Source organism: Rothia sp. ND6WE1A (assembly GCF_001683935.1).
Taxonomy (GTDB): Bacteria; Actinomycetota; Actinomycetes; order Actinomycetales; family Micrococcaceae; genus Rothia; species Rothia amarae.
In genome coordinates this window covers 1-57,671 of record NZ_LXTU01000050.1, presented here as the reverse complement: position 1 = coordinate 57,671, position 57,671 = coordinate 1, and the positions used below count along the sequence as shown (strand labels likewise).

Here is a 57,671-nt window from a genome sequence, read left to right as displayed (position 1 = left end):
GGCGTGCTATTGGTCGGTGCGGGCTACGGCTTTTTGCAGTCGGTGACGATGGTCCGCGCGCTCAACGACGCCGGCCCGGCGCATAACGCCCGCGCTTCTGTGGCATGGAACGCGAACTTCGATTTGGGCACTGGCTTGGGCGGGCTAGCGTTAGGCACGCTAGCACAAGCCGGTGGTTTCCCCGGCGCATGGTGGATCTGGGCAGGACTAATGGCGGTCTCTGTTGCCGTGATGGGCGCCCGCGATGCTCGCGAATTCCGACACCACTCACCCAAGTAGACCTTCCTCTTTCACGATAGAGTTTTAAAGAAATCTCAACTGACCCCGGGAAGAAGAACATGCAAGATTCTGTAGCAGTTATCGTTCGCACTAAAGACCGTCCGCGGTTTCTAGAACGCGCCCTGGCGAACATTGCCGAGCAGACTTTCGCGCGAGTACATACCGTGGTGGTCAATGACGGCGGGGACACTGCTACCGTCGACCGTCTGATTGAGGCCTCTGCGCTTTCAAACGTTCAGGTTATCCACCACGAGATTAGTCGAGGAATGGAAGCCGCTTCTAATGTTGGCATTCGCGCCTGCGCATCGGAATTCATTGCAATCCATGACGACGACGACCTCTGGGAACCCACCTTCCTCGAAAAAACTGTGGCGGCGCTGGAAGAGAACGACGACGTCATGGTAGTCGTGCGCACCGACGAATACTTCGAAAAAATCACCGAATCGGGCTTCGAATTCGTAGAATCACGCCCCTTCTGGGAAAACCTACAGGGCATGAACGTGGTTGATTTCTTCCGCATTAACCGCGCAGTACCGATTGGCATTCTTTACCGCCGCCGTCTGCTCGATGAAATCGGCTACTACAACGAAACCCTACCGGTGGTCGGTGACTGGGAGTTCAACGTGCGCGTTGCTTCCAAACATAAGGTTCTGTTTCTTCACGAGAACCTTGCCCACTGGTCCAAGCGTTTGAACGCTACTGGAACCGACTCCAATAGCGTGTACGCGGCGGCGCAAGAACACAAATTCTTTGACGCGCGAGTACGAAGCGACGCGGTTCGGGAGCACCTCGCCCAAGGCGGGCATCTGGCTCCTTATCTTTACAACGCGCACTTGGCGAATGAGGTCCAGGAAGCGGTTCACCACAGCCACGAGTTGCTCCTCGACGTCCTGAATCGGTTAGAACGAATCGAAGCTACCCAACGCGAACAAGCTGCGCGCTTAGAACGAGTTGAACGGGCGCTAAGCGTACGGGGGCGAGCTCGTACCATCAGCACTAAACTACAGCGGTTGGCACAGCGAAGAGAAAAATAAAATTACTTCTTCAGTAATTGTTTTTATCTCTGGTGCAGCATGGTTATGAACTGCGCTTCATCAGAAGGGGTGTAGGGACTTGGCGGAGGAGCTTGTATTTCAAGAAACCAGCCACCGCCCCTAGTGCGTACCCTCCTTCAGAAAAAGTCTTGAGGCGACTCTGCGCGTCCTTGTATTTGAAGAGCCGGTAAGGCGTTTTTGCTAACACAAACCCCTGTTTGAGCAGGGAAATGTCCCTCTGCACCTGTTCGGGGTAGCGCACTGTTACGAGTACATCGTTGAGAGCGTAGAAATAATTTCTGCGGAATTGCTTGCGGGGAGACTGCGAAATTCGATAAAGGACGGCGGCGCCGTAGGATTCAACCTGTTGCATACCCGCTTTGCGGGCTCGTGCCCAAAAGTCCCAGTCGTCGCTGCCACGTTTATAGGATGAATCGAATCCTCCCAGCGCAAGGAGATCATGTTTTCTGGCACCGAAAGATGCTCCACCCACAAAGAAATGAACCTCAATTTTTTCGTGGGGATTGGGTTCCTGGATAAAGAGATTTTGCCATTTGGGCTGGGTAAAGAGCTGGTAGATTTCAGGGTTTTCTAGGGATAAGTCCCCGGTATCTGCAACATTGAGGTATTGACCCAGCACGTAAGAATTCGGGTGATTCTTGAGTGTGGTGTAGAGCGAGCGAACCCAATCTTCACAGACGAAATCGTCGGCATCGCAAATAAGAATAAAGTCGGTTTGCGCCTCCTCGATACCTACGTTGCGGGCGTAGGAGACGTTCTGAATTTCTGAGGAATCGACTATACGCACATTGAGCCGATCCCTGAATCCATCAACTACTGCACCCAGCGCATCGGTACTTCCGTTATCGCTGATGATGACTTCAAAAGCGGGGGCGCTTACCTGACGGCTCAGGCATTCTAGCTGGTGCCCTATGACGTCGGCGGCGTTGAGGGTAGGTATGACGACGCTCGCCAAGGGAGCATCGGTGAGGTTCTGTTTGACCGCCCGGCGGATTTCATCGCTGATGGGCTCCATCCTGTCGCGGCGGTTCTGATAGTCCCTTTCCCATGACTGCTCGCGGTCTTGGTCGGCGTAGCCTTGTGCGATTTCTAAAGAACGGCGGTAGATGCGATTCCGCTGTTCCGCAGTAACGGGGGCCCAGCTCTGCGGCGTCAAAGAAACAGCTGGCGCGAGGGCTGGCAGTTTGTTTTGTAGGTCGGCAGAACCTGTCAGGGCTTGTTCTACGGCGTTCCACCATGCTTCAGAGAAAGAACGTAGCTGAGAGGTTCGCTGAAAAAGGGTCGACGAAATGTCGTCGTGCCAGCGAATTATTTCGTCCAGCGCAGAGGAATAGACGGTAGCATCGGCGGAATCGAGAGGGATCGTGTAGTTCTCCGCCCCGTAGTGGGACATCATTCCTCTCAGGCGCATATCGGTAAAGGCATCTGGAATCAGCCCTATAAATGGGACGCCTGATGAGAGAGAAAATACGCCGGGGTGGTATCTGTTAGCTATCGCAACATAAGCGTTGCGGTGAATCGAAACAGCCGCATCAGCATGGAGGATGGGGAGCACGATTGGTTTTGAATTCATCTGACGGGCGATAGCCGCATGGACGAGGTAGTCTTCATCTTTCCTGCCAGGGGTGCCCTTGTGGGGAACAAAAACCGTACGAAGATGATGGACCTTATAGGCTTCATCGAGTGCCTTCGCCACATGCTGAATCTGCTCGTTATCTAACCCCACGAAGGTAGCGCAAATATATTGATCGGGGAGGTGCGGGACTGTTTCTCCGGGTAGCTGCCTGTGTTCGGAGACGTAGAAAGTGGCGTCATCAATCATGTGATGAGCAGGAACATTATGGTCTTGAGTCCACTGGTAGGAGCTAATCTCCCTTACGCCTACCAGGCGGGATGCCGAAAGTAACTCCTGAAGAATCTCGGAGTCTTTATCTGTGAGCACAGGGCCAAGGGACTGACCAGAGATAACGAGGGGGATGTCGAAGGTTTGAGCAATGAGCCCATAGGCGGCTCGCTCGTAAAGTAACCACCCGTAGGTTGAATTCATGTTTCCGCCGCCAGCAATGAGAATGCCATCTATTTCAGCCATCGCCTGGGTGAATTCTTCTATTTCAGGGCGGGCTGGTTGCCCTAGAAGGTGTTGGCGGACTTCTTCTAGATATTGTTCTCGTTCGGCAGGGGAGCTGGGAAATTCTAGGGTGTGGATATAGCCGTGAGCCACCCCAATATTGTGTTCAGAGTGTTTTAGGTTCGTGGTTCCTATATGGACCTCAAAACCGCGGTCAACGAGCTGGGTGGCTGCGGTGATGCCCATAGCTTCGTCGCCTACATGGTAATTTTCTCTGCCTAGATCTGCGAGAACGAGGATGCGTGGCAAGTGAAAATTCCCCCCCAAAGTAGTGACATGATGAGCTCTTCGGGTGATTTTACCTGACCTATCCGAAGGAAGGGGTAAGGGGGGGCGGACCTAGCCCATAGTTTTGGCTAGACTGAAACTATGAATCCTCTACTACCTACGGGCTGGGAACTCTTCATCACTGTGGTCGGAATTATCCATGTGGTCCTTTTGCTTGCGGTAATTTTTCGGGTGGGGTTCGACAAATGGCTCGCTCCCGAACACAAAATCTTCCTGCTGATTATTTCGTTGCTGGTACCGATTATCGGTCCGGCGATGAGCCTGCTTGTTACCTTCCGCACCAACAAGTAGCTATTCGCCGGCGGCGCCGTCGTCTTTCTGTCCTTAAAAAGTTTTGTGCCTCAAAAGCAAAATTTATGAACCCTAGGGTGTATAAATTTTGCCTTTGAGGCACATTTTTGTCCGGGACGCCGGGACGCCGGGACGCCGCGTCTAGTCTTCGATCAGGTCGCGTACCACGATGGTCTGCTCACGACCGGGACCCACACCGATTGCTGAAATACGGCAACCGGACAGCTCCTCGAGCTTCTCCACGTAGAGACGCGCGTTCTGAGGCAAATCGTCCAGCGACTTTGCTTCGGTGATGTCCTCGGTCCACCCGTCAAAGTACTCAAAGATAGGCTTGGCGTGGTGGAACTCGGTCTGAGTCATGGGCATTTCGTCCTGACGCACCCCGTCCACATCGTAAGCAACGCACACGGGAATTTTCTCTAACCCGGTGAGGACGTCCAGCTTGGTAATGAACAAATCGGTAAAACCGTTGATGCGTACAGCCTGGCGCGCCAGCACGGCGTCGTACCAACCGCAACGGCGCGGACGCCCGGTATTCACACCGAACTCGCCACCTGTCTTCTGCAGAAAATCGCCCATCTCGTCAAAGAGCTCAGTAGGGAAGGGGCCAGCACCCACGCGGGTGGTGTACGCCTTCTGAATACCGATTACACGCGAAATACGGGTCGGACCAACGCCTGAGCCAACGGATGCTCCACCTGCCGTCGGGTTCGACGACGTCACGAAGGGGTAAGTGCCGTGGTCGACGTCGAGGAAGGTCGCCTGACCACCCTCCATCAACAAGGTTTTACCCTCGTCCAGCGCGTTGTTGAGAAGCTGGGTTGATTCAACAATCATGGGCTTGAGACGCTCGGCGAAGCCCATGAAGTATTCAACGATTTCTTCTACTTCAACGTGGCGGCGGTTGTAGACCTTCACCAAAAGTTCGTTCTTTTGGCGCAGTGAACCTTCGACTTTTTGGCGCAGGATGGATTCATCCAGAATGTCCTGAACACGAATACCCAGACGCGCTACCTTGTCCTGGTAAGTGGGGCCGATACCCCGCCCGGTGGTGCCGATGGCGCGCTTGCCGAGAAAGCGTTCGGTGACCTTATCCATGGTCTGGTGGTAAGGGGCCACCAGGTGAGCATTTGCTGAAATTTTAAGTTTTGAGGTATCCGCCCCGCGCGCTTCCAAGCCGTCAATTTCTTCAAAGAGGGCCTCGGGGTTTACTACTACGCCGTTGCCAATAACGGGAACGGCGTTAGGGGAGAGGATGCCAGCGGGAAGCAGCTTGAGCTCGAACTTCTGACCGTTCACGACGACGGTGTGACCGGCGTTGTTGCCACCGTTAGGTTTGACGACGTAGTCAACTCGACCGCCGAGGAGGTCAGTTGCTTTTCCTTTTCCTTCGTCGCCCCACTGGGCTCCGACAATCACAATCGCTGGCATGAAAATTTACTCCTTATGAGCGCGTACACCCGCCGGATTTCACGGAGGTGCGGTGGGTTTTGGCTAATTTAGGCAAAAAACACCAAGTTCAAGGATACTCTGTCTGGTTAGGTGTGGCACAGTGCTATTCAAAATATTGGACGGCGCCAAAACTTATTGGTTCTCGAATGGCTCGTTTGACTGATTGCTTCTGTGTACTCCTGCGCCGGGCTGGCCGGGCAACCCTGGCAGTCGATTTACGCAGTAACACCGGTAATAAGCGGAAATATTAGAAATTAGTTGTGTCTCAAGACACATTTTTGGGGATTGTGGGGTGTAATAGTTTCACGCATTGCCCCAGTAAAACGTAGTATGTGGCATGAAAGTCGGTATTTACACTAGTCAGATACATTTTTGATGGGGTGTGAATGCCGGACTTAGGGCTTATCTCAAGGCTGGGGTATAGCGTGTGCCGTCGAACACGACTTGCGAGTTTTGTGAAGCGAAGCGAGCAATGTTTGAGCTGGAGCGTTCTGGCGACACAAAGCTAATTCCTCCCTTTGGAAGCAAATCCTTATTCTGATTTCTCCCCCAGAAATCGTTAGAGCACTCGCATTTCTAGAGGGTTCTGTGGTTACACACTCCACGGTTTTCACACTGTACAAGGAACCCTATATGACAAAATTTCATTATTTTTCGCACCGGGCGGGCAAGGCTGTTTTGGCTAGCTCGCTCGGTATTGCGCTAGCTTTTTCGCTGGGCGCACCTGTGTATGCTGCGACTGACCCTGATATGTATCAGGGCTCGTCGGCGCATCGCGATAAAACGCTGACAGCGTCAATGCGCAATGCAGAAGGCACTGTTTCTTCGTTCGTCCAGTTCAAGGGCCCCGGTGCCTTTGAGGCGACTCAGCCATCGGGCGTGCGCACTGGGCAGCAGGATCCGGTTAAGGCTGTGGCTGCGGTTAAAGCTGTTCAGGCAGATGTTGAGGGTAAGGCTGCTTCAGTTGCTTCGGAGACCAACGGGCAGGTTCTTTACACTGCCCATAATGCATTGCGCGGTGTGGCACTGACTGCCGACGCCGAGGCATTGCGTAATCTGGCGAAGCGCTCGGACGTCGTCAAAATTTCGCGGATCGTACCTAAAGAACGCTTTAACGCTGCTACCGATGTTGATACCGCTGCTCTTGCCAGCTGGACCAATGCGGGTAAAACCGGCAAGGGTGTTCGCATCGCTGTGGTGGATTCTGGCTTGGATTACACGCACGCTGATTTTGGTGGCCCCGGCACTCAAGAAGGTTACGAAAAAGCCAAGTCTTCTACTGATATTCCTTCCAAGGAATCAGGCCTTTATGACCCCGCTAAATTTGTAGGTGGCTACGATTTCGCTGGCGATAATTATGACGCAGGCGGCGAGTTCGGTAGCGAGATTCCTCAGCCTGACTCTAACCCCCTTGATTGTCGCGAAGGTGGTCACGGTACGCACGTGGCTGGTTCTGCTGCAGGTTTTGGTGTGGACGAAAACGGAAAAACATTCCGTGGCGATTACACCAAGCTCTCTGCTGAAGACGTCAAGAAAATGAAGATCGGCCCCGGTTCGGCACCGCAAGCAGAGCTCATCAGCATGCGCGTCTTCGGCTGCGAAGGCACCACCAATGTGACCGGCGAAGCACTAGACCGCACGCTGGATCCTAATGGCGACGGCGATTTTTCAGACCGCGCGAACATCGTGAACCTTTCGCTGGGTTCTGATTTCGGACCGATTGATGACCCTGAAAATGACATTGTCAACGCGCTGAACCGTCAGGGCATTCTCTCGGTTATCGCTGCAGGTAACGCCAACGGCTACGGCGGTGTGGGAGATACTTACTCCAACCTGGGTAACCCGGCGAATACTGTCTCGGCTCTAACCGTGGCTAACTCGATTGGCTCAAACTACTTTGTTGACCAGGCAGAGATTACCGCTCCTGAATCCATCAAGGGTAGGGTCACCGGTGATTATTCCCGCGACTTCAACTACGCGGCAGCATCAGACAAACAGCTTTCGGGTACTGTGGTGGCGGCTCCTGAAGAAAACAAGTACGCCTGTGAAGTATTCCCCGCTGGCACTGATTTCGGCGGCAAATGGGTTCTGATTGACTGGTATGACGGCCCCGGATCCTTCCCCTGCGGTTCCAAAAAGCGTTTCGACAACATTGAAGCAGCGGGCGGCAAGGGCGTCGTCCTTACCTCTAACGTGATGATGGAAGACGGCGGCATTGCCGGTAATGAGACCATCCCCGGTACTCGCCTCAACGCCGAAGACTCCGCCAAGGTTCGCAAAGCGACCGAAAACGGTGGAACTTTCGACATTACCTTGAGGAACGAATGGATTGAATCAGTCTCCAAGCCCACTAACGCTTTGGATACCCTCAATTCGTCATCCGCTCGCGGTCAGCACGGCTCCAACGGCTTTGTTAAGCCCGACGTCGCTGCCCCCGGCACGAACATCATGTCCGCTGGTGTAGGCAAGGGCAACGGAGGAACCGTAATGACCGGTACCTCCATGTCTACCCCTCACGTAGCTGGCGTTGCCGCTCTGGTTTTGCAGGCGCATCAGAACTACTCACCTGCCAATATCAAGGCAGCGATTATGAATACCGCAACCCGCGACGTTAAAACTGCAGATGGTGCAACCTATGCTGTGGACCGTGTGGGTACCGGTCGTATTGATGCGCAGGCTGCTGTTAATACCAATGTTTTGGTGTACAACACCGATAACCCCAATGAGGTTTCTGACTCCTTCGGCGTTGTAGAAGCAAAGCCTGGCGATCCTCAGCTCGTGCTCAAGCGCAAGTTCACCGTGGATAACTTCGATTCAGCGGCGCACACCTATAATCTTTCCTACGATTCGTCGGTCATGATGCCCGGTGTGAGCATTACCGTTGACCCCATGGTTTCTGTGGGAGTCGGTAAGAAGGCTGAATTTACCGTTACCGCCACCGTTGACCCTTCGGCCCTTCAAAAGACTGCAGACCCCGCCCTGGAGCTTATACAGCTGAATCAGGCCCGCCAGTTTATCGCTCAGGAATCTGGACGCATCAAGCTGACTGAGGCTAAAACCGAACTGCGAGTTCCTGTGCAGATTGCGCCTAAGCCTGTTTCCGATATGAGCGCCAAGGTTGATGCCGCTGAACTGGCAAAGAACGGTACTACCGCGCCGGTAACTCTCAGCGGAACCGAACTCAACCAGGGCGGTTATACCGGTATGCTCGGTGCTTTTGAACTGGGTGCTAAGAGTGATCGCATGAAGAGCACCTCGCTACCCATCCCTTCACTGCAGCAAATTGACTTGCAGTATGTTGGTGCAAGCTCTGACGCACCGATACTTGCTGCCGCAGGGAAAGATACTTCTGATGCCATGCTCGGCTTCGGCATCTCCACCTGGGCTAACTGGGATGTGTTGAGCTGGGCTTATGCCACCGAGGTTTCTATTGACGTCGACGCCAACCAGCGCCCCGACTTTTTCCTCACCGTAGACCGTGTGGAGGGCTTCGATATGCCTTTGGCGGTTCTGCGTGGATTCGTCAACGGTGAACCTACCGTGCTATCTATGCAACCCATCAATGGTGCGCTGGGAGATATCGATACCAACCTCATGGACTCCAACACCATGGTGCTGCCGGTGTTGCTTGCTGACTTGGGTATCACCGCTGATAACGCGGATAAGGTCAGCTACAAGGTAGACACTTACTCTTGGTATGTGGAAGGCGCAACCGACTCTACTGACTGGATCAAGTACAACCCCCTCAAACCCGCTGTCTGGTTTGACGGCGCTGAGCCTGCCACCGACGTCCTGTATAAGGATTCAGCGGCTACCAAGCTCAAGATTCACCGTGACTCCTCCAAGGACGCTGCTGCGCTGTTCCTGCATATGCACAACGGTACCGGCGATCTTGCTGGAATCAAGAAGGGTGAAGACGGCGGCAGGGCTCAGGTTGTTGAACTAGCGGCAGCTACTCCTTCTCAGCCCACCAAGCCGGTCACCAACCCGCGCTTCACCGATGTACCTGCGGACTACCCGTTCTACAACGAAATCGCCTGGTTGGCTACCAAGGGAATTACTACCGGATACCCCGATGGTACGTTCCGCCCCCAGGAGAATGTTCAACGTGGAGCCATGGCGGCGTTCTTCTACCGCCTAGCTGGTTCACCTGCTTACACCGCGCCGGCTGTTTCTCCTTTCAAGGATGTTCCTACCACCCACCCGTTCTACAAAGAAATCGCGTGGATGAAGGAACAGGGAATCACCACCGGCTTTGCCGACGGTACGTTCCGTCCGCAAGATGACGTGAACCGTGATGCCATGGCGGCGTTCTTCTACCGCATGGCTGGCTCACCGGAGTACACCGCACCGAGCAAGGCACGATTCTCCGACGTCCCCGTCAACAGCCAGTTCTATAAAGAAGTTTCTTGGCTGGCGTCGGTCGGTGTGACCAACGGTTGGGACGACGGCACGTTCCGCCCGGTTTCTCCTATTCACCGCGATGCGATGGCTGCGTTCATCTATCGTTATGACAAGAATGTTCAGCACTAAGTTGAGCTAAATATTTCACTGGCAAGAAACCCGCGGCCCCGAATCGTCTTCGGGGCCGCGGGTTTTTCATGCGAGAGTTCTGAACTTTGGTCAATTTTGAATCGTTTTGAAGCCCAAAACGCCTAAAAATTGACCAAACTTTTTGAACTCATTTTAGTCTTTGAGGATTCTAATCTGCATGGGGTAGTCGTAAACCTCGCCACGGTTAGCACGAACTGCGCCGATGATGTGGAAAATAAACATGAGGACGGTCGTTGCGCCCCAAATCAACAGGGAAATGGGAGCGCCTAGAGTGAGTGTGAAAATCAGGATTGCCCATCCGACGAGGTTCGCCAGCCAGAGGGTGAAATTGAAGTTGAATGCGCGTGCTGAGTTCGCTGCGGTGAACTTATGACCGGGTTTGTCTTTGAAAATGAACCAGAAGACGAGGGGCCCAAGAAAGCTCAGTGTGCTGGCGGTGACGATGTTCAGAATGAGCGATGACAGGTGGGAAAGCAGTGACATCGTTTTGGCATCGGGGGCAATGGGGTTGCCGTAGGCATCAAAATCATGAGGTTGTTGGAAGCCTTGTTGAAAACCCTGCTGGTTGCCGTATTGCTGACCGTACTGCTGGTGCGGCTGCTGTTGGGGGTAGCCAGATGGCTGCTGGGGGTTTTGGTTGTTGAAGTCGTTGTTGGGGTTATCGGGATATTGAGACATTGCCGTCCTTGATTCAGCGGGTGAGTGTTTCTTCTACTGTATAGAGGACACCGCTGCGACTTCATTAAAACTTTTGAAATTACATAAAATATCCCCCTGCCGGAGGAGGGCTATCCAAGCTCTAACACGGTGCGTAGCTGGGCAAAAAGATTGGGAACTATCGTGTAGTACGCTTTGCGACCGGATTGTTGGCGGGTGAGTAGTCCCGCTTCGGTCAGCTTTTTAAGGTGATGGCTGATAGTGGGCTGCGAAAGGTCAAGTTCGCTCACTAGATCGGTAGTGGTGATAGGTGCGCATCCTTCGCGGGCGATGAGTGAGAGGATACGGAGGCGGCCGGCGTCGCCTAGGAGCTTGAAAATTTCGGCGTAGCGCAGAGCATCGTGCGTAGAAAGCACTTCGGTGGCTAGGGAGCAACAATCTGAAGTGACAGAAACTTCGGCAAGAGGCAGATTCAAATCCATGCATCTACGATACCTTGACAGATGCCTCAAATTCGAAATATTCTTTATATATTGATAATCTTCGATATATTAAGGAAGCTTGTGCCAAACCCCCTACGTACACCCGTTGAGAACCCACCTGCAACCCCGCCGTCCTCGCGTCTGAGTTTTTTGGACCGCTGGCTGGCTCTCTGGATTCTTCTAGCGATGGCGGCAGGATTGTTGCTGAGCAACCTTGTTCCCGGTCTGAGTAACGCGTTGGAAGCATGGAAAGTCGGCCAAGTATCTGTACCCATTGCCATCGGTTTACTCGTGATGATGTATCCGCCCCTGGCAAAAGTTCGCTATGACAAGAGCGCCCAGCTACTTGCCGATCAACGCCTCATGATTGTTTCTGTGGTACTGAATTGGATTTTGGGACCGGCGCTCATGTTCGCGCTGGCATGGATCTTTGTCCCAGATCTTCCTGAATTTCGTACCGGTTTAATCATTGTGGGCCTTGCTCGCTGCATCGCCATGGTGCTGATTTGGAACGATTTAGCCTGTGGGGACCGTGATGCCGCCGCCACCCTAGTTGCAATTAATTCTTTGTTTCAAGTAATTATGTTCGGAGTACTCGGCTGGTTTTATTTGCAAATACTTCCTAGCTGGCTGGGCTTACCCACGACGTCCGCTGAGTTCTCTTTCTGGGCAATTGTTAGTTCCGTACTGGTCTTCTTGGGCATACCCCTGCTCCTAGGCTTCCTATCCCGGGTGCTGGGTGAACACTTCAAATCGCGTACCTGGTACGAGCAAAAATACCTACCAAAAATTTCCCCACTCGCTCTTATCGGCTTGCTATACACCATTGTGTTGCTCTTTGCCCTTCAAGGAGCGCGAATAGTGGAACAACCCTCGGCAGTGGCACGCGTGGCACTACCACTTCTAGCTTATTTCGTGTTGATGTTCTTCCTGGGGCTTCTTACGAGCCGAGCACTCCATATGGGATACGCCCAATCAACCACCGTGGCGTTTACCGCCGCCGGTAATAATTTTGAACTTGCCATAGCGGTATGCATCGGTACATTTGGTGCGCATTCGGGGCAAGCATTGGCAGGTACTATTGGGCCACTTATTGAGGTTCCTGTACTGATTGCTTTGGTCTATGTTCTGCGCTGGTTGGGACCTAAACTTTTTAACAACGCACCTACTTTTGAAAGATAGAACGATGACTAATCAGCCCACCATTCTCTTTGTATGTAACAGCAATCGCGGAAAGTCCCAGATGGCTGCGGCGCTCATGGACTTGCGTTCTGAGGGGGCAATCCGCTCTACCTCCGCTGGAGTGAAAGCTAAAGAAGGCAAATCTGTGAATGCTGAAGCCGCCACTTCCCTCGCAAAAATTGGTGCCGATATGAGTAGCGGTTACTCAAAACCCATGTCGCCCGAACTACTCGCAGAAGCCGACCGCATCGTCGTCGTCGGTGGAGCAGACCTGGGTACTCTCTCGCCAGAGAACGCCGCCAAAGTAGAACGCTGGAACCCCGACGAGCCCTCCACGCGCGGTATTGAGGGCGAAGAACGCATGGATCTGCTACGCGACGATATCGACCGGCATGTGCGGGATTTGCTGGGTCGTTTGGAGGATAAAGAGATGAGCAGGACATAAATGGTCCGTAGCAATTCGTCCCTTAAAGTACCTACAAGTATCATAAATTTATCCACATAATGCCGGATATAACCCCTAATCAGATGCTAGTTAGGGGGGTGGATGAATAAAAATATTCAAATCTTAACTAATAAGCCTACTTAAGAAATGTTCTCAATAAAGCGATAAGTACTTGCTAGCGTGTTAACTAGTTCATTCAAAGAAATGAACTCATTTACACACATGAGGAGCATCCCTGTGAGCAGCATTTCTAATTTAGGTAACTATTCAATGAGCCGGCGTTCTCTAGGACGCATCCTACTGGCAACTGGTGTTACAGCCGGTGCCACCGTCACTCTTTCTGGTCGAACACTAGCGAATGCTGCAGAAGCCGAACCGTTGCCCACCATTCATACCCAAAAAGCGTATGACCCTATCGCTTCAGACTTCCATATGCGCTGGACGCGAGCTGATGCCCGTCAGATTATGGTTACTCAAAACGATACCACCGTGGCAGCCGGTGAAAACTCTATGCCCGAGTCTGTAACTATGCCTGAAATTCCTGTGGACTTCCCCGTCATGAACGAAGAAGTCTGGGTGTGGGATACTTGGTCGCTCACCGATGCGCGTGCAAATCAGATGTCCTACAAAGGCTGGGACGTTATCTTCAGCTTGGTGGCACCACGCAGCATTGGATTCGATGATCGTCACCAGCACGCACGCATCGGCTACTTCTACCGCCATTCCAACGCTGAACCAGACACGCAGTGGACCTATGGTGGATACTTGTTCCCTGACAACACCTCGATTTCCACTACTGAGTGGTCGGGCTCAACTCGATTGATGCAGGGTAACAAGGTTCGCGTTTTCTATACCGCAACTACTTTCGGAACACCACGTCCCGGTACCGCGGCTAAGCCTGCAGTTATTGGTACCGTCGAAGGTCAGATCAAGGCAACTAAAGACGGCGTGACCTTCTCTAAGTTTGGTGAGCACAAGACCATTCTTGAACCGGATGGAAAATGGTACCAGACCAAAGAACAGAACCCCTACTTCTCGTTCCGAGACCCTTTCACTTTCGAAGATCCTGCATACCCAGGTAAGACTTTCATGGTGTTTGAGGGAACCGGTGCGGGCGTACCTGGGAGCCCCGAAACTCTAATCACAGAGGCGGATCTCGGCTACCGTGAAGATGATCCTTATGCTGAATCAGTGGACGAGGTGAATGCCCAGGGTGTCTTCTGGCAACGAGGAAACATTGGTCTTGCGGTTGCAACGGATAAGAAACTCACTGAGTGGAAGATGTTGCCCCCAATTCTTACTGCATACGGAGTCAATGACCAGACTGAGCGTCCTCAAATGCTCATCGAAAATGGTAACTATTACCTATTCACCATCTCTCACCAGTACACTTACGCAGCTGGTCTTCGCGGACCAGACGGTGTGTATGGCTTTGTGGGCAAGGGAATCCGCTCGGATTTTGAACCCCTCAACAAGTCAGGTTTGGTGCTGGGCTCTCCTACAGATCTTAACTTGCCTTCGGCTCGACCTGAAGATCCTCAACCGGGGCAGAATCCACGCCAGTTCCAGGCGTACTCGCACTACATTCAGCCAGGTGGCCTAGTGCAGTCATTCATTGACAACGTTGAAGGCCGCCGCGGAGGCACCCTTTCCCCTACCGTAAAGATTAACTATTCAGGAGCTACCTCATCGGTTGATTACAGCTTTGGCGATAACGGTTTGGGCCCCTATGCCTACATTCCTACGAATAAGCGTAAGACCGGCGTCACTTACGTAAAATAAACGAAGTTCGTCTCACTGAAGAAGCCGCGTCCGTATGTTGGGCGCGGCTTCTTGGCATCCTCTCAGCGGATACCAGTAACTTTCTCCCGGGGCTTAGAATATCGCGGAGTAGAATAAACACATGCGTGAATTACAGGTAAAAATCATTGACGAACTGGGCGTACACCCCACCATTGACCCCGCAGAAGAAGTACGCAAACGCGTGCAATTTCTCTGCGACTACCTCAAAATCACGCACACTAACGGCTTTGTTCTGGGCATCTCTGGCGGACTCGATTCCACTCTCGCTGGCCGCCTGTGCCAGCTCGCCGTCGAACAGCTTGCCGACGAAGGCATCACCGCTGAATTCATCGCCGTCCGACTGCCCTATCAGGTGCAAAAAGACGAGGACGACGCCCAAGCTGCGCTACGCTTCATCCAACCTGATCAGACGGTAACCTATAACGTTGCACCAGCCGTAGACGGTTTCGAAACGGCATTCCAAGACGCCGTGGGGTGCCCCATCGCAGACTTCAACAAGGGCAATGTCAAGGCGCGCGCTCGCATGATTGCTCAATACGCGCTGGCGGGGGAGAAGAACTTACTGGTGATTGGAACCGACCACGCCGCAGAATCGGTCACCGGATTCTTTACCAAATTTGGCGATGGCGGTGCAGACATCCTGCCCCTCTATGGGTTGAATAAGCGCCAGAACCGCGAACTGCTGAAGGTTCTCGGTGCCGAGGAGCGCCTGTGGAAGAAAGTTCCTACCGCCGACCTACTCGACGGTAAGCCCCTGCGCACCGACGAGGACGAATTGGGCATCACCTACGATCAGATTGACGACTACCTCGAAGGGAAAGAAATCCCTGCCGAAGCCGCCGAAAATCTCGAAGGAAAATTTCTGCGCAGTCGGCACAAACGCACCACGCCCGTCACAATTTTTGACACTTGGTACAAGGCATAAATCGTGGAACCGCAGAGCCATTCAGCGGAGGACTTCGAGAAAACCATTCTGCCCGCCATCGCCACCATGCGTGAATTTGGGCAGGACTTTTCTCGTATGCTCATGGAGTACCAGTTTGCTATTAACGAGGTGCTCACCAAGGTGGAAATTCTGCGCCAGGAATTCACTCACCTTTACCGCTACAACCCGATTGAGCACGTTTCGTCCCGCGTAAAAACCCCTGAATCACTAGCACAAAAGCTGGTACGTAAGGGCGTGAAAATGAGTTCAGAATCGGTGGCGAACAATATCTATGACGTCGCTGGAGTGCGCATTACCTGCAGTTTCATTGGTGACTGCTACCGTGTGATGAGCGCGCTGACTTCTCAGGACGACATTGAAGTGGTTGAAGTCAAGGACTACATCAAACACCCCAAAAAGAATGGGTATAAGAGCTTGCACGTGATTGTGCGAATCCCCATTTTTCTCTCTACCGGCGCTAAGAAAATCCCGGTAGAACTGCAGATCCGTACTATCGCCATGGATTTTTGGGCGGCGTTGGAACATAAAATCTTTTATAAGTACGACCGCGAGGTTCCCGAGCATCTGACCGAAGAACTGTTCAACGCGGCAGTGGTTGCAGACCAGCTCGATCAGCGGATGGAACGGTTGCACAAGTCAGTTCACGGCGACAATGCCTTACGAGACTACACGGAGGATCCGTCGGCTAGCGCCGTTATTCTGCGGCAGCTCCTGGAACTTTCGCGCAACGACGGTAAGCATAGATAACGGTTAGGGTGAAGGCCATGGAACACCTGCGTAAACACAAATTATCATTGGGGTCTGTGGCCCGCGGAATCGTGCTGATTCTCGGCGGATTTCTGTGGATATGAATCGACGTGGCGTTTTTCGAGCCCATCGGAGTGAACTTTGGCCCCGGGTGGATGATACTCGGCGGTGGGTTGCTCATCATCGGCGGTCTGCTGGGTTGGATTATCTCCATACTCGCGCAGAAAGTTTTTCGCAGGCGGTGAGTGCTTCAGGGAGAGAGGTGTGTTTACACTAGTCACGTCTTTCAAGCCCACCTGCGATACCCATGACATCCGCTATTCCGTCGGTAGTACCACCAATCGTTTAGACTGCGACAACGTCTTTTTGGCATCGCTTTTACGCGAATGCGAGCGGGCATATTCGGCAGGGCTGATGCGTAGCACCTGCCGCGGGGTAGCACAGACCTACTACACGGCAGTACGTACCTTCGGTGCTTCGTACTACGACGGCGCCGGCTCAAAAGCCTAAAGATTTACCTTAGGAGCCAAACGCCACCTGGACCGCGTGAACCGCCGCTTTATCAGTTTCCTGAAGCATTAGCGCATCCGTTCCAGGCAGAGGAGAAATAGTCGTATCAGCCATCTGCGCGAAGGTCGGTATGCCGATGACGTGCACGCGAGGGTCCTGCGAACCGTCCGGGTTAATAACGGCGCGAGTTACCGGGTGTACCTCCGGGGAGGCAGTTTCAATCTTGCGGCCCTCTTCATCTACCTCGCAGAACGGTCGCACCCGCTGAGAGAGCGAAGCATAGATAGGCTCCGCCACGTGGCGAATGTCGGGGTAATGCAAAAAAGCATCGGCAAGATACTTAGTGCGAATTTCCTGCTGGGTGGAGGGCGACATCGCAACAAATTCATCTCCGTCAACCCGAACCTTGGGGCGCTGGCCAATGAACTGAACAATCCCCGCATCAATCACCGCCAAAAGCTGGCGACAACGGAACAGCGGCGGCCCTGAGCCTACCATCTGACCTAGAGCATCGAAGTTCTTGTAATCGGTTTGGCGGGACTCCCAAGTGTAGCGGCCCATCGACCCCAAGATTGAAGCAGGCGTACGAGCAGAGGACACCGACCACATGCCCGCTTTGAAGGCGTTATCGTGCCCTGCTGCGGCGTCCGCAATATCCTGTTCAACATACTGGGCGATATGCTCGGTTACTTCCTCGATGCTTCCTTCCACCCCGGCTAGCGGCTGGCGCCATCGCTCAATATTGAAGCGGTTTTCGGGGTTGGGCACAACATCTGCCATGTCTTCGGCAATGGATTCGGGGGTAGCTTTTTTGATGATGTCCAGGATTTCTTCGATGGACGCGGTAATGGCTTCGGGCTGAAGCTTGGCAAGTTTGCAGTAGTAAGCCTCGTAGGCGTCCTTGATGATAGCGGGGCGAACCTCGATGCCGAAATCGATACGTTCTGCATCTTTGAGCTTCTCGATGGTTGCCATGAGCCGGTGATTTACTGGCTTCGGTGGTAGTGAACCGTAATCTGACTTGGGCAGGAAGGGATAGCCGCGCCCTGATGATACAAGAAGATGCGGTTCTTGTCCCGACGCCTCATAGCGCATGCCCGAGCGGGTGGTGGGATCGTCAACAAAGCAGCCACCTCGATCAATAGTCACCAGTGCCATGAGGTCGTAGAAGCTCATGCCCAAACCGCGCACCAGCACGTCCTCGCCTGCGGGGAGCACCGAAAAATCCTGTTCGGCAGGGGAATTGGGGCGAACCCATATTGCTTCCGCCGCTGCGAACTCCTGCTCCTGGGGGTTGAGCGCGGGAATAGTCCAGCCACTAGCAATAATGGTTGAATCGGCACGGCAGATGGTGCCGTCGGAGAGCTCGATGATGTCGAAAGCATCGTCGGAGGACGCCGTCACCCCCACCGCTTTTGCGCGATGCTCGGTCACCACGACGTTCTCTGGAAGCTCCGCCAGCGCTACACGATAGCACCAGTTAATGTACTCGCCGTAGAGTGCGCGTGAGGGGTTCGAATGCGGCACGGTAGCGCGCATTTCTTCTTCAAAATCAGGGAGCGGTTCTTGGGGATGCTTCTTGAACAGGGCAGTTTTTTCACGACGAGTGGGTTGTTCTTCGATTTCATTGCCCAGGGTGAGCTGAATCCACTCAAACATGGTAGGGCCTGACCGCACCGGCGCCGTCACCGTAGAATTCGGTTCGGTAAAGAGCGTTACAGCTCCTGCCAGTGTGTTCATGCATAAGGTTCTAGTCTGCGACGTGTTCCAGATACGACCAGCGCCTAGCTGAGAATCGTCAATCAAGTGAAGGTTAAGCTGTTGCTCGGCTCTGAACTGTTCAGATACCAACGCACCGATTCGGTCGATGACCGAAACTCCGCGCGGCCCAACTCCCACAATGGCAATACTCGCCGGCATGCTCGTCTCCTTCGCTTGACGATCTCTTTCCTTCTAGGTTACCTCCAGGTTAAGGGATCAGCTGGCTAGTTAGTCGTTGGCGGCAATCATACTTTCCCAGATAAGGCGGTGACCTTCAGAATCAGGGTGGACTCCGTCGGTGAATCTCTCCGGTCTGTTTTCTAGAACCGGATAGAGGTCAATAACTGTGTGCTGGGTTTCGTCAGCCCAGGTCACGAGGAGATTGCGGTACTTTTTCACCTGGGCGGGGACCACGTTGAAGCCCATCTGTTGGCGGGCAGCGATGTGGTCGAGCCAGAGAGGAGTCAAAAGGATGACGGTGCGACGGTCGGTCTCTAGCTGATTGCAGAGATTCTTGAGGTGCTCTAGGAGTTCTTCGGCAGTGGCGGGTGTGCCATCGACGCCTGCGAGGTCATTGATTCCCGCGCTGATGATGACGGTGTCTACTTTGCGCGTGGCAACTTCAGCAGGAGCGTAGGCATGCATTCCCGCTAGAGTTCTGCCGGGGATAGCAAGGTTGTAGAAGCGGTTGTTGAGTTCGTCGCGACTGATGTGCGCGGCGGCAAGATGCTGAGCCCACCCCCCTGAGGGGTCGGAGCGACCGTAGGCGATGCTGTCACCAACGACGGCGAGGCGAGTTGCGGAAGAAAAGGCTGACGGGACGGGTGCGGGTGCAGGTTTCATGCGTTCAGTATAGGTGTGAGCGAGTACCTGTAGCGGTTGCACCGCGAGCCCGTCTGAGTTAGGGGCAAGCTCAATAAAGAAATGAGCGCGGCTGAACTCTAAAATTTTAAACAACAGTTGGATATTTCACATTTGAAAAACGACAGATAAATATTTCTTATCCCAAAAGCGACATATATGGATTCTTTTGCACATTGTAAGAGGTAATTCCCTTACCTAGAGTGGAAAACGGTATAACCCAATACCACCCCCGTTCGCAAATTAGGGAAAATTTCATGTCACAGATTTCACGACGTCGCCTTGTTAAAGGCGCTGCGTGGGCTACCCCCGTTGTTATCGCATCTTCAGCTATTCCTGCTTACGCAGCTTCTCAATGTAACCCCACTATCGCAGGTGGCGGATACATGAACTACGATTGGGGAGTTGTACCCACAAACCCCAAAACTACCGCCACCACTACTCAAAGCTTGAGTATCAGCGCTCAAATATCAGCTAGCCAATTGCCGGTAGGGGCTGTAATCACCGATATTCGCTTTGAGTACTGGATTCAGAGTCGTGATGATGGAATCACTAACCCCGATGGTTCATCCGGTAGTCATGGACCAGGTGTTTATGATCCTGGTAATTCACATGCTTCTACTAAAACTGCGGGAACCTGTACTACAAGCTACAGCACGATAACGGGTTGCTCTTACAAAGGTACTACTACTCCGCTTAGCAGCCTTGCTGCTCGTCCTGCTAGCTCAACGTTTACCTCAGGCACGTCAAAAGCTGCCGTTACTTCTAACTGGGTAAATCACAGTTTCGCTAAACTTAATGGATCAACTGTTACTGCAAAAGCTTGGCAGTTCCAGTTCATCGGCGATCCTAAGCTTGCCACCGCGCAGCTCACTAAAAATGCAACTACCGGCTGCCTAGATTTGCCTACTCTGAATACACCTCAGTTCTATGTTTCTTACGCTAACGTTCTGCAGTCAGCAAATACAGAACGCACCATCTATGTGGATCGAACTGCTTACATTACTTATACCGTGAATGGGATCAGCAAGACCCTGACTATGTACCAGCCCAGTAAATATCTTTGTGATTCTTCAGCATCAGGTGGCGTCAACCGCTGCTAATGATTCTTTGCGAATCTAAATAAACTAAATCAACCCAGCAACTACGCTGGGTTGTTTTAGTTTGACCACAATTCGAGGACGAGTAACTTCTGCTACCGCCCCTTGAACTCGGGCTTACGCTTCTCCGTGAACGCGGCAAATCCTTCGGCGTAATCCTCCGAAGAGCATAGCGCCCCCTGTGCCTTATTCTCCAACTCAACGGACTCCCACAAGCCTAAACGCTCGTCGCGAATCCTCTGCACGAGCTCCTTGGATGCCCTAAACGCGCCCGTTGCCCCGGACGCCACGCGGGACGCCGTCGCGCGCGTGAAGTCTAGCAACTCGTCGGCGGGCACAGACCGCGAGAAAAGCCCCGCCCGCACCGCCTCTTCACCGCTGATGAGGTCGGCAGTGTAAATCAAATCGAGCGTGCGATGCGTGCCCAGCCGCTCTACAAACAGCGAGTGACCACCCGAGTCGAGGGTTGCCCCAAGGTTCGCAAAAGGCGAGCCAATCTTTGCATTTTCGGCAACATAAACTACGTCAGTTGCAATGGCCAAGCCCAGCCCCACGCCCAAGCAAGGCCCCTGCACCGCTGCAAAAGTAGGAGCAGGGAAAGCTGCCATCTTCTTCAACAGTGGGGTAACTTTTTCTGCAAGGTAGGCGTAAGCATCATCAGTGGAAGGCGTCAGACCAGCGATATCTCGACCGGCACAGAAACCACGACCCTCTCCACGAATAATAAGTGCGCGCACTCCCGCCTGAGCCGCCTCATCGTAAGCGGCCGATAACTCAGCAAGAGCTTCTTCGTTGAGAGCATTCATCTTCTGAGGGGCGTTCAAAACGATCTCAGCTACGCCCTGATTAATAGATAGTTCAATCATGAGGTTCTCTCTAACAGACTAGGCGTCAAAATCGATCTTGACGTTTTCAGAGCACGGGCGGGTCTGGCAGGTCAGCACGTAGCCGGCGTCGACTTCTTCCTTCTCTAGTGCATAGTTTTCATCCATTTCGGTATCGCCCTCAATCACCTTGGCACGGCAGGTTCCGCACACTCCACCGGCGCAGGCAAAGGGGACATCTGAGCGTACACGCAGAGCCGCGTTGAGGAGCGTCTCATAGGCAGAGGCGGGGGACTCAACCCGGGATGAGGTGCCGTCTAGGTTGAAGGAGATAACGAAATTGTTCCCACTGGGATCAACCTCGATTGCGCGCCCTTGCTGACCAGCAGGGCGTTCAGGCTTACCGGTGGTAAAGAGTTCGAAGCGGACGTCGTCTTCAGCGACACCGCGTTCCTTGAGGGTGTCGCGGCACAGCTGAACCAGCTCGAAGGGGCCACACAGGAACCACTCATCGGTGGCCTCGGTGCGGATAACCCGATCAAGAAGCTCATTGAGTTTTTCTTCGTCAATACGACCGCTCATGAGCGGGGAAACACGCTGTTCACGAGAGAGCACATGGTGGACGGCAAAGCGCTGCGGGTACTTGTCTTTGAGGTCGCCAATTTCTTCGGCAAACATGACGTCCATGGCCGACTTGTTGGCATAGACCAAATCGAAAGTGGAATCGGCAGACTGGCGCAAAACTGACCGTGCAATCGACATGATGGGGGTAATGCCCGAGCCGGCGGCGAAGGCCACCAGGTTAAGGTTGCCTTCAGCGACAGCGTCCTTTGCTACCTCGTCCGGGTTGTTCATGGAGGTGATGTTCTTTTTGGAAACGAAAGCACCCTGGGGGTTCATGACGTCAATTTCGTCATCCTCTTTAAGCTCTGTATTCGCCCAGGTAGAGAACAGGCCGCCGAAGTCTTTTTTGATAGCGACATGAACTTCACCGGGGATAGGTTCAGAACAGATGGAGTAAGAGCGGCGAACTTCTTGCCCATCGATAGTTGCGCGGAGAGCAACGTACTGTCCCGGCACGTAGTTGTAGTCATCCACGAGATCAGTGGGGACCTCAAAGACTACCTCTACCGAATCGGCGGTGAGTTTGCGAACCTGTTTGACCTTCAAGGTGTTGAAGGTCGCGCGACGGCGGTTTGTTGTTGCTTCAGTCATGATTAAACCTTGAATCTCGTGGGTCTGTGTCTAAAAATCTAATGAACTTTGAAGTAGTCAAAGGGTTCTTTGCAGTTTTTGCACTGGTACAGAGCTTTACAAGAGGTGGAACCGAACCGGGTCATCTCTTGAGTCTTGAGAGAGTGGCAGCGAGGGCATTTGACGGCTAACCCCACACTTACCGGGCCGGCGGCTGCTTTGCCGGTGGGCGGGGCGATGCCGTATTCGTCCAGTTTCTGTTTGCCAATCTCGCTCATCCAGTCGGTGCTCCACGCCGGGGTGAGCACCAGATCGACGCGCGGTTCCGGGTAGCCTGCCTCTACAAACGCTGTGCGCAGGTCAGCAGTGATAGTTTCCATTGCAGGGCATCCTGAATAGGTGGGTGTAATCGTGACGACGGGGATGCCGTTCACATTTTCTACCGTTCGAAGAACCCCTAGGTCAGCTACGGTCAATACGGGAATTTCCGGATCACAGACCGTGGAGGCGACCTGCCACATGGCAATATCAGAACCCTTGGGGGCAGGCGGAGCCTGCTCGGCGAGTTCTTCAGCGCTGAGACGCTGAAACTTCTGCTCAGGCATGTCTTTGAGCATTTCGCGCTGCATGTCATCGAACCCGAATTTCATGGGTCACCTCCTTGGCCTGTAAGGGCTGATTATGAGAAAAGGTGTTTTTACCAGGTGGCTCCGGGGAACTGCCGCGCCAGAACCTGCATTTCCGCGAGAATATGCCCGCGGGCTTCGGAGAATTCGCCGGAGCGGTCCCCTCCCCAGGCTTGATCTACCTGGGGTAGTTCGAGGGTTGCTTCGGAGATAATCTCAGCGATGCGGCGGTCGAAGTTTTCGCGCAAGCTGGAGGGTTGGACGGCGATGCCGGGTAGAGCGGCGGTGACGTCGTCGTCGTGAAAGAGCTCGTCGATGTAGGGCCACATGTAGTAGAGCCCTTCTTGGATGCGGCGGTGGGATTCTTCGGTGCCGATGCCTAAGCGCAGTAGCCACTGGGCGGCGTGGTCCTGGTGGTATTGGACTTCTTTGAGCGCTTTGGCGGCGATGGCTGCCAGGGTTTCGTCCTGCGACTCCACGAGCTTTGAGTAGAGTTCGTGCTGGTAGTAGGAGAAGATGAGTTGACGGGCGATGGTTTGCCCGAAGTCACCGTTTTCCTGTTCGACGAGGCGGCAGGAGCGGAATTCTTCTTCGTCGCGGAAGTAGGCGAGGTCGTCCTCGGTTTTGCCCCAGGCGGTTCCTGCGTAGGTGAGGAAGAATCGTGCGTGTCCGACCAAATCGAGGGCGATGTTGCCCAACGCGATATCTTCTTCTAGCTCGGGCGCACGGGAAATCCAGTGGGAGAGTCGTTGGCCGAGCATGAGGGCATCGTCGCCGAGGTAGAGGGCGTAGCGGGCTACGTCTTCGCTCGCTGTGATGCCTTGTTCGGCGATTTCTTCGGCGGTAATGGCGATGCCGGCGCTCTGCTTGGTGGCGGAGTCGTTGGATGCAAAACTCATAGGTGCTTCACCCCTTCACTCTTGGTGTAGTAGGTTGCGTGGCGAAAGCTCTTGCCCTGTGCCGATTCGAAAAACCCGCCTTTATGGTCGGGGTCAGAAGAGAGGATCGCGTCCGAGGGCACTACCCACACGCTGGTTCCTTCGTTGCGGCGGGTGTAGAGGTCGCGTGCGTTGCGCAGAGCCATGGTGGCATCGGGCGCATGAAGTGATCCAGCGTGTACATGGGAGAGCCCGCGGGATGAGCGTACGAAAACTTCCCAGAGGGGCCATTCGCGGGTGTTTTGGGTGGTGTCAGACATGTTTATGCTCCAATGAGTTCTGCGTTGCGGGCTTCCATCTTGCGGGCGTATTCTGCGGCGGCTTCGCGAACCCAGGCACCTTCGGAGTGGGCGGCGCGACGACGTTGCATACGCTGGACGTTGCAGGGGCCGTGACCGGAAATGACGGACTTGAATTCGTTCCAGTCGAGTTTGCCGTAGTCGTAGTGGCCGCGTTCTTCGTTCCACTTCAAATCAGGATCAGGCAGGGTGAGCCCGAGTGCTTCTGCCTGGGGAACCATCATGTCAACGAAACGCTGGCGCAACTCGTCGTTGGAGAACCGTTTGATGTTCCACGCCATGGACTGCTTGGAGTTGGGGGAGTCTTCATCGGGCGGACCAAACATCTGTAGCGCGGGACCGTAGAAGCGGTTGACGGCGTCTTGTGCCATCTGCTTCTGCTCGGGTGTTCCGTGGGAGAGCTCATAGAGAATTTCCCAACCCTGGCGCTGGTGGAATGATTCTTCTTTACAGATACGAACCATAGCCCGACCATAGGGACCATAGGATGCGCGGCATAGCGGAACCTGGTTGCAGATAGCTGCGCCGTCGACCAGCCAGCCGATGGCACCAATGTCTGCCCAGGTGCGTGCTGGGTAGTTGAAGATGGAGGAGTATTTTGCCTTGCCATCGAGCAACTGCTGGTTGAGGACGTCGCGGGGGGTGCCGAGGGTTTCGGCGGCGGAGTAGAGGTAGAGGCCGTGACCTGCTTCGTCTTGAACCTTTGCCATGAGGATTGCTTTGCGCTTGAGAGAAGGGGCACGAGTAATCCAGTTGGCCTCGGGTTGCATGCCGATAATTTCAGAGTGAGCGTGCTGAGACACCTGGCGGGTGAGGGTCTTGCGGTAGCCTTCGGGCATCCAGTCACGAGGCTCCACGCGGGAGTCTTCGCTAATGAGCTGGTCAAAGTAGTTTTGGGCTGCCTGCTCGTCCTCGCCGAGCGCGGCATCTGATACTGCTTTCAGATGGTCTGCTTGAGGTGCGTTCATGAGAATTTCCTTGCGTGAAGCCGGTAGGGATGAGAAACCGATGCATGATTTACTGACCGTTCGTTCAGTATAAGATTGTACCTAAATTTCAGTCAAGATGTTGCGCAGTTCACAAAATTTGTGGCAAAGTGGCTGTGACTGCATAGTTTGACCGAACATTCGGTCAGTAAATCGTGAGGGGAATTATGACATTAGCTCACGTCATTCTTAAAAACGACCCCGCCACCGAATGGATGGGAATCAAAATTCTTCATGCGGAATACGGGTACGCAACCATCACCATGAGACTGCGTGAAGAAATGCTCAACGGCTTCGGAATAGCCCACGGTGGCATGATTTTTGCATTTGCTGATACTGCCTTCGCGCTCGCCTGCAATAAGCCAGAAGGTGACCCTGAAACCATCACCGTGGCATCGGGTGCAGACATCAACTTTGTCTCCTCAGGGCAAGCAGGCGAAAAACTAACAGCCACCGCAGAGGTCCGTGAACAGTATGGCCGTAGCGGTCTCTACGACATCAAAGTCACTGGCGAGGACGGGCGCACTATCGCAGAATTTCGCGGTCGCTCCCGCACCATCGCCCGTCCAACTGCCCAGTAAATAAACATTTGCACTAACCAAAGGAAGAAAAATGACAGTACAGAGTAGTACTTCTTGCAGTGTAAAAAATCCCTACAGCGTGGCTCCTGTCGCCGCAGACCGTTCCCAACCGGACCCCGAAGAGCTGATGAGCCGTGATCAAATCGAATCGCTCCAGTTCGAGCGACTGCGCTGGACCCTCCATTACGCCTATGAAAATGTACCTGCCTATAAAGAGCTCTACGATGAGGCGGGGGTACATCCTGGTGACTTCAAAGAGCTCGACGACCTGAAGATTTTCCCATACACCGATAAAGAATTTCTCCGTAAGGCGTACCCTTTCAAAGCGAATGCAGTACCGATGAGCGAGACTCGCCGAATCCACGCCTCTTCTGGTACCACCGGTCAGCCCACCGTGGTGACTTATACAGAAAACGATTTGCAGACCTGGGCAACCTTGGTGGCTCGTTGCTTCCGCTTCTCCGGCATAAAGCCCGGCGATAAGGTGCACAACGCCTATGGGTACGGCCTGTTCACCGGCGGTCTGGGCGCCCACTACGGCGCTGAACGGCTAGGCTGCGCCGTCATTCCGATGTCCGGCGGGCAAACCGAAAAGCAGGTTCAGATGATTAAAGATTTTGAACCTCAGGCAATTCTCTCTACCCCCACTTACCTGCTCACCATTGCAGATGGGTTCCGCAAGCTGGGCGTGGATCCCAAAGAGACCTCGCTGCGCACCGCAATTCTGGGTGCAGAACCGTGGACGGCTGAAATGCGTCACGAAATTGAACAGACCTTTGGCACCCTCAAAGCCTGTGATATTTACGGACTGTCCGAAGTAATGGGCCCCGGTGTGGCAGGCGAATCATTTGAATCGCAGGATGGCTCGCATATTTGGGAAGACCACTTCCGCCCCGAAATCATTGACCCCTTTGACGATTCGATTATGCCTTTGGGCCACCCCGGAGAGCTGGTTTTCACGGCGCTTACCAAAGAGGCACTACCCATTATTCGCTACCGCACGCATGACCTCACTCGTTTGCTACCGGGCACCGCGCGTCCAGGGCACCGCCGCATGGGTAAAATTACCGGTCGAAGCGATGACATGATTATCTTGCGAGGCGTCAATCTCTTCCCCACTCAGGTGGAAGAACTTGCACTTCGTCACCCCGAACTCTCTCCGCACTTTGCGCTGGAGATTACTCGCCCCCATCGTATGGATGAAATGACCGTTCGCATCGAACGTCGAGAGGACATCACTCTCGAACAGGCTGAGGATGCAGCTAAGCGTTTGCAACATGACATTAAAACTAAGATTGGCTCTTCCTGCCGTATTGAGGTACTTGACCCTGATGTTCTGCCCCGCTCGATGGGAAAGATTCGTCGTATTTACGATCACCGCCCCAAGAATACCGAGAGCTAAGACATCGCGTTGAGTCTCACGTTGCTATAAATCAGACTCTTCTCGCCCAGACAGCATAAAATGAGCTGAGATGCCCCAACGACAGGGTATCTCAGCTCATTTTATTGCGAACCATTTTCTGAGGATCTCATGGCTAATCAATCACATATCGCCTCTACTAAGCGCGGCAGACCGGGCTACGAGAGAGAAGAACTTCTCAGTATCTGCGTTCGTGCTTTTAATGAATATGGGTATGAAGCCACTTCAATGGGGGTGCTGGCAGATGCCCTCGGAATTACTAAATCGGCAATCTACCATCACGTAAAGTCCAAAGAGGAAATTCTGGAATATGCCCTTAACCGGGCGCTGGTGTCCCTTGAAGAAGTCTTTGATGCCGCTGAATCCCTAGAGGATTCTAACCCTGCTGAAGCGGTGGAATTCGTGACTCGCCAGACTGTCTATGCGCTGGTAGAACAGTTTGATAATGTAACCCTCCTCTTGCGGCTCAGGGGTAACTCGCAGGTAGAAACCGAGGCGTTAGAACGACGTCGGGAGCTTACCAGCAGGTTATCCGCGCTGGTCAAAACGGCACAGGAGGCAAAAGAAATCCGGCAAGATATTTCAGACAGAACTATCGCTCGACTGATTTTCGGCATGATTAACTCACTCGCAACCTGGTATCGCCCAGAACGCGGGGAGAACGTTGAAAAGCTCGCCGATGCCGTTGTCCAAATGGCTTTTGATGGTATGGCCGATTCGACGGCTACTTCAGCTACAGCTCGCTAGGTCGCTCTAGAGCTTCTTTTTGCTGCCCCCGATTATCAAAATTCTCCGGGCGCAACCAATTTTCGAAGGCTTGCTTTTGATGCGGCCAATCCTCGTCGGTGAGAGCGAACCAGGCGGTATCACGGGAGCGATTCTTGTAGATGAGGGCGTTGCGGAAAATTCCTTCAAACCGGAAGCCCAGGCGACGTGCAGCACGTCGGGAAGGCTCGTTGAGAGCATCGCACTTCCATTCATAACGCCGATACCCTAAATCGCCTAGGGCGTATTTCATGAGGAGATACTGCGCTTCGGTGGCGGTTGCAGTGCGTTTGAGAAGCTGTGAATACATGACCCAGCCCACTTCAATAGTGCCATGCTCAGGAGTCATGTGCATGAGCGAGAATGTGCCGACTGCTTTGCCTAGTTCGTGGTCAATAATCGTGAAATGCAGGGGATCTGCTGAACTTTCTTGAACCCGAAGAAACTCCATAAAGTCTTCTGTGGTCTCAAAAGGGCCGGCGGCCATGTATGTCCAGATACTGTTCTCAGAACGCTGCAAAAGCGTTTCGATGAGATCAGCTCCGTGTTTTTCGGTAGAGAGCGGTTCAATAGTGCAAAAACGCCCGTTGAGCGTAACTCGTTCGGGGCGTGGGCGCGGCGTCCATCCGGAAACCTCATCGCCAATAGGCTGGTCAAACTCGTTATAGTGAACCATGGCAACTCCTGGGAAAATGCACTTTCAATGTAGCCTATCGTCACGAAATACCCCCCCGGCCAGTTTGTATCAAACTTTGCGTTCTTTACTGGGTGCCTCGTGGCATAGAGCGCGAAATCTGATACAAACTTGGGGTGAGGCAGCCGCTTACTTCTTTTCTACTAGAGTCAGAACGTCGTACGTCGCCACAATTTCGTCGTTCTGGTTATGTAGTACGGCGTCCCAAGCGACTTCACCGTATTCATCGGTTACGCGCGGGGTAATCTTCTTTGCGGTGAGGGTGACTCGAATCGAATCGTCGTAGGTTACCGGAGTGATGAATCGCAGATTCTCTAATCCATAGTTTGCAAGTACTGGCCCAGGGGCGGCATCCACAAACAGACCTGCAGCCCAAGAGACCAGCAGGTAACCGTGGGCAACCCGACGGGGGAAGAATGGGTTGGCGGCGGCGGCCTCTTCATCGGTATGGGCGTAGAACTGATCTCCTGTGGAATCTGCGAAAGCGGTGATGTCCTCTAAGGTTACTTTACGCAGGGGAGAGACGAACTGGTCACCAATCTTTAGCTCAGCCAGTGACTTCCGGAAGGGGTGGACGCCTTCGCCGGTATCTACCGATTCGCGCGTTACGGTGCGCGCATCAGCTCCTTGATGCCACACGCCGGTAATGGCGGTAAGCATATTGGGGGAACCTTGAATGGCAGTGCGTTGCATATAGTGCTTGACAGCGCGCACACCGCCAAGTTCTTCGCCGCCGCCTGCACGTCCGGGGCCACCGTGCACTAGATGCGGAACCGGGGAGCCGTGTCCGGTGGAAGTTTTTGCGTCTTCCCTATTCAAGACCAAAACGCGACCGTGATGAGCAGCGATACCTAAAACTGCCTGCTGGGCAATTTCGCGGTCGTTAGTGCACACGGTAGCTACTAGTGAGCCTTCGCCGAGGTTCGCCAGCTCAATAGCCTCTCCAAAGTCGCTGTATTCAATGACCGAGGTTACTGGCCCGAATGCTTCAACCGAATGGACGGCCTCATTGCGGGGGTCATCAAAGGTCAAAATTGTGACGGGGTAAAAGGCGCCTTCGCTGGGAGCTTCGCTCTGGAAAGCGATAGTGCCTCCGGCAGCGGTGAGTTTTTCAACTGAGGAGGACACTTCGCCCTTTTGTTCCAAAGATGCCAAAGCACCAGTGGTGCTTCCCTCTGTCCGAGGGTCCCCTATCTTCACCTTGCTGGAGATTGTTTCTGCCAGCGCCTTGATGACGTCGTCACAGCGACCCGTCGGCACAATGACACGGCGAATTGCCGTACATTTTTGACCTGCCTTAGCGGTAATCTCCACAAATACAGACTTGATGAAAGCATTAAATTCGTGTGTGCCAACTTCAGCATCGGGACCAAGAATTGCTGCGTTGAGAGAGTCGGTTTCTGCGGTAAAGCGCACACCTTTGGTTTGTACATTGGGATGGGCGCGCAGGGTTTGTGCGGTGCTAGCGGAGCCTGTGAACGCCACATGGTCTCGGTAATCCAGGTAATCCAGAAGGTCGCGAGCAGAGCCGGAAATGAGCTGAATGGAGCCTTCGGGCAAAACGCCTGACTCTAGCATGAGGCGTACACATGCCTCGGTCACGTAACCGGTTGCCGTCGCTGGTTTCACAATCGAAGGCATGCCCGCAATAAACGCCGGTGCAAACTTTTCCAGCATGCCCCAAACTGGAAAATTAAAGGCATTAATCTCTACTGCGACTCCGGGCAGCCGGGTGTAAATGTGCTCACCGGCAAAGCTACCGTCCTTTGAAAGCGGCTCGGTTGCGCCGTCAATAATCACGTTCGAGTTGGGGAGCTCGCGCCGTCCTTTGGAGGAAAAGGTGAAGAGGGTGCCGATGCCACCATCAATATCGATATAGTGATCGCGCTGGGTGGAACCGCTGGCGAACGAAATATCGTAGAGTTCTTGCTTATGCTCGTTGAGGTAAATAGCCAACTCTTTGAGCTTCAAAGCGCGCTCGTGAATGGTGAGCTCACCCAGATTCTTCTGCCCAGCGATGCGCGCGTACTCGATTGCTCCCGCAGTATCGATTCCCTCGGTACTGGCGGTGAAGATGACTTCTTCGGTTGAGGTATCTTGGATTTCTGAGAGCTTCTGCGGGTTGGACGGCGTCCACCAGTTGCCTTTGACGAAGCTGGGAATGAGCGCGGGGCTAGTCATGAGTATCCTTCCGAAGATTGAACAAAACAAACTTTCCGACCGTTCGTTCAGTTATTATTCTTACTATAACGCACCTCACTTATTCCTCTGAAGGGTTTTCATGAACGAAGCACAAGAATCATCTACCCAGCGCGAACTCTGGAAAATTACGCTGGGTGAGCTAGATGAAAAATTAGGCGTAAAAGTGCTGGAAGAATCTGCTACACGTGTAGTGGCAACCATGCCGGTTGCAGGAAACCGCCAGTCGCTGGGGCTGCTTCATGGTGGGGCAATGCTGGCGCTGGGGGAGGCAGTAGGTTCTTGGGGCGCGGTCATCCATGCTTCTTCGATGGGGAAGGTTGCAGTCGGGGTAGACGTGAACGCCACGCATCATAAATCTTCGAAAGATGGAAGTGTGACGGCGACATCCTCGGCAATCCACCTAGGACGTTCCCTCACTACCCACGAAGTAGTCATTACTCACAATGGCGATGGTGCACGTCTGTGCACCATGAGAATTACTAACTTCATCAAATAACTTTAGTTGCTAAGAGTGGAGATTTCTTACGATTTTCATAAACCGTAATATGCAACTATTACTGTCTCTTGCGCTTCCAAGGGGTACTATCATTAAAGTAATCAAGCTTATAATCAAATAAGAGTAGATTGAAAGAAGATGATTACCGTGCAGTATACTGCAGGGAACTACGAAGCTTTCGCAAGGTCGCGGAAGCCTAAGGACATCGACCATAAAACCGCTCATATTGTGGGTGGCGGATTAGCAGGTTTAGCTGTTGCGGGGTTCCTTATAAGAGATGGGCATATGGATGGCTCCAAAATCACCATCTACGAAAAGTCCATGATTGCGGGCGGTGCTCTAGACGGAATTGAAGAACCTGACAAAGGGTTCGTAATACGCGGCGGTCGCGAAATGGAAAATCATTTTGAAACTCTATGGGATCTCTTTCGATCCGTACCTTCGCTTGAAATCGAAGATGCTAGCGTGCTTGATGAGTTTTACTGGCTCAATAAAGACGACCCTAACTACTCCTTGTGCCGCGCTACTTACCAACAGGGTAAGGAATGGCCAACTAACGGCAAATTTACCCTCAGCAAAAAGGCGCAGAAAGAATTGATGAGCCTTTTCTTGCGAGACGCCGATTCGCTTCAAGATGTACGAATCAATGAAGTTTTTTCTGATGAATTTCTAAAGAGCAATTTCTGGATGTATTGGCGCACGATGTTCGCCTTTGAAGAATGGCATTCTGCTCTTGAGATGAAGCTATATCTGCATCGATTTGTTCACCACATTGATGGCTTACCGGATTTCTCTGCCCTTAAGTTTACCAAGTATAACCAGTATGAATCGCTGACCCTACCTCTCGTCAAATGGTTGCAAGATCACGGCGTTCAATTTTCCTATGATTCTGAAGTTACAGATATAGATTTTGAGGATAATCGACCCCAAGGGATTAAGCGCGCCACGGCTATCCATGTAATTCGGGAGGGGAAAGAAGAAAATATTCCCCTTACCGACAATGATTTGCTCTTCATAACTATCGGTTCCCTCGTAGATAATTCTGATGAGGGCGATCATCATACTGCGGCACAACTCAATGAAGGTCCTGCTCCAGCCTGGGACTTGTGGAAAAAAATTGCGAAGAAGGATCCTGCTTTCGGTAAACCAGAAGTTTTTTGTTCCAATATTGAGGAAACTAAATGGGAGTCTGCTACCGTTACCACATTGGATGAGCGTATCCCGCGTTATATTGAGCAGATTTCTCACCGTAACCCTCTGAGTGGCCGTGTAGTAACGGGTGGAATCGTCACTGCACAAGATTCAAGCTGGTTAATGTCCTGGACAGTCAACCGTCAACCACATTTCAAAAAACAGCCTAAGGATCAGGTGGTTGTATGGGTCTATGGTCTATTTAGCGATGTACCCGGAGACTATGTTAAGAAATCTTTGCAGGAATGCACCGGGGAGGAAATAGTCCAGGAATGGCTCTATCACCTCGGTGTTCCTACTGATGAAATTGAGGAGCTGGCCGCTACGGGAGCTAAGTGCGTCCCAGTTATGATGCCGTATGTCACTTCGTTCTTTATGCCGCGTAAGCACACAGACCGTCCAGCTGTAGTTCCGGAAGGTTCCCAGAATTTCGCCTTTATCGGTCAGTTCGCCCAATCTGCTACTCGAGACTGTATCTTCACTACCGAGTATTCGGTGCGAACTGCTATGGAGTCTGTATATGCCCTCCTGGGGATAGAACGAGGAATCCCCGAAGTGTATAACTCAACCTACGATGTTCGAGTCTTACTAGATGCAGCCCATAGCCTTGCTGACGGTGAGCGAACAAAGCTTCCAGGAGGAGCACTAAGTAATTTACTGATAGATAAGAAACTTAAAAATACCGAGATTCTTAAGCTCCTTAAAGAGGCTGATCTGCTCTAAGACCTTCAAAATATTAAGTTGATAACTCGTTAACTGAGAAACGGGAAAGGGCGATTGGAACGAAATGATTCAATCCAACCGCCCTTTTCGTATACCCTGCTGAAACCTTAGCTGTAGTCGTAGAAACCCTTGCCCGACTTTCTGCCGAGCTCACCGCGCTCTACCATCTCGCGCATCAGCTGGGGAGGGGCGAATCGCTCGCCCAGTTGGGACTCCAAATATTCAGCAATTCCCAGACGCACATCCAGCCCCACAACGTCAGTCAGGGCCAGAGGGCCGATAGGGAACTTGTAGCCCAGTACCATCGCGTTATCAATATCAGCCGGAGACGCCACGCCTTCTTCAACCATACGAATAGCCTCAAGTGCAATCGCAACGCCGAGTCGGGACGACGCGAAGCCCGGGGCATCATTGACCACTACCGGCGTCTTGCCGAGACCCTCAACCCACTGTGGTGCTAGGGCACGAAGCTCCTCGCCCGTATGCTTCGATTGAACGACTTCCACCAGCTTGGATGCTGGAACCGGGTTGAAAAAGTGCAGCCCCAAGAAGCACTCGGGCCGCTGAAGTTCCTCTGCCAGCCCGTCAATAGAAAGCGAGGACGTATTTGAAGCTAACCAGGCTTCCTCGCCGAGTTCAGCTTCTACTGCGGTGAGTGCCTCAACCTTTACATCCCATATCTCAGGAACTGCCTCAACCACTAACTCGCACCCGGCAAAATCGGAGTAGCTAGTAGTCACCGCCAGGTTTTCTACCCATACGTCCAGATTTCCATCAATCTTTCCACGTTCCAGAGACTTTGCTAAATCAGATTCCACGCGCTCGCGGGCAGCTTGAGCCGACTGGGCATCGCGTTCCACCACGGTCACTTGCGACCCCGAAATGAGGAAGGCATGGGCTATACCTGCGCCCATGCGTCCGCCGCCCAGTACACCTACTTTGGAGGGAAGAGCCGTCTTTTCAGTCATAAGTTTTACCTACTTCTTTTTGCGGTCAAGAAATGCTTGCATGCGATCGAACTTAGCTTCTGATTCAAACAGAATTGCCTGGGCAAGCTCGTCAATATGAGGATGTGCCGACGGCGGTGCCGAGAACACGCGCTTGGTAATGCGCACGGCGAGCGGATCCTGTTTGCCAACGCGGTCTGCTAATGCGTGGGCGGCGTCAAGTAGCTCTGCCGGATCGTGAATTTCGGTGACGAGTTTGAGTTCCAACGCTTCCTCGGCGTTGAGAATGCGCCCCGCCATGAGAATTTCCAGCGCTACGGGTTCACCCACCAGCTCTTTGAGCCGCCACAGTGCGCCGGCTGCGGCAATAATACCTAGCCCGGTTTCGGGCTGACCCATCTTGATATAAGGGGTTCCCAGCCGAAAATCTGCAGCGTAGGCAAGTTCGGCGCCTCCGCCGAGGGCATACCCGTCAATCGCCGCAATCACCGGCATGGGCAACTTATGGATGCGGTCAAAAATCTGCGAATTGACGCCGAGGAGGGCATCTTCTCGACGACGTTCACGCAACTGGGCTATATTGGCGCCGGAGGCAAAAATACCGCGCCCATTAGCTTCGCACCCGGTCAAAATCATGATTTTAGGAGTGCGTTCTAGATAGCGGCATACCTCGTGTAGTTCACTTACCATGGCGGCGTCGATGGCGTTGCGCACCTCGGGCCGGTTCATGCGCACCAGCAGTCGGTCTTCGCGCTCGTCTACGGTTAAGGCTTGAAAGTGGTCGGTGGTGAGCATTAGACACGCTCCACCAGGGTTGCCGCGCCCTGACCCACACCAACGCACATGGTAGCTAGACCTTTATCTTCGTTTTCGCGTTCCATGCGACCAAGGAGGGTAATCAAGAGGCGGGAGCCCGACGAACCGAGCGGGTGACCCAAAGCAATCGCGCCGCCGTCGCGGTTCACGATGTCCGGGTTAATTCCCAAACGCCGCATGGACGCCAGCGACTGGGTGGCAAAGGCTTCGTTGAGTTCTACCGCGCCAATGTCATCTATTGACCAGCCGGAGCGTTCTAGCACTTTCTCGGTTGCAGGAACCGGGCCTAAGCCCATAATCTCAGGGGCAAGACCGGCGGAAGCGCCATCCACAAATCGTGCACGGGCTTTTAGTCCGTATCTCTTCACTGCAGCGTCTGAAGCGACAATGATTGCCGAGGCGCCGTCATTGAGCGACGACGAATTACCCGCCGTTACTACCGAACCTCCGCCGACGACGGGGCGCAGCTTAGCGAGAACTTCTGTGGTAGTTCCGGGCCGGGGGCCTTCATCGGTGTCCACCATGGTCTCGTTACCCTTGCGGTCTCGAATGGTGACCGGCACGATTTCATCTTTGAACCTGCCTGCCTCGATAGCCGCCAATGCTAGTTCGTGTGAGCGGACGGCGAAGGCGTCGGCGTCTTCACGGGTGATGCCGTCTAGCTTTGCTACTTCTTCAGCGGTTTCAGGCATGGAGTAGGTGAATTTATCGCGCTTTTTAAATTCGGGGTTTACAAAGCGCCAGCCGATAGAGGTGTCAAAAGTTTCCCCGGGCTTGGCGAATGCTTTGGTGGGTTTTTCGGTCACCCAGGGGGCGCGTGACATGGATTCCACGCCGCCTGCAATCACGATATCTGCTGCGCCGGATTTAACCATTTGTGCTGCCACGGTAATAGCGGACATGCCTGAAGCGCACAGGCGGTTGACCGTGATGCCGGGAACGGTATCGGGGTAATCATTGAGTAACCACGCCATACGGGCTACGTTGCGGTTTTCTTCACCGGCACCGTTAGCGTTGCCCAGAATGACTTCGTCTACTACCGCGGGGTCGAGTCCGCTTTTCTCGATGACGTCTTTGATGCAGAGCGCTGCAAGATCGTCGGGTCGTACCGAGGAGAGAGCTCCGCCGTACCGCCCAACGGGGGTGCGTGATCCGCCGATGAGGAATGCTTCAGGGGTACTCATCCAAACTCCTTTGTTGGAATGCAGCTCACATGCTTTCGCCGAGTGACTACGCTGATTTACTGAATGGTCGTTCAATAAATAATCTCAAATAAATGTGATGTGAGTCAATATCTTGGGGCAAGGGTAAGAGAAGTACACCGTTTCCGCAAAAATACATGCTCTAGCTTGTACTTTTGCGGAAACGGTGTACTTTGTGGGGGCAGGGAACTGCTAGCGTGCCTTCTCGGGGTGAAGATTGATGTCCTGAATCGATCGAGGAACCATGCTGACAGCTATCAGTGAGATAACGGCGGCGATGGCGATATATGCACCGATTGACCAGGATTTTCCTGTCTCGGTCAGAAGCATCTCGGCGATCATGGGGGCAAATGCGCCGCCAAAAATCGACCCAATGGCGTAACCAATCGAGATTCCTGAAAAACGCACGCGAGCGGGGAACATCTCAGCGTAAAGCGCTGACTGGGGACCGTATGAAGGCCCCAACGTCATTGTGAGGATAAAGATTGCCAGGGTGAAGAGAACGATATTTCCCGTATCAATCATGAGCCACATGGGAACAGCCCAAATAATCATCGCGATATAACCCAGTTGAAAAGTGCGTACTCTGCCGAATTTATCTGACATCCAACCGCCGAGGAGGGGAAAGATGAACCAGCCGAACCCGCCAATGAGCGATGCCGTTAGTGTTTCATTGCGGCTCATGCCCAGCGCCTTCACGCCGTAGGCTGCGAAGAAGGCAATCACGAGGTAGCCTGCAGCGTTATTGGCGATAAAGATGAGTGCGGCAAGGATAACTTCTTTGGTGTTCGTCCGAAAGAGTTCTTTGAGTGGGGCGGATTCTTCAGACTTTAGCTCCTGCATTTCAAGAAATACGGGAGATTCATCTACCGAGCGTCGAATATAAAAACCCACACCAATCAGCACAATAGATAGCAAGAAAGGAATGCGCCAGCCGTACGCCAGGTAAGCTTCGGGGCCAATTGTAAGGTTGATGAGCAGGACGACGGCGGTTGCCAAAATCATGCCAAGGGGCACGCCGATTTGTGGGAAGGCGCCAAAAAGACCTCGTTTGCCAATGGGGGCATGTTCGACAGACATGAGAGCAGCTCCGCCCCATTCGCCTCCGGCGGAGAATCCTTGGAGAATTCGAAGGGCTACTACCAGGATGGGCGCGGCGATTCCGATGCTTTGGTAGGTGGGCACTAGCCCGACGCCCACTGTTGCTACTCCCATAGCAATGAGTGTGAGAACCAGCGTGATGCGACGTCCGTAGCGGTCGCCAATATGCCCGGCCACTATTGCGCCGAGGGGGCGGAAGATGAAGCTAATTCCGAGGGAAGCCCAAGCTACAATCTGAGCGAGGGCTGCTGATTCGTTGCCTGCCGGGTTGAAGTAATGGGTGGCGAGGATGAGACCTGCTGCTTGGGCGTAGATAAAAAAGTCGTACCATTCGATGGTGGTGCCCACGAGGGTTCCTGCGAGAACTTTACGTTCTTCGGTGGACATTCTGTGGGACGGTGCGGTGGCGACGGAGGCTGTCATGGGGTCTCCTGAAGGGTGCTGGAAATGAAGAATATGAGCTGGTTCACATTCGTTTGAGGAAAATCCTATCCGACAGGGGAAGGTAAAAATAGAGTTTGAGGAAAATTATTTAACGAACGTTCGGTGATTTACTGGGTTTTTTCTGTAGGCTGTTCGATTTCTGTTTACTGAGTAGGGTAAATAAGTTTTGAGGGATTCAATATCCCCGCAAGATTCGCATCACCCAGCGTTCATATTTTCACCTTCGTAGCAGTTGCTGGTTCCATGGTGCTAGGGCTAGGTCTTGTCCTGTTGCTTGACCGCAACCTCAAAGGGCGCAATCTGGTGCGCTCGCTCGTCTTCGCTCCCTACGTCATCTCAGGTGCAGCAATCGGCGTAGCTTTTCAATTCGTTTTTGACCCCGGTTACGGTCTGATTCAAGACCTCCTAGGGCGAATCGGCATTGAATCACCGCAGTTCTACACCGATCCCCACTGGGCGCTATTCATGATTACCGCTACTTACGTGTGGAAAAACCTCGGGTACACCTTCGTGATTTATCTGGCAGCGTTGCAAGGTCTGCGCAAAGACTTAGACGAAGCCGTCGAAATTGACCGCACAAAACTCCGCCGTCCTGGGTTCTCACTCAGGACGGCGGAGCTGTATTCAGATTGCATGAACCACTTATCTAAACCCGGCGAATTGTTTTGTACTTTTGGCTATATTTCTTTCACAACTAGTTCAGTATCGTAATAAATTCGAGAAGTGATTAGCCATCATGCGCTCGGATAATGACAATCTAGAAGCCCCCCCGCGCTGAATGTTTCTGAGCAAACAGCGCGCCTCCAACATATAGGGAATATAGTGAAAACAACTCGCCGTACTTTAGTGAAAGGTGCCGCATGGGCGGCACCCGCTGTGGTTGCCTCCGCAGCTATTCCAGCCTACGCAGCTAGCCCAATCCCGGTTCTTTCCTCCGTTATTTGGTTTAGCGGTCGCGGCACTACCACTAACTACACCTCTACCTGCTCCGTACCCGAAATGACCTCCGCCACCGGCGCCTGTGGAGCTACCACCAGCGCCTGGCCCTGGCGCAACCGCTTTCAGTTTTATGCCACAGATGACGCGGTCTACAGCGACGCTGGTAGCTGCGTTCGTGACTCAAAGATTGACATCACCAACCTCACCGCTGCTCAGTTGACCGGCCCCGTAACTCTCACCTTCTGGCGCCCAGAAAATCTCGATACCGCGAACGATATTCGTACCTGGTACCGCGGCGCGAATGATTCGGGGCTCTGGACGATTCCAACGTCTACGGGGGCAGTAGCTACACCGTTTGGCGGAGCCTGGGCTGGAGTAAAAATGTACGAATACAAAATGACCCTCTCTCTAGCGGACGCCCGAAAGTACATGGTTTCTGATGGAAAAGGAGGGGTTAGCCTGAAACTGACTAAATCAGCAGGTGCTGCTATGAGCTTCTTCTCCGACTGTATGCCCTTCGATTCAAATAACACCCAGGCTGATTTAGATGCCTTTAACCGCCTGGGGCGCTATGTTCTCACCGTACCTACAGCTAAGGGGAACCTGACCAAGGATACTGGTTTCTACACCAGCTAAGAGCCTCCGTTACTTTAGGCTGGATCCACCCCACCCACAAAAACTCCGCCGTCCTGGGTTCTCACTCAGGACGGCGGAGGAATAATTAGCGCGGAAACCCGCGACCAGCAGTCGCTAAAGCCTTATAGCTCCTGCTCGTGCACGCGCACCATACGCTCATTGGTGAACTCGCGTAGCGCCCACTGGGCGTTCTCGCGACCGTAACCGGACTTGTTGATACCGCCGAAGGGGAATGCGGGGTCGGACTCCATGTGAGCGTTAATCAGCACCATGCCGGCGTTGATGCGCGCACCGAACTTCTGAGCCTTCTCTAAGTCCTCAGACCATACCGAAGACATCAGGCCGTATTCGCTGTGGTTAGCGATACGCAGCGCGTCCTCTTCGTCCTTCGCCTTGAAAACCATGACGACGGGTCCGAAGAGTTCGTTGCAACCCATGTCTGAGTTGAGGTCGACGTCGGTGAGCAGCGCGGGTGACATGAACCAGCCGTCGCGGTCGAGCTTCTCGCCGCCGAAATGCAGGGTTGCGCCGTCCTTGACTGCCTGAGCGACACGCTCCACGGCTTCGTCGCGAGCACCCTCTGAAGAGAGCGGACCCATGTCGGTATCTTCGCCGTCGTAAGGACCAACCTTCACGTTTTCCAGTGCTTCCTTGGCGCCGGCAACGAAATCGTCGTAGAGATCCTCTAGCACAATCATGCGCTTGGGGGATGTGCAGACCTGACCGGCGTTAGCGATGCGGTAGGTAACAGCCTTCTTGGCAAGAGCTTTCACATCTGAGGTGTCCAAAACTACGAAGGGGTCATTGCCACCGAGTTCGAGCACCGAACGCTTGAGGTTCTTTGCAGCGTGACCGGCAACAGATGCACCGGCTGCTTCAGAACCAGTGAGCGAAACACCCTTGACGCGGAAGTCTTCAATGATTTTCTCGGCGTCTGAGGTATCGAGGTAGAGGTTCTGGTAAGCGCCAACGGGTAGACCAGCTTCTTCGAGCATGGTCTGGAATCGCTGGGATGAGACGGGACAAATTGCCGCCTGCTTCATCAAAATAGCGTTACCCACCATCAGGTTAGGCAGTGCAAAACGGGCGATTTGGTTGTAGGGGAAGTTCCAAGGCATGATGCCGAAGAGCACACCCAGCGGATCGTGCTTAACGTAGGTCTTCTCAGCACCTTCTGCGGGGAGCACGGTGTCTTCGAGGAATTCGGGCGCGTTATCTGCGAACCAGCGGGCGGTCTTGGCAACCTTGGTGACCTCTGCCTTGCCCTGCTTGAGGGGCTTACCCATCTCGCGACCGATGATGTCCGCTAGTTCATCGGTGTTCTGATCGACAATATCGGCGAACTTATGAAGAACCTCGGCGCGCTCTGCCATGCTGGCTGAACTCCACTTGAGGTACGCCGCATGGGCGTTTTCAATGATTTCTGGAATCTGCTCGCTTTTAATGGAGTCAAATTCTTCTTCTACTTTTCCAGTGCTTGCGTTTGTTAATGCATATGTGCTCATGGAACTATCAGACCACTTAGTAACGCAGAATGTCTAGGTGTTTTTTGATGAGCGAACAGGCACTGTTAGCGGTTGCGCACTATAAACCAAAGCATGTAGAGCCCGCCTATTGCGCCCGTGACGAGCCCTACGGGAATTTGGAAGGGAGCTAGCGCACGTGCGGCTATGAAATCTGCAATAACTAACATAAGTGCGCCCATGAGCGCAGACTGCCACAGAGCCGCACCGGGAGTTTTCCAGAGTCGATGGGCTAATTGAGGTGCCATTAATGCCAAAAACCCAATCGGCCCAGCAATCACGATAGAGAGGGACGTAAGGACGACGGCGCCGCCTATGAGCCAATAGGTGGCGGCACGCACGGGTAGCCCCAAACCTGCCGCTAAATCATCTCCCAGTTCTAGCACTCGTACTACGCGTGAGAAGCTCAGAACCAGCGGAATCGCGATAATAACCCCAAGGAGCGCGGCGTGCGAAGCATTCCACGTCATTGCGTTAAGAGAGCCAAACAGCCATGTTTTTGCAGATTCTGCTTGATCAAGGTCGGCTCGCGTCAACAGGAAATCGTTGATAGCTGAGAGCATGGCACCCATTGCGATACCAATCAGAATCAGTGATTGACCCATAGATTTTTGACCTGATTTTCCTGCAAAAAGAAGCACTAAAGCGGCGGTGAAAAATCCTCCCATGATTGCTCCTGCCCCTACCCCCAGTACAGAGTTTGCCCCTGGGGCGGCATCGCTGACATGGGAGTGCAAGAGTAAAACCACCAGCGCCCCGGTGGCTGAACCGGTGGTGAAGCCGATGATATCGGGTGAACCAAGAGGGTTTCGGGAGACCGATTGGAATATAGACCCTGCTAGACCGAGGGAGGCTCCCACCGCCAGAGCTGCCACCACTCGAGGTAGCCGTTGGTTGAGTACAATGTAGCGGTCCATTTCATTTCCGCCGCCGGTAAGAACTTGCCAGACGCCCTGTGGCGAAATCTCGAAAGTTCCTACGGTGATGGTCAGCGCGAGCATGGCGATGAGCAACCCGATTACTATGGCGGTCACTGCGCGGCGTCGATGCATACGGGGGAGGAGTGCTGATTGCGTGCTCATACGATTTCTCCACCAGTCTGCGTGATGTTTTGAGCTTTTCTTCTTGGGCGTGCAGGGGCGGAATTGAACCGCATAATCAAAGTGAGCAGCAAAGGCGCTCCAATAAATGCGGTCACAATCCCCGCTTCAATTTCCGAAGGAATGGCAATTACTCGGCCGATGATATCGGCGGTCAGCATAAGTAGCGGTCCAAAAACCAGTGAAAGCGGCAAAATTGCTGAGAGGCGAATTCCTACTAAAAGTCGCAAAAAATGAGGGATCATTAGGCCAATAAAGGATATAGGTCCAGCTACTGCGGTTGCCGACCCGCATAGAAGAGCGATAGCTGCCAGCGTACCTACTCGAACTAAGGTCACCGGCGCTCCTAGTGCGGTGGCGGCGTCGTCACCTAAAGCCAGCGCTTCCAACGGACGGATAACTAGTAACGCCAGCAGAATGCCTACCCCCATGAACGGCAGGGCGGTTAGCGATACTTCAAGAGGGCGACCCTCGAATGCCCCTACTACCCAAAATCTGTAAGAATCGAACGCCTGGGAGTTGAACATAGTGATAATGCCGGTCAACGCGCTCAAGCACGCGTTTAAGGCTACGCCGGCAAGGAGTAACTGAGATATGTGGTTAAACCGTGTGGAGGAGCGTGGTATGCCCAGGAGGAAAACTATGGTTGTTGCCACCATCGCACCGGCTAATGCTAACCACATTTGGTGAAGGGGAGCGGCGGTTCCCAGCGTGGTGATTCCCGTTACTACTGCCAGTGACGCCCCGCTGTTGATGCCTAAGAGCCCTGGTTCTGCCAGTGGATTGCGGGTGAGGGCCTGCATTAATACGCCCGCTGTTGCCAGTGCCATGCCCACGAGAAGGGCGGCGAGTGTACGTGGGAGTCGTAATTTCCACACAACTAATGAGTCCGAGGAATGATTGTGCGCCCAAAACCCTTGCCAGGCATGGGGCAAACTCATCATGCGAGAGCCTACTGCCAGAGAAACTACGGTGAGAAGGAGTAGGCAGGCTATTCCTAAAAGAAACGTGAGAATAATTCGGGTGCGAGGGGCAGAAAGTGAAGAACTCATGGTTGAATGGGACTGCCTCCACACTGGTAAGAAAAATTGAGAAAAATGAAACCGAACTACAATTATATACTTAGGCTAGGCTAACCTATGTTTATGTATTCGTTCGAAAAGATTTCCTCAGCTTCAATGTCCCGCCGCACTCTAGGCGGAGCGTTCCTAGGTGGAGTTGCCTCCCTAGCTTTGACAGCGTGCGGTTCCTCCACCGATTCTGCCTCCTCTAACAATTCTTCTTCCACCGCGGAGAATACCCCGGCAGCTCCCGCCCCCTCTGCCCTTCCAGATGGCATGGGCACCACTGCGGCGTCGGGAGAATTCCCCCGCACCGTCAAGCACTTCCGGGGCGAAGCAAAGCTGGATAAAAAACCAGAGAAAATTGTGGTTATCGCAACTGGTCAGCTAGATGACGTCCTGGCTCTTGGCGTTGTACCTGTGGCGGCAACTACAGCAAAAGACGCCGACGTCGTGCCCCAATACCTTCGTGACGCCTACTCCAATCAGGTTAAAGAACTGGACGCCATCAAAACCGTAGGCAAGCGCACCGCTCCCGATACAGAGGCCATTGCAAATCTTCAACCTGATCTCATTTTGCTCAACAACACCCAAGATGATGAGTCCATTTATGAGTCCCTCTCTGCTATCGCCCCGATTGTGGTAACCGAGGGAACCGGTGTGAACTGGAAGCAGGATTTTCAGCTAGTAGCCGCTGCCATTGGCGATACCGACCGCGCTCAGCAGGCGATGGGTGACTATCAGAAAGCTGCTCAGGAGCTGGGGGATTCTGTGGAAGATTCCACTACTTTCTCCTTCTTGCGCCAGAGCGCAGATCGCATTCGTATCTGGGGTATTTCCTCTTTCGTGGGATCAATCTGTGAAGACGCTGGGTTGGCTCGCCCCGAAACCCAGCAGTTCGCTAAGACCTCGCAGGATATCAGCTCCGAACAGCTGGACCAGGCAAACGGCGACTGGCTTTTCTACGGCGTGCAGGGCGGTGACGCCTCCACTCTCACAGGTGAGGCACTGTGGGAAACCCTGGCGCCCGTCGCTGATAAGAAGGCAATTCAGGTAGATGATGAAATGTTCTACATCAACGCCGGAATCACCGCGGCGCGCGGAGTGGTTAATACCATCAAGGACGCCGTGAAGTAGAGCTCTAAGGCACGGTAAAAGTGGCGTTCTGAGGTGTAAAAATGCACCCCAGAGCGCCACTTTGGCTTCGTCATCTATGCCTCTATCGGCAAAGCTGCCCGAGACTGGGACGCTTTCCACCAGGTTGTGGATGCACTCAAGACCATTTGCGAAGACCAGATTTTGATTCTGCAGACGGGCCGCCCCGTTGCCGTCTTGGACACTCACCCGGTAGCGCCCATGGTGATGTCTGCCGTCAACAACACAGTGGAAGTTTGGGCGAACGAAAACAAATTCTATGAACTTTTCAAAGAGGGCAAGACCATCTGGTGCGGGATCACTGCCGCTACGTGGCAGTACATTGGCCGCCTCCTGCGGGGTTTCTCAGCAGGAAGCGAATTGGGGGTCGGCGGCGTCTGGACTCGCTACTGGCTATCCTTCTGCTGATGTCTGCACAGGGAATCTTTCTGCTCTACAAGATTATGGAGGGGCTGCCCCTAGGCGCTGGCTCTGCCAAAGTGTATGCCAAGGTTCGACGCGCGATACCGCTACTCGAAGAAGACCGCGCGCTCGTCGGAGATTTAGAAACGGTAACCTAGCTGGTCAGAAGCGGAAAAGTTGCCCAGGCGGTTGACCAGGCGATTGAGCTGGGACAATCAACTCGTTCGGGAATGTACTTCATATGAAGTTTGTTTCTTTATAAGTCGTCTTTCTTTTACTTCTCAGATTCACCCTTTACTCTTAGTGCAATACTGAACAGAACGTTAGGATCCCCGTGTCAGTTCTCAACAACGCGATTGAGTTTAAATCGGTTTTCAAAACGTACGGTGATAATACCGTCGTGGATAACCTAAATTTGAGTATTCCTGAGGGAAAAATTACTGTTTTCGTGGGTCCATCGGGCTGCGGTAAAACTACTTCTTTGCGCATGATTAACCGCATGGTCGAGCACACCAGTGGCACTATTTTGGTCAATGGTGAAGACAACACGGCGCGTCCTGCCCATGAGCTTCGCCGTTCTATGGGTTATGTTTTGCAACAGGCGGGTTTGATGCCGCACCGCACGATCGTTGATAACATCTCCACGGTTCCCCGCCTGAATGGTGTTTCTGCACGTCAGGCGAAGTCCCAGGCGTTGGAATTGCTGAATACCGTCGGTCTTGATGAGTCGTTCGCTAAGCGTTACCCCTCCCAGCTTTCGGGCGGTCAGGCGCAGCGTGTGGGTGTGGCGCGTGCGCTGGCATCTGAGTCGTCGATTCTGCTCATGGACGAGCCTTTCTCCGCCGTTGACCCCGTGGTGCGAGCCGATCTTCAGAAAGAGCTGTTGCGTTTGCAGAGTACGCTGGGTCGCACCATCATCTTCGTGACTCACGATATGGACGAAGCAATCCTGCTGGGGGATTACGTTGCTGTTTTTGCTCGTGGCGGCCGTATCGCCCAGTTCGGAACACCCGAAGAAATTCTGCGTGAACCTGCCGATGATTTCGTGGCGTCGTTCGTCGGGCGGGACCGCGGTATGCGTCGTCTGACCTTTGCATCTGGCGCAGACGTTCCTATTCACCCTCTGGACGCCCAACAAACCCCTTGGCAGCAGTGGCAACTCAACGTTGAAGACGGACGCCCGGCGGGTTGGCGCATTGACGACCGCGTCATCCCCGGAGGTTCGCTCTTCGTAGAGGGCGGAACGCTGCGTGATGCCCTTGATTCGGTTCTCTCTTCACCCTCGGGCTGGGGCGTGGCTGTCAATGAACAGGGACAGGTTCTGGGGTTGTTGAAATCTGACGACGTTCTCGAAGCCACCGAACGAGAGCGCCTCAACCGTTACGGAGTCTCGGCGTGAATTGGCTCCAATCTAACCTTCAACATGTGGGGGAGTTGACTGCGCTACATCTGTTGCAGTCAATCATCCCGGTCATTATTGGCACTATTATTGCGGTTCCTATTGCCCGTTTTGCTATGGGACGCCGTAGAGACGGTCGTTCCACCGAGCGCACCACCGGCGCAGGCAAGCTACGCCGCGGTCTGGTTATTAACTCGGCGGCGCTGCTCTACACCATCCCTTCGCTAGCGCTCTTTGTGCTCATGCCGTTGGTGCTGGGTACCTCGATTACCTCGTTACTCAACGTCTACGTGGCGCTGACTCTCTACGTCATCGCTATGATGGTGCGCTCGGCGGTAGATGCTTTTGACTCGGTTTCTCCGGTGACTCTTGAGGCCGCAACCGCTATGGGGTACCGTCCCACCCGCCGGTTCTGGGCAGTGGAGCTACCGCTCGCCGTCCCCGTCATGATTGCGGGTTTGCGAGTGGCGCTGGTGTCTAACATTTCGATGGTCTCGGTAGGTGCTGTGATTGGTATCCAGTCGCTAGGTACCCTATTTACCGATGGCCTTCGCCGCGACCTCCCTGCAGAAATTATCACCGGCATCGTGGCAACAGTGTTGCTGGCGCTGGTACTTGACCGACTTCTTGCCCTACTGGGCTCTTTCCTCACCCGCTGGAGGACCGCATGAACATCTTTGACAAAACATGGGCATGGTTCACTGCCGACGGCGCGTGGACTGACTCCGGCGGTATCTTCCAGCGATTGTTAGAACACCTGGGTTACTCCGGTCTGATTCTTTTCTTTGCTGCTTTGATTGCTATCCCGATCGGGCTTTGGGTAGGGCATACCGGAAAGGGCGAGAACATTGTGGTCGGTGTAACCGGCGCGCTGCGTGCTCTGCCCACCCTGGGTTTGCTCACCCTCTTTGCCCTCTGGATGGGGCTGGGACTGACCGCTCCGGTAATCGCCCTGGTGATTCTCGCTATTTCCCCGCTCCTGGCGGGTGTTTACTCGGGTATCGCCGCTGTCGATCCTATTACCGTGGACGCCGCACGCGCCCAAGGCATGACCGAGTGGCAAATTCTCACTCGCGTGGAACTGCCTCTCGCCGCACCTCTGATTTTTGGCGGTCTTCGTAACGCTACGCTGCAGGTTATCGCTACGGTCACCATCATGGCTTATATCAACCTCGGCGGTCTTGGCCGCTATCTCATTGATGGTCTTGCTGTGCGTGACTACCCCCGCATGGTTGCCGCCGTGGTGCTAGTAGCTGTGCTGGCGCTCGTCGTCGATGCTCTTCTTGCGCTCATTCAGCGCGCCCTGACTTCTCCTGGAACCCGATAGGAAAACCCATGACTGTGAATATAAATCGTCGCCACCTCTTGGGGTTGGCAGGTATTGGTGCTGGAACCCTTGCGCTTTCGGCGTGTGGGCTCTCGGGCGAGACGGCGTTCGGCTCCGGTTCAACTGACAGCACCGTCGTCATTGGTTCGGCAGACTTTACGGAGTCTCAGATTATTGCGGAAATTTATGCGGCGGCGTTGAACAAACGAGGTTTGACGGCAGAAACCCGCCCCGCCATTGGCGCACGTGAGGCGTATATTGGGGCGTTGCAGGAAGGAACCGTGGGGGTTGTGCCTGATTACAGCGGTAACTTGCTACTCTACTTTGATGCGCAGACCAAGGCGCAGACTCCCCAAGAGATTATGAAAGCTCTTCCTTCTGCTCTTTCCGATCAGCTTTCGGTGCTTGATCCTTCTCCTGCGGAGAATAAGGACTCACTGGTTGTTACCTCTGAGGTTGCGCAGAAGTTTGGGCTGAAGTCTATTGCAGACCTTGCCGCGCATAGCTCTGAGATTACTCTTGGTGGTCCTCCTGAGTTCGCCGAGCGTTCCTATGGTTTGCCGGGGCTGAAAAAGAACTACGGTTTTGAGCCGGCTAAATTCTCGCCGATTAACGACGGCGGTGGCCCGCTGACCGTGCAGGCGCTCATCGACGATCAGGTGCAGACGGCAGATCTTTTCTCCACGGACCCTGCGATTGTGAAGAATAACTTTGTGGTGCTAGAGGACCCTAAGAATAATTTCTTGGCTCAGCAGGTTGTTCCCGTGGTGAATGCCAAGCAGGTTTCGGTGGCTGCTGCGGATGTGCTCAATGAGGTGTCTGCCCTGCTCAAAACCGAAGATCTCATTGCTTTGAATGACAGGGTGTCCGGGGAAGAAAAGGCTAACCCGACGACCGCGGCCAAGGATTGGGTGGACCAGAAGCTTACGTAGGAGGCTTCGCTGGTAAGGTTCTTCAAAAAATACACAGTTTCAGCATTAGTACAAGCGCGAGCATGTATTTTTACTGAAACTGTGTATTTTTCTATGGGGGGGCTTTGCTTCAGACCCTCAGATTTTGAAGAAAGCTCTTTCATTGAGCATCATCAGGTACCAGCGTCTGTGGATTAAGGAAAAACATCCTAGTTATCCACAGACATTCAATGGTGATGAATCCGGAGAATTTTTCCATCCTTCACACTATGGGTATGGCAGATTTATTTGAGATTCATTCCATGATTAACACTATTGAAGACCTTCACTGTTGGCACAACCTCACGCGTAGTAAAATAACCCGGATGCGTAGAGACGGCGAGCTTTTTAATATCCGCCGCGGTCTGTATATAAACGCCCAAAAATATCAGAGTCTTCCACCGTGGGGAAAATACGCCGCTCACCTGATTGCATATTCACGCACTGCTAAGAACCCTGTTTTCTCTCATCAGTCGGCGGCAGTTTTTCACTCGTTGGCTCTCATTACAGTTCCAACTAAAATCCATACTTATTGTCCAACGGATTCACGCGGTTCGAGCAAAGATGTCGTGAAGCATCCTTTTCTCACAGAACACACCTCTTTAGCGAATAATCTTTATGGATCTAATTCTCAGCTCACTTCGTTGCTGACTACCGTTATAGATTGCTGTACTCAGCTCTCTTTTGAAGAGGGCGTAGTTTTAGCTGATTCAGCATTGCGGGTACACAAAATACCGCAGGAAATACTGCGAGAAGCAATGCTTAACTATCGTGGAGTTCACCGTGAAAGAGTCCATGCAGTTGCCCGTGCGATGAGTGCGTGTGCGGAATCCGCTGGTGAATCGTTAACACGATTGATTCTGAATCAATTAAAGCTCTCTTACCAGGAACAGCATTGGTTCACCCATAATCAGCACAGGTACCGCACGGACTTTTTCGTTGAAGAGTTGAATCTCATTATCGAATTCGATGGCGATATCAAATACGAAGTGTTTGGACCTCGCGAAGCAATCATCGTAGGGGAGCGTTTGAGAGAGCGGGAATTGCTCAAATCTGGGTACCGTATCTTTCGGGTGGATTGGAACGACGTCTGGCGTAACCCATACCGTACGATGTATCAGATTCGCGACGTCGCGGAGAAAATTCGGCAGGAAAAAGAGCCAAAAAATACACAGCTCCAGTAAAAGTACAAGCGTGAGCATGTATTTTTGCTGAAACTGTGTATTTATTTGGCGCCGGCCGGAAACCTTAAGCCACAGGCTCGCGGTTGCCCAGGCGCTTCTTCTCAACGGTGCGCTGCTTGTCTAGATCAGCGTCCTTGAATCCGAAGAAGTAAACCAGGGTGAAGGAAACAATCACAGTAGCGATGGAAGCAATCCAGAAACCAGTCCAGGACTGATCGAAACCACCATCGGGGTTCACGAAGCTGAAGAAGCCAATGAGTGAACCGGTGAAGCCCCACATGTTCACGTGCATCAGGCCGGTAATGAAACCGCCTACAGCCGCACCTACAGAAGCCATCGCGAAAACGCGACCGTACTTGAGGTTGATGCCGTACATGGCGGGTTCGGTAATGCCGCAGAAACCAGCGATGGCAGCGGAACCGGAGAGGCCCTTCATCTGCTCGTTACGGGTCTTGGCGAATACTGCCAGAGCGCCTGCACCCTGAGCAACCATGGTTGCTGAGATGATGGCGTTCAGGTAGGAGTGGCCCTGCGATGCGATGTCGTTAGCAACAATTGGGATAACTGCCCAGTGCAGACCGAAGATGACCAGGCACTGGTAGAAGGCTCCGATGACCAGACCGGAAATTGCAGGTGAGAGGTCGTAGACCCACTGAATGCCGCCTGCGATTCCGTTGGAAATCCACATGATGATGGGTCCAAGAACCACAAGAATCAGGGTGGAAACCACGAAAACTTCAATGAGCGGAACAAAGATCATGCGCAGAACGGCGGGGATCCACTTCTTGAGAACCGGTTCAATCTTTGAGCACAACCAGGCGGCTACGATCATCGGGAAGATGGAGTAGGTGTAGGACGCCATAGGGAAAGGAATTCCGAAGAACTCTGCGTTGGTAGAGATACCCAGCAGCGAGCCTGTCGCTTCGCCCTTCGCCAGCTCGGCAATAGTGGGGTAAGCCAACACGCCACCGATGATGGAGACGATAATCGGGTCTGCTCCCAGACGACGCGCGGCGGTGAAGCCCACGAAGATGGGTAGGAAGTAGAAGACGGCGTCGCCCATGGCATTGATGATGGTGAAGGTTTGGGATTCTGGGTTCACGAGTTCGTAGTGAGTCAGAATCGTCAAAAGACCCTTGAGCACACCGGATGCAGCCAAAAGACCGATCACGGGCATCATGGAACCGGTGATCACACCGATAAGCGAGGAGAAGCCCCACTTGAACCATCCGCCCACACCCGAGGGGCGTTCAGCAGGTTCTGTTGCAGACTCGGTTTCTCCGCCAGCCTTGCCTGCGCCAATCTGCTTAACGACGGCGTCGTATACGTCTTCAACGGCGGGGCCGATGACTACCTGGTACTGGCCGCCAGCGCGAGCAACGTCGATGACGCCGTCGAGGTTTGAGACAACCTCGTCGTTCGCCTTGTCGTTGTCTTTGAGGTAGAAACGTACGCGGGTGATGCAGTGGATAACACTTTTGACGTTTTCCTTGCCACCGATGTTGTTGAGGATGTCCCAAGCGAGGGCATCGTAACCGGTGAGGTTTGCGGGGCGCTCTGCTACTGCGGGGTCGACGGTGCCGCCAGCGGCGCCGGGTTCGATAGGTTCGGTGGCGTGTGCACCGGTTTCAGAGCGTGTTGCGGTACCAGATGCTGCACCTGCTGCTATTGATCCTGCCGCTGCACCGGTTGGTGCTGCGCCGGTAGCGTCTGCACCATTGGCGGTGTTCTGAGCTGCGGGAGCGTCCTTGACCTTCAACGTTACTTCTGCGGCAACGTCGCCTGCAGATGCCGAACCGGTGTGGACGTCAATGTCCTCCACAAACTTCGGGGTATTGGTGATAGCAAGAATCGCGGTAATGCCCTTACCTGCCGCACGAACCTCGTCGAGGTTCATGCTGGCAATGCGCTGGCCTGCTTCAACGGTCTGACCCTTTTCGAGAAGCATCTCGAAAGGAGCGCCGTCGAGCTCAACGGTGTCTACACCGAGGTGGAGCAGAAATTCCAGGCCGCTTTCGGACTTGATGCCGACGGCGTGCTTGGTGCTCGCCACCATGGTGACCTTGCCCGATACGGGGGAGACCACGGTGTTATCGGTGGGGTTAACACCGAATCCCTTGCCGAGTTTTCCGCCGGCGAATACCGGATCGGGAATCTCGTTCATGGGAATAACCTCGCCCGTCATGGGGGCGAGGACGGATACAGTCTTAGCCATGACTGTGCCTCATTTCTGTTTTTCTTATGGCAATACAGGTTCGTTTAAAACTCGTTCCGGTGGCATTTTGCCTATATGGGTTAGATCTTGATGGCTAGGGATTCGTACGGTCTGAGCGTGTAATCATCCCTGAGCTGATGGGCTGGATAGTTTCCGATGAGAATGTACCCGTTGAGGAACTCGTGGGGGATTTCGATGGAGGTTTCTTCGCCGTAGAAGTTGTTGAGGACGAGGAGTTTCTCGCCCTGATACTTTCGAGTGTAAGCAAAAACGGTGTCGTGTTCCAGCGCATACGGCTCGTACTCGCCTTCGGAGATGAGCAGATTTTCTTTGCGGAGCTGGATGAGCTTTTTGTAGTAGGGAAGGATTTTTCCTTCTTTTTGCTCGTGCTCTACGTTGATGGTTTTGAAAGTAGTGGGGCGCAGCCAGGGTTCGCCGGTAGTAAAGCCTGCGTTTGCGCTGGAATCCCACTGCATGGGAGTTCGCGAGTTGTCGCGTGCTTTAGAGGTAACAATTTGGAATGCTTCGGTTTCCGTCTTGCCGTCGGCGATGAGGGAGACGTAGGCGTTGCGCGCCTCGACGTCGACATATTCCTCAATGTCTATATATTGGGGGTCGACCATTCCAATTTCTTCGCCTTGGTAAATGTAGGGCGTACCGCGCAACAGGTGAATGACGGTTGCCAGCATGGTTGCCGATTCGACGTGAAAATTCACGGGGTCTGCAAAACGATTGATGGCACGTGGCTGGTCATGGTTGTTCCAGAACAGCGCGTTCCAGCCATTTCCTGCTTGCATACCTACTGCCCAGTCATTGAGCAGGTTCTTTAGTACATGGAAGTCGAAAGGTACCTTGGTCCACTTGTGACCGTCTTGGTAATCCACTTTGAGGTGGTGAAAGTTGAAAACCATATCCAACTCTTCGCTCTCGGGGTTCGAATAGCGGATGGAGTTTTCGATGGTGGTGGTAGACATTTCACCGACGGTGAGTACGCCGTCGTAGTTACCGAACGTTGCCCGGTTCATTTCGTGAATCCAGGGGTGGACGCGCGGGGTATCGGTGTAGAGCAGCTTGTCGATCATGCCGGGTGCGGCGTCTTCGAGGAATTCGCTTTTGCCGATGACGTTCAGGACGTCAAAGCGCAGACCGCGTACGCCTTTTTCCAGCCAGAAGTTCGCTACTTTGTAGAGTTCTTGGCGAAGGTCGGCATTGTGCCAATTCAAATCTGCCTGTGTTTTGTCGTAGAGGCAGAGGAAGTATTTGCCGGTGTCGCCGAAGGGCGCCCAGGCTTCGCCACCGAATTTGGATTCCCAGTTGGTGGGGAAAGAGCCGTCTGGCTTAGGTTCGCGGATGTAGAAATAGTCCTGGTACTTTTCTTCACCGGCGAGTGCCCGCTGGAACCACTCGTGTTCGGTGGAGATGTGGTTGAAGACCATATCGAACATGACTCCGATACCGTGATCTTTGAGGGTCGAAATCAACTCTTCAGTGTCTTCCATCGTGCCCAAATCTGGGTTGATGGCGTAATAGTCGGATACATCGTAGCCGTTATCGCGCTGGGGGGAGGCAAAGAAGGGGTTGAGCCAAACCATGTCTACGCCGAGGGATGCGATGTAAGGAATCTTTTCGATGATGCCTCGAAGATCCCCCAGCCCGTCTCCGTTGGAGTCGTAGAACGATTTGGGGTAGACCTGGTAAATTACCTGGTCACGGAAAGTCATAAAGATCCTTTGTAGGGTTGTTGAGTTTTTACTTTTAAAAGGAGAAGTTACAGGCCGGAGAGGTCTGCAACTCGTCTCACCGTGCGAATCCGGTGAGCTGCGCGGCGCCTAGCGGCGTCGTGCGAAATCTTGGTAGATAAATTTATCTGCGCGGTGGCGGGATTCGGTGAAGAGGAAGGCTGTGGTGTCTTCCAAGCTGGTCACCGAGGTGGTGACTGCAACGTATTCACCTTTGGCAAGATGCATGAGCTTGCGGTCGCTTTCCTGAGCTGGTTCTACTTTGATTTGCTTAGAAGAGTAAGCAATGGAAAGCCCGAGGGTGTTTTCGAAGTATTCGAAGAGTGAGGTCTCGGCGGCTTCTTGCGGAATAGACGGAACTACTGAATTGAGAATGTAGTCCCGGTCAATAATTGCTGGTTCGTTGTCGAAGAAACGCAAACGGGTAACCGCGGTGGTTTCTTCGGACTGAAGATCCTTCGCTAAGGATTTGAAAGAGGCTAAGGGAAGCAAAGTTTCCGAAAAATCAATGAGTTCGCTACGGGTTGATGCGCCTGCTGCATGGGCAAACTCTTTATAGCTCACCAAAGAGGAGACGGGCAGAGCGTACTGAGAATGGCTGATTACCACGGAGCCTTTACCCATAATTTTTTGAATGTATCCGCGGTCAGTCAGGAGCGCTAGCGCCTTACGAGCGGTTTCACGCGAAACGGAGTAGTTCTCGGTGAGTTGTTTTTCGCTGGGAAGGAGCGAACCTACGGGGTAGGTGCCATCGTCGATTTTGGAGGAGAGGTCTTGATAGACGCGTTCGTATTTGCCCACTGTGTTCCTTGTGTTGTTGTAGGCCGTCAATGAAAAGTAGACATGCCCGTACAGGTTAATCATAAGGGTGTACGGACAGGTTTTCTACGGGAGATGATTCTTTCTACAACGAAGAAAAGCGCCTGACGTCGCAAGAAGCTGAGTCAGGCGCTTTAATCTGTCCCCTTAACTGGGATTTTTAAATTAGAACAGACGCTCGGACGCGATTTTAGCGCCCTCACCGAGTGAGCGTAGCTTTGCCCAGGCAATATCAGGGTGAATACGCCCACCCAAACCGCAGTCGGTAGAAGCAATCACATTTTCTTTACCCACTACTGAGGCGAACTGCTCAATGCGCTGGGCAACGAGTTCGGGGTGCTCTACGACGTTGGTGGAGTGCGAAACCACGCCGGGTAGGATAACTTTGCCGGCAGGGAGTTCAATCTTTTCCCATTCTTTCCACTCGTGGGCATGGCGGGCGTTGGCTGCCTCAAACGAATATGCCGAAGCGTTGATAGATAGCAGGGTCTTTGCCAGGTGCTTGAATTCGAGATCCGTGGTGTGCGGACCATGCCACGAACCCCAGCACAGGTGGAAGCGGATTTTGTCCTGGGGCAAATCTTCCAGCGCATAGTTAAGGGCGTCCACGGAGGTCTGAATAAAGTTCAGGTAGTCGCTGACGGACGGCTCGGGATTGATCTGGTCCCAGCCTTCGGCGATGGAGGGGTCATCAATTTGAACGGTTAGACCGGCGTCGATAATCGCCTTGTACTCTTCTTTCAGGACATCTGCCCAAGCGAAGATAAATTCTTTGTCGCTGGCGTAGTGCTTATTTCCTACGCGTGCGGCGGACCCGGGAGAAAGCGCTGCCACGAATCCCTCCTGCGCACCCGCTGCCTGAATGGCTGTATTGAGGTTGGAGGTGTCGGAGGCAACGGCATCCTGCCCAACATAAGAAATCGCTGAGGTTGCTACAGGGAACGACCGATCTGGGTCGTTTCCGAGATCTAGTTCTGTGGCGTAAAAATCGTGGAATTTAGTCCAGTCCCGGCGATCGCCAAAAGTGGTGTATTTCAGATTGCCGGGGGTGGAACGGAAAACTTCATTGACCGGATTACCTTCTTCAATGAGTTCGAGTCCTCCTGTGCGGGCAAACGAATAGTGCCACCATGCACCGTAATCAACGGCTTGGGCCATCGCGTGCCCGTACTCACCGTCGTTGACTATGTCGATGCCGACCTCTACCTGCTGGGTCACAACGTTCTGCACTTCTTCCGTCAGAATTTTCTGAAAATCAATCTCGGCAAGTGTTCCTTCTTGCCGTTGACGATTGGCTTTCTGCAGGCGTTCGCTGCGGGGGAGTGAGCCCACGTGAGTGGTCTGAATACAGGTAGTGTTTTCTGCCATGGAATCTCCTTGAAGTAAATAAATTGGGTTAAAGGCTTCTCTCCAGCAAACCGCTTCGATCTATGTTCTTCCAAGTTATTCCAGGTTTTTTATTGCATATTTCTGTGTTTCAGCACTATGACAATCTGAGTCAATACGAAGTAGAAATATTGCTTAAGAAGAAATATTTGAACATGTGAAGGAACGTGAATATGATGCCGCCCGGCAGATTTGTTCTTCCCAACATCACAAAAAAATTATTCAGCGACAGCGAAAAATAGAACGGTTGCGTAAGAAAAACTGATGTAACGTTTCCCCTCGTACAACTTCGTTGAGCATGGTGAATCAGTCCAAGGCGCTTGATGGTTTGAAATGTGCCTAGGTCGCCCATACCTCAAGATGCTCGTCTTCTGACGGGGAGAATATCTTTGGTTCATTTCTGTTTTATCCATGATTCTCATATTTTCTTACACAGGGGGGCTCCGAGTGGTTGAGAAAACTAATCACGTGCCTAAAGGCACGCATGATCCGAGCGTTTTTCAAGAAGAACAAACCGGATTTCACAAGGGTCTAGGCTCTCGCCAGATTCAGATGATTGCTATTGGCGGTTCTATTGGTACTGGTTTATTCTTGGGTGCCGGCGGGCGTCTTGAAAAAGCAGGTCCAGCCCTTGCCTTGGATTACTTGCTGTGTGGCATTATCGCCTACCTCATACTTCGTGCGATGGGTGAGCTGGTCGTCCACCGCCCATCCTCTGGCTCTTTCGTCTCGTATGCCCGTGAGTTCTACGGTGAAAAAGCAGCTTACGTTTCGGGTTGGTTTTACTGGATTAACTGGGCAATGACGTCGATTGTTGACTCCACTGCTATCGCGATTTACGTGAAGTGGTTTGGTCAGTACAGCGAATTTATTGCGGGTATTCCCCAGTGGCTGATTGCGTTTATCGTGATTTTCCTGGTGGTGTCCCTGAACTTGATTTCGGTGAAGGTGTTCGGTGAACTTGAATTCTGGTTCGCTTTGGTGAAGGTCGCCGCACTGGTTACCTTCTTGCTGGTGGGTTGTTACTTCGTTATTTTTGGTACTCCTACAGGATCAGAAACCGGCTTCCATCTCATTGCCAATAATGGTGGTTTCTTTCCCAACGGTATTGTTCCAGCTCTTGTTATTATGCAGGGTGTTGTCTTTGCCTACGCAGCTATTGAATTGGTCGGCACTACTGCCGGCGAAACCCAGGATGCTCGTAAGGTAATTCCTAAGGCGATTAACACGGTAATTTTCCGTGTCGCTATCTTCTATGTTGGTTCGGTTCTTCTGTTGACCCTTCTGTTGCCTTACACTGCTTACTCTGCTGATGAGTCACCTTTCGTGACCTTCTTCTCTCATATTGGGGTGGACTATGCAGCTCCCATCATGGAACTGGTTGTTATTACCGCTGCGCTGTCTTCTTTGAACGCTGGTTTGTACTCCACTGGTCGTATCCTGCATTCCATGTCCGTAGCTGGCTCGGCTCCTCGATTCGCTCAGCGCGTGTCCACCAATGGTGTTCCTTACGGGGGTATTCTGCTGACTGCTTGTGTAGCTTTTCTCGGGGTCGTTCTAAACTACTTTGTTCCCAAGGAAGCTTTTGAAATCGTGTTGAACATTGCTTCGCTGGGTATCATTTCCAGCTGGGCAACTATTGTGCTTTCGCACATGAAGTTTGTTTCGCTCAGCAAACAGGGCGTTTACACCCGACCTGCTTACCGAATGCCTGGCGCACCTTTTACAGACTGGATTGTTCTAGTGTTCCTTGCAGGCGTATTGGTGCTGATTGGTTTCGATTACCCCGTAGGTACTTTTACTTTGGGCTCACTCATTATCGTGATTCCTTTGCTGGTGATTGGAT

General features: G+C 53.1%; 52 protein-coding genes and 1 pseudogene (1 of these 53 running past the window's edge). 28 read left to right on the top strand and 25 right to left on the bottom strand.

The annotated features are described in order from the left end of the window. Nucleotides 1-279, top strand: the 3' end of a protein-coding gene (locus A7E48_RS06225) for an MFS transporter (RefSeq protein WP_083147238.1). Its footprint begins 918 nt before the window's first position; only the last 279 of its 1,197 coding nucleotides appear in the window; the start codon falls outside the window, past its left edge; its stop codon occupies nt 277-279. Between the two features lie 59 nt (nt 280-338). Then, a complete protein-coding gene (locus A7E48_RS06220) occupies nt 339-1,313 on the top strand; it encodes a glycosyltransferase family 2 protein (protein WP_068170934.1) in 975 nt (324 codons plus the stop codon). A 43-nt stretch (nt 1,314-1,356) separates the two neighbouring features. On the opposite strand, the gene A7E48_RS06215 is transcribed toward A7E48_RS06220, so the two are convergent. Next, on the bottom strand, nt 1,357-3,711 hold the full coding sequence (locus tag A7E48_RS06215; protein ID WP_068170931.1) for a polysaccharide pyruvyl transferase family protein: 2,355 nt from the start codon (nt 3,709-3,711) through the stop codon (nt 1,357-1,359). Nucleotides 3,712-3,831: 120 nt separating this feature from the next. On the opposite strand from A7E48_RS06215, the gene A7E48_RS06210 reads away from it, so the two are divergent. Beyond that, nucleotides 3,832-4,041 carry a hypothetical protein gene (locus tag A7E48_RS06210; protein ID WP_068170929.1) on the top strand — a complete coding sequence of 70 codons (210 nt, stop codon included), beginning with the start codon at nt 3,832-3,834 and terminating at the stop codon, nt 4,039-4,041. A 141-nt stretch (nt 4,042-4,182) separates the two neighbouring features. Here the strand turns inward: A7E48_RS06210 and A7E48_RS06205 are convergent, their stop codons facing one another. Beyond that, the gene (locus A7E48_RS06205) at nt 4,183-5,472 is read right to left on the bottom strand and encodes an adenylosuccinate synthase (RefSeq protein ID WP_068170926.1); all 1,290 of its coding nucleotides are present in this window, start codon (nt 5,470-5,472) and stop codon (nt 4,183-4,185) included. 654 nt (nt 5,473-6,126) lie between these two features. Between A7E48_RS06205 and A7E48_RS06200 the strand changes: the two genes are divergently transcribed. Further along, a complete protein-coding gene (locus A7E48_RS06200; protein WP_068170912.1) occupies nt 6,127-10,026 on the top strand; it encodes a S8 family serine peptidase in 3,900 nt (1,299 codons plus the stop codon). 153 nt (nt 10,027-10,179) lie between these two features. On the opposite strand, the gene A7E48_RS06195 is transcribed toward A7E48_RS06200, so the two are convergent. Together A7E48_RS06195 and A7E48_RS06190 are read right to left on the bottom strand one after the other, a co-directional pair. Beyond that, nucleotides 10,180-10,725, bottom strand: a complete 546-nt coding sequence (locus tag A7E48_RS06195) for a DUF4870 domain-containing protein (protein ID WP_068170908.1) — start codon at nt 10,723-10,725, stop codon at nt 10,180-10,182. Nucleotides 10,726-10,835: 110 nt separating this feature from the next. Further along, nucleotides 10,836-11,186 (bottom strand): helix-turn-helix transcriptional regulator, encoded by a 351-nt coding sequence (locus A7E48_RS06190; protein WP_068170904.1) that lies wholly within the window; start codon nt 11,184-11,186, stop codon nt 10,836-10,838. Nucleotides 11,187-11,267: 81 nt separating this feature from the next. Here A7E48_RS06190 and arsB point away from each other — a divergent pair, with 81 nt between their 5' ends. From arsB to A7E48_RS06160, 7 genes are all read left to right on the top strand, one after another. Continuing rightward, complete coding sequence (arsB, locus tag A7E48_RS06185) at nt 11,268-12,368, top strand: ACR3 family arsenite efflux transporter (protein ID WP_068170901.1); 1,101 nt, start codon at nt 11,268-11,270, stop codon at nt 12,366-12,368. A 4-nt stretch (nt 12,369-12,372) separates the two neighbouring features. Next, nucleotides 12,373-12,813: a low molecular weight phosphatase family protein gene (locus A7E48_RS06180; RefSeq protein WP_068170900.1), complete on the top strand. Its 441-nt coding sequence runs from the start codon at nt 12,373-12,375 to the stop codon at nt 12,811-12,813. 270 nt (nt 12,814-13,083) lie between these two features. Beyond that, nucleotides 13,084-14,595, top strand: a complete 1,512-nt coding sequence (locus A7E48_RS06175) for a glycoside hydrolase family 68 protein (protein WP_369796761.1) — start codon at nt 13,084-13,086, stop codon at nt 14,593-14,595. Between the two features lie 121 nt (nt 14,596-14,716). Further along, entirely contained in the window at nt 14,717-15,541 is an 825-nt protein-coding gene (gene nadE / locus A7E48_RS06170; RefSeq protein ID WP_068170895.1) for an ammonia-dependent NAD(+) synthetase, read from the top strand. A gap of 3 nt (nt 15,542-15,544) precedes the next feature. Then, a complete protein-coding gene (locus tag A7E48_RS11485) occupies nt 15,545-16,309 on the top strand; it encodes a GTP pyrophosphokinase family protein (protein ID WP_068170892.1) in 765 nt (254 codons plus the stop codon). Between the two features lie 110 nt (nt 16,310-16,419). Then, entirely contained in the window at nt 16,420-16,554 is a 135-nt protein-coding gene (locus tag A7E48_RS11480; protein ID WP_255376906.1) for a hypothetical protein, read from the top strand. Between the two features lie 19 nt (nt 16,555-16,573). Further along, nucleotides 16,574-16,819 carry a phospholipase A2 gene (locus A7E48_RS06160; RefSeq protein ID WP_068170889.1) on the top strand — a complete coding sequence of 82 codons (246 nt, stop codon included), beginning with the start codon at nt 16,574-16,576 and terminating at the stop codon, nt 16,817-16,819. A gap of 9 nt (nt 16,820-16,828) precedes the next feature. On the opposite strand, the gene A7E48_RS06155 is transcribed toward A7E48_RS06160, so the two are convergent. Both A7E48_RS06155 and A7E48_RS06150 read right to left on the bottom strand, forming a co-directional pair. Beyond that, nucleotides 16,829-18,739 (bottom strand): FAD/NAD(P)-binding domain-containing protein, encoded by a 1,911-nt coding sequence (locus A7E48_RS06155; protein ID WP_068170887.1) that lies wholly within the window; start codon nt 18,737-18,739, stop codon nt 16,829-16,831. 69 nt (nt 18,740-18,808) lie between these two features. After that, nucleotides 18,809-19,537 (bottom strand): SGNH/GDSL hydrolase family protein, encoded by a 729-nt coding sequence (locus tag A7E48_RS06150; RefSeq protein ID WP_068170884.1) that lies wholly within the window; start codon nt 19,535-19,537, stop codon nt 18,809-18,811. A 161-nt stretch (nt 19,538-19,698) separates the two neighbouring features. Between A7E48_RS06150 and A7E48_RS06145 the strand changes: the two genes are divergently transcribed. Continuing rightward, nucleotides 19,699-20,544 (top strand): hypothetical protein, encoded by an 846-nt coding sequence (locus tag A7E48_RS06145; protein WP_068170879.1) that lies wholly within the window; start codon nt 19,699-19,701, stop codon nt 20,542-20,544. Between the two features lie 92 nt (nt 20,545-20,636). Here the strand turns inward: A7E48_RS06145 and A7E48_RS06140 are convergent, their stop codons facing one another. The 6 genes from A7E48_RS06140 to paaA form a co-directional block, all read right to left on the bottom strand. Next, nucleotides 20,637-21,407 (bottom strand): enoyl-CoA hydratase/isomerase family protein, encoded by a 771-nt coding sequence (locus A7E48_RS06140; protein ID WP_068170876.1) that lies wholly within the window; start codon nt 21,405-21,407, stop codon nt 20,637-20,639. Nucleotides 21,408-21,425: 18 nt separating this feature from the next. Further along, nucleotides 21,426-22,580, bottom strand: coding sequence for a 1,2-phenylacetyl-CoA epoxidase subunit PaaE (gene paaE, locus A7E48_RS06135; RefSeq protein ID WP_068170875.1), 1,155 nt, complete (start codon nt 22,578-22,580; stop codon nt 21,426-21,428). A 38-nt stretch (nt 22,581-22,618) separates the two neighbouring features. Then, a complete protein-coding gene (gene paaD, locus A7E48_RS06130) occupies nt 22,619-23,080 on the bottom strand; it encodes a 1,2-phenylacetyl-CoA epoxidase subunit PaaD (RefSeq protein ID WP_068170962.1) in 462 nt (153 codons plus the stop codon). Nucleotides 23,081-23,256: 176 nt separating this feature from the next. Next, nucleotides 23,257-24,084: a 1,2-phenylacetyl-CoA epoxidase subunit PaaC gene (gene paaC, locus A7E48_RS06125; protein ID WP_068170872.1), complete on the bottom strand. Its 828-nt coding sequence runs from the start codon at nt 24,082-24,084 to the stop codon at nt 23,257-23,259. Continuing rightward, on the bottom strand, nt 24,081-24,383 hold the full coding sequence (gene paaB / locus A7E48_RS06120) for a 1,2-phenylacetyl-CoA epoxidase subunit PaaB (protein ID WP_068170870.1): 303 nt from the start codon (nt 24,381-24,383) through the stop codon (nt 24,081-24,083). Before paaB ends, paaC begins: the two co-directional genes overlap by 4 nt. Before the next feature lie 2 nt (nt 24,384-24,385). After that, a complete protein-coding gene (gene paaA / locus A7E48_RS06115) occupies nt 24,386-25,390 on the bottom strand; it encodes a 1,2-phenylacetyl-CoA epoxidase subunit PaaA (RefSeq protein ID WP_068170866.1) in 1,005 nt (334 codons plus the stop codon). Nucleotides 25,391-25,575: 185 nt separating this feature from the next. On the opposite strand from paaA, the gene paaI reads away from it, so the two are divergent. The 3 genes from paaI (at nt 25,576) to A7E48_RS06100 (ending at nt 28,156) form a co-directional block, all read left to right on the top strand. Then, on the top strand, nt 25,576-25,989 hold the full coding sequence (paaI, locus tag A7E48_RS06110; protein WP_068170864.1) for a hydroxyphenylacetyl-CoA thioesterase PaaI: 414 nt from the start codon (nt 25,576-25,578) through the stop codon (nt 25,987-25,989). Between the two features lie 31 nt (nt 25,990-26,020). Beyond that, the gene (locus tag A7E48_RS06105) at nt 26,021-27,391 is read left to right on the top strand and encodes a phenylacetate--CoA ligase family protein (protein WP_068170861.1); all 1,371 of its coding nucleotides are present in this window, start codon (nt 26,021-26,023) and stop codon (nt 27,389-27,391) included. Nucleotides 27,392-27,520: 129 nt separating this feature from the next. After that, nucleotides 27,521-28,156 carry a TetR/AcrR family transcriptional regulator gene (locus A7E48_RS06100; RefSeq protein ID WP_068170858.1) on the top strand — a complete coding sequence of 212 codons (636 nt, stop codon included), beginning with the start codon at nt 27,521-27,523 and terminating at the stop codon, nt 28,154-28,156. Here the strand turns inward: A7E48_RS06100 and A7E48_RS06095 are convergent. Beyond that, nucleotides 28,143-28,850: a GNAT family N-acetyltransferase gene (locus tag A7E48_RS06095; RefSeq protein WP_068170854.1), complete on the bottom strand. Its 708-nt coding sequence runs from the start codon at nt 28,848-28,850 to the stop codon at nt 28,143-28,145. The genes A7E48_RS06100 and A7E48_RS06095 overlap by 14 nt on opposite strands. Before the next feature lie 147 nt (nt 28,851-28,997). Then, nucleotides 28,998-31,049, bottom strand: coding sequence for a phenylacetic acid degradation bifunctional protein PaaZ (paaZ, locus tag A7E48_RS06090; protein WP_198924130.1), 2,052 nt, complete (start codon nt 31,047-31,049; stop codon nt 28,998-29,000). 100 nt (nt 31,050-31,149) lie between these two features. On the opposite strand from paaZ, the gene A7E48_RS06085 reads away from it, so the two are divergent. Together A7E48_RS06085 and A7E48_RS06080 are read left to right on the top strand one after the other, a co-directional pair. Next, the gene (locus tag A7E48_RS06085; RefSeq protein ID WP_068170851.1) at nt 31,150-31,566 is read left to right on the top strand and encodes a PaaI family thioesterase; all 417 of its coding nucleotides are present in this window, start codon (nt 31,150-31,152) and stop codon (nt 31,564-31,566) included. A gap of 147 nt (nt 31,567-31,713) precedes the next feature. Beyond that, on the top strand, nt 31,714-33,480 hold the full coding sequence (locus tag A7E48_RS06080) for an oleate hydratase (RefSeq protein ID WP_068170955.1): 1,767 nt from the start codon (nt 31,714-31,716) through the stop codon (nt 33,478-33,480). A 107-nt stretch (nt 33,481-33,587) separates the two neighbouring features. On the opposite strand, the gene A7E48_RS06075 is transcribed toward A7E48_RS06080, so the two are convergent. From A7E48_RS06075 to A7E48_RS06060, 4 genes are all read right to left on the bottom strand, one after another. Next, complete coding sequence (locus tag A7E48_RS06075; RefSeq protein ID WP_068170848.1) at nt 33,588-34,448, bottom strand: 3-hydroxyacyl-CoA dehydrogenase family protein; 861 nt, start codon at nt 34,446-34,448, stop codon at nt 33,588-33,590. A 9-nt stretch (nt 34,449-34,457) separates the two neighbouring features. Next, nucleotides 34,458-35,222 carry an enoyl-CoA hydratase/isomerase family protein gene (locus tag A7E48_RS06070; protein WP_068170845.1) on the bottom strand — a complete coding sequence of 255 codons (765 nt, stop codon included), beginning with the start codon at nt 35,220-35,222 and terminating at the stop codon, nt 34,458-34,460. Next, nucleotides 35,222-36,427: an acetyl-CoA C-acyltransferase gene (locus A7E48_RS06065; protein ID WP_068170843.1), complete on the bottom strand. Its 1,206-nt coding sequence runs from the start codon at nt 36,425-36,427 to the stop codon at nt 35,222-35,224. The genes A7E48_RS06070 and A7E48_RS06065 overlap by 1 nt, the downstream gene beginning before the upstream one ends. Before the next feature lie 210 nt (nt 36,428-36,637). After that, nucleotides 36,638-37,969, bottom strand: coding sequence for an MFS transporter (locus A7E48_RS06060; RefSeq protein ID WP_068170839.1), 1,332 nt, complete (start codon nt 37,967-37,969; stop codon nt 36,638-36,640). A gap of 264 nt (nt 37,970-38,233) precedes the next feature. Here A7E48_RS06060 and A7E48_RS06055 point away from each other — a divergent pair, with 264 nt between their 5' ends. Next, nucleotides 38,234-38,701: a carbohydrate ABC transporter permease gene (locus tag A7E48_RS06055; protein WP_083147234.1), complete on the top strand. Its 468-nt coding sequence runs from the start codon at nt 38,234-38,236 to the stop codon at nt 38,699-38,701. Nucleotides 38,702-38,812: 111 nt separating this feature from the next. Continuing rightward, nucleotides 38,813-39,565, top strand: a complete 753-nt coding sequence (locus A7E48_RS06050) for a hypothetical protein (RefSeq protein WP_068170836.1) — start codon at nt 38,813-38,815, stop codon at nt 39,563-39,565. 122 nt (nt 39,566-39,687) lie between these two features. Here the strand turns inward: A7E48_RS06050 and A7E48_RS06045 are convergent. The 3 genes and pseudogenes from A7E48_RS06045 to A7E48_RS06035 all read right to left on the bottom strand — a co-directional run. Further along, nucleotides 39,688-41,073 (bottom strand): annotated as a pseudogene (locus tag A7E48_RS06045) (NAD-dependent succinate-semialdehyde dehydrogenase); the annotation flags it as partial. A 62-nt stretch (nt 41,074-41,135) separates the two neighbouring features. Next, nucleotides 41,136-42,170, bottom strand: coding sequence for an iron chelate uptake ABC transporter family permease subunit (locus tag A7E48_RS06040; RefSeq protein ID WP_068170832.1), 1,035 nt, complete (start codon nt 42,168-42,170; stop codon nt 41,136-41,138). After that, nucleotides 42,167-43,240 carry an iron ABC transporter permease gene (locus A7E48_RS06035; RefSeq protein ID WP_083147233.1) on the bottom strand — a complete coding sequence of 358 codons (1,074 nt, stop codon included), beginning with the start codon at nt 43,238-43,240 and terminating at the stop codon, nt 42,167-42,169. The genes A7E48_RS06040 and A7E48_RS06035 overlap by 4 nt, the downstream gene beginning before the upstream one ends. 93 nt (nt 43,241-43,333) lie before the next feature. Here A7E48_RS06035 and A7E48_RS06030 point away from each other — a divergent pair, with 93 nt between their 5' ends. The 8 genes from A7E48_RS06030 (at nt 43,334) to A7E48_RS06000 (ending at nt 49,666) form a co-directional block, all read left to right on the top strand. Next, nucleotides 43,334-44,386 (top strand): iron-siderophore ABC transporter substrate-binding protein, encoded by a 1,053-nt coding sequence (locus A7E48_RS06030; protein ID WP_141669393.1) that lies wholly within the window; start codon nt 43,334-43,336, stop codon nt 44,384-44,386. Between the two features lie 72 nt (nt 44,387-44,458). Beyond that, a complete protein-coding gene (locus A7E48_RS06025) occupies nt 44,459-44,812 on the top strand; it encodes a hypothetical protein (RefSeq protein ID WP_083147231.1) in 354 nt (117 codons plus the stop codon). Continuing rightward, the gene (locus A7E48_RS11150; RefSeq protein ID WP_158004406.1) at nt 44,812-44,964 is read left to right on the top strand and encodes a hypothetical protein; all 153 of its coding nucleotides are present in this window, start codon (nt 44,812-44,814) and stop codon (nt 44,962-44,964) included. The genes A7E48_RS06025 and A7E48_RS11150 overlap by 1 nt, the downstream gene beginning before the upstream one ends. Nucleotides 44,965-45,140: 176 nt before the next feature. Beyond that, nucleotides 45,141-46,205, top strand: a complete 1,065-nt coding sequence (locus tag A7E48_RS06020; protein ID WP_068170826.1) for an ABC transporter ATP-binding protein — start codon at nt 45,141-45,143, stop codon at nt 46,203-46,205. After that, nucleotides 46,202-46,876 (top strand): ABC transporter permease, encoded by a 675-nt coding sequence (locus tag A7E48_RS06015; RefSeq protein ID WP_068170822.1) that lies wholly within the window; start codon nt 46,202-46,204, stop codon nt 46,874-46,876. The genes A7E48_RS06020 and A7E48_RS06015 overlap by 4 nt, the downstream gene beginning before the upstream one ends. Then, nucleotides 46,873-47,532 carry an ABC transporter permease gene (locus A7E48_RS06010; protein ID WP_068170820.1) on the top strand — a complete coding sequence of 220 codons (660 nt, stop codon included), beginning with the start codon at nt 46,873-46,875 and terminating at the stop codon, nt 47,530-47,532. The genes A7E48_RS06015 and A7E48_RS06010 overlap by 4 nt, the downstream gene beginning before the upstream one ends. A gap of 8 nt (nt 47,533-47,540) precedes the next feature. Beyond that, on the top strand, nt 47,541-48,464 hold the full coding sequence (locus A7E48_RS06005) for an ABC transporter substrate-binding protein (RefSeq protein WP_068170817.1): 924 nt from the start codon (nt 47,541-47,543) through the stop codon (nt 48,462-48,464). A 254-nt stretch (nt 48,465-48,718) separates the two neighbouring features. Beyond that, nucleotides 48,719-49,666 carry a hypothetical protein gene (locus A7E48_RS06000; protein ID WP_186303185.1) on the top strand — a complete coding sequence of 316 codons (948 nt, stop codon included), beginning with the start codon at nt 48,719-48,721 and terminating at the stop codon, nt 49,664-49,666. A 64-nt stretch (nt 49,667-49,730) separates the two neighbouring features. On the opposite strand, the gene A7E48_RS05995 is transcribed toward A7E48_RS06000, so the two are convergent. The 4 genes from A7E48_RS05995 to A7E48_RS05980 form a co-directional block, all read right to left on the bottom strand. Further along, entirely contained in the window at nt 49,731-51,881 is a 2,151-nt protein-coding gene (locus A7E48_RS05995) for a PTS glucose transporter subunit IIABC (RefSeq protein ID WP_068170812.1), read from the bottom strand. 80 nt (nt 51,882-51,961) lie between these two features. After that, a complete protein-coding gene (gene treC / locus A7E48_RS05990) occupies nt 51,962-53,602 on the bottom strand; it encodes an alpha,alpha-phosphotrehalase (protein WP_068170809.1) in 1,641 nt (546 codons plus the stop codon). 108 nt (nt 53,603-53,710) lie between these two features. Further along, a complete protein-coding gene (gene treR, locus A7E48_RS05985) occupies nt 53,711-54,421 on the bottom strand; it encodes a trehalose operon repressor (protein ID WP_068170808.1) in 711 nt (236 codons plus the stop codon). Nucleotides 54,422-54,604: 183 nt separating this feature from the next. Next, on the bottom strand, nt 54,605-55,807 hold the full coding sequence (locus tag A7E48_RS05980; protein ID WP_068170805.1) for a cobalamin-independent methionine synthase II family protein: 1,203 nt from the start codon (nt 55,805-55,807) through the stop codon (nt 54,605-54,607). 465 nt (nt 55,808-56,272) lie between these two features. Here A7E48_RS05980 and A7E48_RS05975 point away from each other — a divergent pair. Next, on the top strand, nt 56,273-57,671 hold a 1,399-nt coding region (locus A7E48_RS05975), incomplete at its 3' end, for an amino acid permease (protein ID WP_068170802.1).

What these genes read in the sequence shown, in the direction of transcription:
- A7E48_RS06220 (WP_068170934.1), top strand. Translation starts at nt 339, where the DNA reads ATGCAAGATTCTGTAGCAGTTATCGTTCGCACTAAAGACCGTCCGCGG.
- A7E48_RS06210 (WP_068170929.1), top strand. Translation starts at nt 3,832, where the DNA reads ATGAATCCTCTACTACCTACGGGCTGGGAACTCTTCATCACTGTGGTC.
- A7E48_RS06205 (WP_068170926.1), bottom strand. Translation starts at nt 5,472, where the DNA reads ATGCCAGCGATTGTGATTGTCGGAGCCCAGTGGGGCGACGAAGGAAAA.
- A7E48_RS06200 (WP_068170912.1), top strand. Translation starts at nt 6,127, where the DNA reads ATGACAAAATTTCATTATTTTTCGCACCGGGCGGGCAAGGCTGTTTTG.
- A7E48_RS06195 (WP_068170908.1), bottom strand. Translation starts at nt 10,725, where the DNA reads ATGTCTCAATATCCCGATAACCCCAACAACGACTTCAACAACCAAAAC.
- A7E48_RS06190 (WP_068170904.1), bottom strand. Translation starts at nt 11,186, where the DNA reads ATGGATTTGAATCTGCCTCTTGCCGAAGTTTCTGTCACTTCAGATTGT.
- A7E48_RS06180 (WP_068170900.1), top strand. Translation starts at nt 12,373, where the DNA reads ATGACTAATCAGCCCACCATTCTCTTTGTATGTAACAGCAATCGCGGA.
- A7E48_RS06175 (WP_369796761.1), top strand. Translation starts at nt 13,084, where the DNA reads ATGAGCCGGCGTTCTCTAGGACGCATCCTACTGGCAACTGGTGTTACA.
- nadE (WP_068170895.1), top strand. Translation starts at nt 14,717, where the DNA reads ATGCGTGAATTACAGGTAAAAATCATTGACGAACTGGGCGTACACCCC.
- A7E48_RS06155 (WP_068170887.1), bottom strand. Translation starts at nt 18,739, where the DNA reads ATGCCGGCGAGTATTGCCATTGTGGGAGTTGGGCCGCGCGGAGTTTCG.
- A7E48_RS06145 (WP_068170879.1), top strand. Translation starts at nt 19,699, where the DNA reads ATGTCACAGATTTCACGACGTCGCCTTGTTAAAGGCGCTGCGTGGGCT.
- A7E48_RS06140 (WP_068170876.1), bottom strand. Translation starts at nt 21,407, where the DNA reads ATGATTGAACTATCTATTAATCAGGGCGTAGCTGAGATCGTTTTGAAC.
- paaE (WP_068170875.1), bottom strand. Translation starts at nt 22,580, where the DNA reads ATGACTGAAGCAACAACAAACCGCCGTCGCGCGACCTTCAACACCTTG.
- paaD (WP_068170962.1), bottom strand. Translation starts at nt 23,080, where the DNA reads ATGTGGCAGGTCGCCTCCACGGTCTGTGATCCGGAAATTCCCGTATTG.
- paaC (WP_068170872.1), bottom strand. Translation starts at nt 24,084, where the DNA reads ATGAGTTTTGCATCCAACGACTCCGCCACCAAGCAGAGCGCCGGCATC.
- paaB (WP_068170870.1), bottom strand. Translation starts at nt 24,383, where the DNA reads ATGTCTGACACCACCCAAAACACCCGCGAATGGCCCCTCTGGGAAGTT.
- paaA (WP_068170866.1), bottom strand. Translation starts at nt 25,390, where the DNA reads ATGAACGCACCTCAAGCAGACCATCTGAAAGCAGTATCAGATGCCGCG.
- paaI (WP_068170864.1), top strand. Translation starts at nt 25,576, where the DNA reads ATGACATTAGCTCACGTCATTCTTAAAAACGACCCCGCCACCGAATGG.
- A7E48_RS06105 (WP_068170861.1), top strand. Translation starts at nt 26,021, where the DNA reads ATGACAGTACAGAGTAGTACTTCTTGCAGTGTAAAAAATCCCTACAGC.
- A7E48_RS06100 (WP_068170858.1), top strand. Translation starts at nt 27,521, where the DNA reads ATGGCTAATCAATCACATATCGCCTCTACTAAGCGCGGCAGACCGGGC.
- A7E48_RS06095 (WP_068170854.1), bottom strand. Translation starts at nt 28,850, where the DNA reads ATGGTTCACTATAACGAGTTTGACCAGCCTATTGGCGATGAGGTTTCC.
- paaZ (WP_198924130.1), bottom strand. Translation starts at nt 31,049, where the DNA reads ATGACTAGCCCCGCGCTCATTCCCAGCTTCGTCAAAGGCAACTGGTGG.
- A7E48_RS06085 (WP_068170851.1), top strand. Translation starts at nt 31,150, where the DNA reads ATGAACGAAGCACAAGAATCATCTACCCAGCGCGAACTCTGGAAAATT.
- A7E48_RS06075 (WP_068170848.1), bottom strand. Translation starts at nt 34,448, where the DNA reads ATGACTGAAAAGACGGCTCTTCCCTCCAAAGTAGGTGTACTGGGCGGC.
- A7E48_RS06070 (WP_068170845.1), bottom strand. Translation starts at nt 35,222, where the DNA reads ATGCTCACCACCGACCACTTTCAAGCCTTAACCGTAGACGAGCGCGAA.
- A7E48_RS06065 (WP_068170843.1), bottom strand. Translation starts at nt 36,427, where the DNA reads ATGAGTACCCCTGAAGCATTCCTCATCGGCGGATCACGCACCCCCGTT.
- A7E48_RS06060 (WP_068170839.1), bottom strand. Translation starts at nt 37,969, where the DNA reads ATGACAGCCTCCGTCGCCACCGCACCGTCCCACAGAATGTCCACCGAA.
- A7E48_RS06055 (WP_083147234.1), top strand. Translation starts at nt 38,234, where the DNA reads ATGGTGCTAGGGCTAGGTCTTGTCCTGTTGCTTGACCGCAACCTCAAA.
- A7E48_RS06040 (WP_068170832.1), bottom strand. Translation starts at nt 42,170, where the DNA reads ATGAGCACGCAATCAGCACTCCTCCCCCGTATGCATCGACGCCGCGCA.
- A7E48_RS06035 (WP_083147233.1), bottom strand. Translation starts at nt 43,240, where the DNA reads ATGAGTTCTTCACTTTCTGCCCCTCGCACCCGAATTATTCTCACGTTT.
- A7E48_RS06030 (WP_141669393.1), top strand. Translation starts at nt 43,334, where the DNA reads ATGTATTCGTTCGAAAAGATTTCCTCAGCTTCAATGTCCCGCCGCACT.
- A7E48_RS11150 (WP_158004406.1), top strand. Translation starts at nt 44,812, where the DNA reads ATGTCTGCACAGGGAATCTTTCTGCTCTACAAGATTATGGAGGGGCTG.
- A7E48_RS06010 (WP_068170820.1), top strand. Translation starts at nt 46,873, where the DNA reads ATGAACATCTTTGACAAAACATGGGCATGGTTCACTGCCGACGGCGCG.
- A7E48_RS06005 (WP_068170817.1), top strand. Translation starts at nt 47,541, where the DNA reads ATGACTGTGAATATAAATCGTCGCCACCTCTTGGGGTTGGCAGGTATT.
- A7E48_RS06000 (WP_186303185.1), top strand. Translation starts at nt 48,719, where the DNA reads ATGGCAGATTTATTTGAGATTCATTCCATGATTAACACTATTGAAGAC.
- A7E48_RS05995 (WP_068170812.1), bottom strand. Translation starts at nt 51,881, where the DNA reads ATGGCTAAGACTGTATCCGTCCTCGCCCCCATGACGGGCGAGGTTATT.
- treC (WP_068170809.1), bottom strand. Translation starts at nt 53,602, where the DNA reads ATGACTTTCCGTGACCAGGTAATTTACCAGGTCTACCCCAAATCGTTC.
- A7E48_RS05980 (WP_068170805.1), bottom strand. Translation starts at nt 55,807, where the DNA reads ATGGCAGAAAACACTACCTGTATTCAGACCACTCACGTGGGCTCACTC.